Origin of the sequence: Portibacter marinus (assembly GCF_021533195.1) — a bacterium.
Classification (GTDB): Bacteria; Bacteroidota; Bacteroidia; order Chitinophagales; family Saprospiraceae; genus Portibacter; species Portibacter marinus.
In genome coordinates this window covers 230,686-284,853 of sequence record NZ_JAJNKB010000006.1, presented here as the reverse complement: position 1 = coordinate 284,853, position 54,168 = coordinate 230,686, and the positions used below count along the sequence as shown (strand labels likewise).

Genomic DNA, 54,168 nt, shown 5'->3' with positions numbered 1-54,168 from the left:
TTACAAACGCCACAGTTACTGCTCCACCACAATCATCCATTTCTCCAATCACAACGCTTACATCTGGTGCTGGAATATCTGCATAACACGAAAATGGACCAATCGCAGAAATGGGATCTGCTGTTGGTGCTGTGTTATCATCAATGGTAATGTTTTGGGTAATATTTACTGAGTTTCCACATACATCAGTCAAACTATAGGTTCTGGTCACCGTGCCGCTACAACCCGGATTTGCACTATCGCTTACAAACGCCACAGTTACTGCTCCACCACAATCATCCATTTCTCCAATCACAACGCTTACATCTGGTGCTGGAATATCTGCATAACACGAAAATGGACCAATCGCAGAAATGGGATCTGCTGTTGGTGCTGTGTTGTCGTCAATGGTGATGTCTTGCGTAATATTTACTGTGTTTCCACATACATCAGTCAAACTATACGTTCTGGTCACTGTACCGCTACAACCCGGATCTGGACTATCGCTCACAAATGCAACAGCTACTACTTCTCCGCAATCATCCATTTCGCCAGTAACCACTGTTACATCCGGTGCAGGTATATCTGCATAACATGAAAATGGGCCAATCGCAGAAATGGGATCTGCAGTTGGAGCTTTGTTGTCGTCAATGGTGATATCTTGTGTGATATTTGCGGTGTTTCCACAAACGTCTGTCAAACTATACGTTCTGGACACTGTACCATTACAACCCGGATCTGCACTGTCGCTCACAAACGCTACCGTGACTATTCCACCACAATTATCGACTTCTCCTGTTACCACTGTTACATCTGGTGCTGGAATATCTGCATAACATGAAAATGGGCCAATGGCTGAAATGGGATCTGCTGTTGGTGGAGTGGTGTCATCGATCTCAATCGTTTGAATACAATCCGCTGAATTTCCACAGGGATCAAATACCGTAAAAGTTCTGGTCAGCGTAATCGGGCAATTTCCTGAAATTGCATCCACATAATGTACAGAGTCGATGCCACACATATCTGAGGCCACACCTCCTTCAGCAATAAATATAGCTTCAGTCGTTCCAGTAATTACTGTAGAATATGGCAGACTAATACTGGGGTGATTGATGACATCTGTAGCAGTGCAACCTTCTAAAGCTCTCATAGGGGGACAAGTAACAATAGTAGGATCAGTGATGTCCGTGATTGTAATCATTTGATTACAAACAGCTGTTTCTGAACAATTGGTAGTAATGGAGTAGGTCCTCGTTACAATTTCCGGGCAACTTCCTAAATTACTTGCGTCAGAACTTGCAAAAGTTGCATTATTTGGACCAGCAATACAATCCGTAAAAAATGTACCACCGGCAGTTTGAAGCTCAGCTAGATTAGCATAAGCTGGAACATCAGATATATCACATTCTGTTATGATTGGAAGCGGACAAGTCAGGGTTGCAATTGGTGCATTGATTGTACCCTTCCCGGTATAGGAATTCTTAGCGCTGGAGGTGAGCAATAGGCACATTGCAATCCACAACCAGACACTGGCTCTAGACACCAAAGAGATATACATCACAAATTAAAAGGTCAACTTCACATGCAAAGTATCATTTTTTTTCATTAAAATCATTTATAGTTTTCATTTAATTGGCTGATAGTATAATACTTAACATATTATCATTAATCAATATATGTACCAAACGTGTGCTTAGCGCTAAATAGATTGCAAAAATCTAAGTAGTAATTTTTACTTCCATCTTAATAAGTAGACAATATCCTGGGTATTATACACTAATAAGTACTGCTAAAAAGTCTGTATTGGTTTTTGAAATTAGGAACAAATGATTTTACAAAGGATTGTAGATCGATGTCTACTCTATGAAGCGATACAAAACAAAAAACCCATGAGATTTTATACTCATGGGTTTTGGTAATAGTTATTCGTATTGTGGATGATCTTCTAAGCTATCCTTCGAGAGCGGCTGCTCCTCCAACGATCTCAGAAAGCTCTTTGGTAATGGCTTCCTGTCGTGCTTTATTGTAAGAGATCTTAAGTTCTTTAACCAACTCTTCAGCATTTTCTGTTGCATTGTCCATAGCTGTCATTCGAGCTCCATGTTCGGAAGCATGTGTATCCAGCATGTATTTATGCATGCTTGTCCTAAGAATGCTTGGAATCAATTCATCCAGTAGTTCTTTTTTACCGGGCTCAAAAATATAGTCTGCTCGAGAGGAAGGTGCGATTCCTGCTTCATTCACAGGCTCAATCTTTTCTACCGGTAAAAACTGTACGCTCTCTGCAAACTGAAGCGCCGCATTTTTAAATCTGCCATAAGTGACATAGACTTTGTCGATGTCTGCCGTCTCAAATTTAGAAATCATTTCGTTGGCCAATTCAGCAACATTTTCAAATTCTAAATCTGAAAATAAATTCAAATACTCTGTATTTAGATCACAATCTGTATACCTTTTTTTGAAATAGTCATAGCCTTTCTTACCGACGAAAACCATGCTCAACTTTCCTGATGCTCTCACAGGCGCTAAATCTCCTTCGATCAGCTTTATTGTCTCTTTAATGATATTCGTGTTGAAAGCTCCACAAAGACCTCTGCTAGAAGTCACCACTACTATCACTGCTCTTTCAACAGGTCTTTCGACTCCTAAAGATGTAGAGGCATCATCTCCCAAATTAGAGATAACATTCTTCAAAATTAAATCCAATCTATCGGAATAAGGCCTTAATTCAGTAATGGCCTGCTGAGCTCTTCTCAGTTTTGCAGCGGACACCATCTTCATCGCTGAAGTGATCTGCTGTGTATTCTTAATAGATTTAATTCTATCCCGTACTTCTTTTAATGCGCCGCTCATTTATTAGTTAATGAGTTTATTAATTAATGACCTAAAAGGAAAATAAGTGAATCAAACACTTGTTAACTTATAATCCTTTTAGCTATTTCTCTACTTATATTGACTTGCTATTTCAGCAGCAATTTTTTCAGTAGTAGCGATGGCCTCATCAGTCAGCTTACCAGCTTTAAAATCTGCTAAAGCGTCAGCACCATCCTTTTCCATTGTAGTCAAAAAGACCTCTTCAAATTCCTTTATTTTATCCACAGGTACATTTCTCAACAACCCTTTGGTACCCAAGTGTATGATGGCCACTTGCTTTTCAACAGGCACAGGAGAATATTGTGGCTGCTTCAAGATCTCCACATTCCGCTTACCTTTTTCAATAACAAGCATAGTTGCCGGATCTAAGTCGGAACCAAACTTGGCAAAAGCCTCAAGCTCCCTATATTGAGCCTGATCCAATTTAAGGGTACCTGAGACCTTTTTCATCGACTTAATCTGTGCTGATCCACCTACCCTTGAAACTGAGATACCAACGTTGATCGCTGGTCTAACACCTGCATTGAATAAATTCGACTCCAAGAAAATCTGCCCATCTGTAATCGAAATCACGTTGGTAGGAATATACGCGGAAACATCCCCTGCTTGGGTTTCAATGATAGGAAGTGCAGTCAATGAACCACCACCTTTGACAATACCTGCCTCTTTCAATGAGTCAGGTAGATCATTCATACTTTGTGCAATCTCATCATTGTTAATGATCTTTGCAGCCCTTTCTAATAATCTAGAGTGAAGATAAAAAACATCACCCGGATAGGCCTCTCGTCCCGGAGGTCTTCTCAACAACAAAGAAACCTCTCTATAAGCTACTGCCTGCTTAGACAAATCATCGTAAATGATCAATGCTGGTCTACCTGTATCCCTAAAGTACTCACCAATAGATGCTCCAGTAAATGGAGCGTAGAACTGCAGTGGCGCAGGATCTGCTGCGGATGCAGATACGATTACTGTATAATCCATCGCACCATTGTCTTCAAGAACCTTAGCTACTTGTGCCACCGTTGAAGCTTTTTGACCGGAAGCAACGTAAACACAGAAAACAGGCTCACCTCTATCGTAAAATTCCTTTTGATTCAAGATGGTATCAATGGCGATGGCTGTCTTTCCTGTTTGACGATCACCGATAATCAACTCTCGCTGTCCTCTACCAATTGGAATCATTGAGTCAATAGCCTTGATTCCCGTCTGAAGGGGCTCATTAACAGGTTGTCTGTAAATAACACCTGGTGCTTTTCTTTCCAGTGGCATGGAGTATTTAGTACCTCCTATTGGTCCTTTACCATCGATAGGCTCACCTAATGCATTGACCACGCGACCCACATATTCTTCACCTACGTCAATAGAAGCAATTTTTCCGGTTCTCTTAACATTCGAACCTTCAATTATACCATCTCCACTACCTAGTAGTACCACACCTACGTTATCTTCCTCAAGGTTAAGTGCGATCGCCTGCACTCCATTGTCGAATTCTACAAGCTCACCTGCCTGTACTTTAGACAGTCCGTATACACGAGCGATTCCATCACCCACTTGTAATACGGTACCAACTTCTTCTAATTCTGCTTCAGTTTTGAATCCTGATAATTGCTGTTTCAGGATTGCTGATATTTCATCGGGTTTTACATCAACCATTTGAACACTTTTTATTTTTGATTAAAATGCTTTCACATATTCGTTCTCGGTAAACTCTTTGCGGAACTCGTTCAACTTGCGCTGAACACTCGCATCGTATAACTTATCACCGATTTTTATGATTAATCCACCTATAATGGATGGATCTACTTCTTTTTCAAATTCTATACTATCGTCTGTCACATCACTCTTGATCAATTTGGACCTTATGGCCTCTATCTCCTGGTCAGAAATTTCAGTTGCTGTGATCACTTTGACTTTGGAAATACCTTTAAGGGTATTGTACTGTCTTATAAATTCATGAGCGATCTCCGGCAAATATGACTCTCTCGCTTTTCTTAAAATGATGTCAAAAAAAGAGGTGGTCAATTGATTAAATTTACCTTTGAATATTTCGTCAAAGATACTTTGCTTCTTATCTGTGGAGACAATAGGGCTCTTTGTCAATAACAATAGATCCCTATTTTCGATCATTTCTCTAAAAGCTTGAATGTCTTTTAAAACAGCATCCAGCTCTTTACGTTCTTTTGCCAGGTCCAAAAGCGACTTTGCGTATCTCGAAGCTACTTTAATAACTGACATCTAGTTTAGTTTAATATCGTCCACTAATTGGTTCACATAACCTGTCTGAGCATTATCACTTGAAAGTTCCTTTTTTAAGACCTTTTCAGCAATTTCGATAGCCATAGCACCCACTTTATTCTTCACTTCTACAATGGCTGCATTTTTCTGGTTTTCTATCTCGACCTTGGCATTTTCGATCATTTTCTTTGCTTCCTCTCTCGCCTTATCTTTGGCCTCATTAATGATCTCAGTCTTCGTATCAGAAGCTTCCTTCAACATTTTGGTGCGTTCTGCTCTGGCCTCAGCAAGAAGCCTCTCATTCTCAAGATTAAGATTTTCCATTTCTGCTCGCGCCTTTGCCGCTTCATCAAGGGCGTCCTGAATATCCGTTTCTCTTTTCTTTAAGGCTTCTCCAATGGGTTTAAAAGCAAGTTTTCCGATTAAAAACCAAAACAAGAGAAAAATAAGCGTCGTCCAGAAAATTAATCCTAAATCCGGTTTGATTACTGAGAAGTCAACTAAATACAACATTCTATATTATACTTTAAGTTTATGTCAATTTTTTAGTGTTGATTGCCGGGCCTCTTCGTAAGTTTCGATTTCTTCACAAAGTTGGACCAGTATGTCAACAGTTATAAATGATAAAGGCAACATTGACCTAGAAAAAAAGCGGCCTGCAAGCAACCCTTACAGGTCACGCTTTATTCTTTCGATTAGTCAGAGATTATCCAAAAAATGCAAGGATAATCGCAATCAGTGCAGCACCCTCAATAAGTGCAGCCATCAAGATCATATTAGATCTGATGTCACCTACCGCTTCCGGCTGTCTTGCAATGGCTTCCATTGCTTTAGATCCGATATTTCCAATACCGATTCCTGCTCCGATTACTGCTAATCCAGCTCCTATTGCAGCTAATGTTCCAGTCATAATAACTTATTTATATATATTAAATTAATGGTGATGCTCTTCTACCGCCGCACCGATGTACGAAGTGGTTAGAATTGCAAACACAAAAGCTTGTATAAACGCAACTAATAATTCTATAGCCATCATAAACAAGGTCAATACCGTAGAGCCAATTGCTCCTCCTATTGCCCCACCAATGTTAGTTCCTACATTTCCAAATATGAAAATCAAACTCACAAATATGATCACTACAATATGACCCGCAGTTATGTTGGCAAATAGACGCAACATTAGCGTAATAGGCTTTATAAATACACCTAAAAATTCTACTGGTGTCAATATCGTTTTTACCCATGCAGGCACTCCCGGCATCCAAAAAATATGCTGCCAGTAATCCTTCTTTCCACTTAAGTTAGTCACTAAAAAGGCCAAAACAGCTAGCACTAAAGTCACTGAAAGTGAACCTGTCACATTCGCACCTCCAAGGAAAGGTACTTGACCAAATAAATTCAGCGCCAAGATGAAAAAGAATAATGACATAATAAATGGCATGTACCTGTCCGACTTATCTCCTAAAAATGGCACCAAAACTTCATCTCTGATAAACAGAAAAATGGGCTCCATAAATCCCTGAACACCATGGGGTGCCTTCCCATCTCTTTCTTTGTATTTCTTTGCGATGTGTCTGAAAACTAAAAACATCAACAATGTTACAATGATCATTGCAGTGACATTCTTAGTGATTGAAAAATCATGAAATGAAGTTAAACCACCTCCAAACATTCCACCATCTAAGGTAGACTCTGCATCAGTTCTATATTCTTTTCCGTCATAACAGACATAAGTGACTTCTTTATCCTTTCCGTCTTCAGTGGTTTCATGCTTGTGTTTCAGTCCGTCTATCTCTACTGTTCCGTCAGGGAAAGAAGGATCTGTAATTCTTCTAATCGCACCACCATCCATAATGTATCGATTGTGTGCATTGTGTCCCGTACCATGTCCTAATCTATCAAAATCAAATTTACTGGATAGAAAGAAATCAAGACCACCATCTTTAGACCAAAGAATAGCTGGAAGTGGAAGCTGTAATGGTCCTATGCTGTATACATTAGCATCTGCTATGTGGTGAAAAGCGATCTGCTGTGCGGAGAAATTTTCCGGAGTAACTTCATGATGAAAAGTACAAATATCATGATGACCTCCAGCAAAACCACCTTCTTTATGGTGATCATCCCCTTGTAGCTCTGCATCATGGTCATGACCATCGTGATCACTGTGGTCATGATCCTGACCAAAAGCAATTGTTGCTAAAAGCAGTAAAACTAAAGTAAATAAGCGTCTTATATCCATTCGTGATAAGCTTCTTAAAAATCGCTGCAAAGGTAACTTTTCTTAATGGATTTTATAAGCGCAAATGAAAAATTTTTAATTAATTGAAAATGAGCGATTAACACCCTGAAAATGAAGTGCTTGAGATGCCACAAGGAGGTTAATTAAATTCTGTTAATTCCTTCAATAAGAAAGAATAATTTACTCGTACGTTATAACTCAAATTTATATTTTTTAGCTTAAACGACTTCATCACTGACTTTACTACCTCCCCTTTCTAAAAAGACATTTTAAGCGACAATGATCGGTCACTGCGATTTTTGCACTTTAACTAGCTTAATTTATCACTCTTTACTCCTTAGTTTTTGCGCATAGATTTTGGTACCTGTTTTCTTATAATTGGAATTTAAGCTCCCAGGAACAGAAAGTAAACTACACACCCTACCTTGATTTTTGTATTGTTCCTCTAATTCTTGCTTAATTCTATATCACTATTAACGAGGATGAGGATTCACCATTGAAAATGCACATTCTCAAATGAATTGGATACTCACCCCTTTACCGAAAGGAGACACTATGATCACAGTCCAGGTTTTCTGGATTAGAAGAGAAGAAATGATTATCTTAGTGCAAAGCCATTTGTTATGAGAGCACTAATTTTATTCTTTTTCATGTCAATGTTTGTCTGGAGCCATGCTCAGATTACTCCCGGGGTCTATTTTAGTTCAAATGACGATGTAAATTATGAATTGAAATTGACCGACAACTATCTTGTTTTAAATACCTACGAATCAGAACCAGCCAGGTTTCTTCAAAGCATTGGTGGGTATTACCAATTGGAAGATGATGAAATCAAGGTAGATTTGGAGTTTAATTCAGAATATGAAAAGGACAGCATAAGACACGTTGATATACCTTATCAATATGAAGGAGGTATTCTTATTTTTAGGATGGAGCCTGAGTTGGTTTTCAATAAAATGGACGATAAAGATCAGGAACTGGATGGCGCATGGCTATTTGCTACCCGTGGACCGGATGAGGGTCAGGATCGCAGAGGAGATATGAATCCAAGAAAGACCCTCAAAATCCTAATGGATGGAAGGTTCCAATGGATTGCTTATAACGTTGATGACATGCGCTTCTTTGGCACCGGTGGTGGCGGCTATGTTTCGGAGGATGGTGAGTATGTAGAGTCCATTGAATTTTTTTCCAGGGATGATTCTCGTGTAGGCGCTCAATTGCCCTTTAACTATGAAATCAAGGGTGACGACTGGCATCACACAGGGTTGAATAGTAAGGGTGAACCCATGTATGAGATTTGGTCGAGAAGGTAAGAGTTGTAAGACCATCTTTAAATTAGTGCTTTACTGATTTCAAATTGAATTCAAAACACCAAGATTGCTGTGACTGGCAAGTATTGATGGCATTGGTTTCAGATGAATATATTTTGATCTTCAAACAAATTTGCAACTACGATTTGCCAAGAATTTGATATTTTCTAAATCCATGTTGTCTTAAAAGAAATGTTTCATCCGGCATTGATTCTTCTGAATAACATCGTAGCTACAAATCCCACTACTCCCATTAAGGCCATAAAACTGAAAACATATTGGTGACCCAATTCACCAGGATTATTATCAAGCAGCACCCCAATTAACGGACCCATGAAAATATCCGGTGTATAACCAACCAGTGAAGCCAATCCTACTGCAGTGCCAGTTAACGCCAATGGCACCGAACCCTCCTCCATAATGGCAAAGTATAAAGACCTGATAGCGTAAACACCCACAGAAGTAGTAAAAATAGAGACACCGAAAACTAAGACCAATGATGGACCTATAACGCCCGAAGCCAATACTAATGCACCCATACTCATTATTGCAAAACCTATCGCCAGCCACAAGGATGTCGCCGTGCGATCTGCTAGAAATCCAATTGTTATTCCAAGGACAGGACGAACGTAAAGTAGTAAGGTGCCTACGCCGGCTGCCTTCACTTCGTTATATAGCATCACATCCTTGGCATACAATGAAAAAATATCGGTAATTTTATATCCACAATAACCCGTCAGAATGATCACCATCAACAACCAAATCACTTTCATTTTAAGCAACTTGGGAAAATCCCTAAAAGAGACTTTCTCATGTTTTTGAACAGTAATGTTGCCCTTTGTAATTAAAAAGAAAAAAATGATGATCCCTGTCAATGCCACCACTCCAGAAAAAGTCCAAACCAAGTATTGAAATGCTTCTTTTCGATCCACAACAGACATGGATTCGAATTCTCCTATCACAAACAAGCTCAACACAAACAGTCCTAGTGATCCAAACCCAGCTGCCACTAACCCTCTTCCACCATCTAAGAATCCAAACGCCTTTCCCTGACGATCAGATCCACCCCACATCCTGGTAGCTTTAATCATTGCAGCCCAAAATAGAAAAATGGTCGTCATCCCCCAGTATCCGTAAAGCCATCTTAATCCATGGACACTTGGATAGGTGGCCAGGTATAGCCCACCTGCGGCTGTCATTAAGAGTGCAATGCCCATCAGTCTTCCTGGGTTAAATTGATCTGCTATAATACCTCCAAAAAAATACGCTACAACTGCAACGATTCCATAAACACTAAAACAAAGCCCTAGTTCCAGATTGGTAATTTCGTATAAATCCAGGAAAGTAGGTCGGAAAATTCTTTGTAAAACGAATGGAAGAATGAAAACCGCTTCTCCGGCAAGAATAAGCAGGAGAATGTGATAAAATGGTTGTTTCGTTTGCATTGAAGCAAGATAGTATTTCAACTTGTATTTGCCATCAGGCCTCGTAAATTTTTAAAACCTGTGAAATTTATTCACGATGGATATATAAGCTAAAACATAATCTGTATCTTAGAACTCATAATCAATCAAAATCATTTTAAAGATGAAAGTCAATATTTTAAGTGCTGTGCTCATCCTATTTGTTATAGGAAACCTTCATGCGATTAACCCGATTTCTATTGAAGCTCATACCTCAACTATCTTTACAGTCCAGGATTATTTGGATATGGATTATAAAGAATATAGGGAAATTACTGGCAGTAAATGGGTGCTCGGAGATCGTCTGAAACATAAGGCAACTAAGCGCTATCTTGAATATCAGTTGAAGCAGAACCGTATAGAGGCTTATGAGGACCTTAATCAGGCGGTTGGTGCCTTTGACTTTAAATGGGGAGCTTTCTTCCTGGGATTTTTTCTGAATATACTAGGCATCATTCTCGTTTTATTATTCTACGGTAGTCCACGTAAAGATGCATTAGTATCTTGGTTGATTGGATTCTTGATCGGCAGCGTAGGTATCGGAGTATTTTTACGTTAATATTTTTTCAGGTGGTAGGGTCAATGGGCTAACGTGAACTTAATTTTACTGTTTAGGGTCAATTGATTGAGTCGCGGTAAATCAATATTTCTGATATAAGCTATTCTGGGATAACCACCAGTGGTCTGCCCATCCTGTAGTATGATAATGGGTGAGCCGTTTTGTGGAAGCTGTATGAAGCCCGGGAGGACTGGAACACTAGATGAAAGTGCAGAGGTACTGAAAAGCTTTGGTCCCTTTAGGCGCATTCCCATCCTGTCTGTATCACTTGCGATGGTAAAAGGCTCATTGACCAATAAATCTTGCGACTGCTTATCTAAAAGATGAAATTCCGGACCTTTGTATATCTTAAAGTTATTCTCTGAAAACTCGCATGCTTCCCATTGAATAAGATCTCCTTTTTTGAGCAATCTGCCTTCTTTACCTCCTATCAATGCTCTGGTCAGCGTGGAATAAGAGCCAAATATTTTTTCAATCTGCAACTTTCCCTTTATAGCAATGTAAGCTCTCATCTTATCTTTCGAATAACCTCCAGTGAGGACATCTCCGTCTTTGATTTTTATGGTTTGATTGATGGAAACGTTTCGATCATTCAGCTTCCAGTTTAAATCGACACCGGTTATAGAGATGATAGCAGAGCTATGAAATCTGATCGTAGGTGCAATAGTGGTGCACTCTATCACTGGGCAATCCACTGGCATATCTAGTAAAAGCAAGGCGATCTTGGCTGCATTCTGATCCATGACACCCGAGCGAGGAATTGCGAAATAGGCTAGTCCGTTTCTTCCTAAATCCTGAATACTGGTCATTAAACCGGGTTTCAATATTTCGATTTCACCATTCATGAATGATATTCCTTCAAACTTAATTGGCTTTCTGCAAGCTTTCTAAAAGTAGGTCTGTCAATAAGTTTTAATTGAATGTGATCTCCGGGCTTCCAGGGCAGCATAGGGATCTGCTGTGTATCTATCAATTGAATAGGTGTTTGCCCCACCACATTCCATCCACCTGGACTACTTATGGTGTAAATTCCCAAATATTTTCCGCCAATTGCTAAAGAACCATCCGAAACGTATTTTTCAGGAATTGATTTTCTTGGTATTTGCAAATGTTTTGGCAGACCACTGATGTAAGTAAATCCTGGCAAGAAGCCGTACATACTCACTTCAAGCTCTAATTTCAATATTTGGTCGACAAACTCAGAGGAATCCAGACCAGATACTTTTTTTATGTGGTTCCAGTCCTTGTGATCGTAATCAAAGTATACAGGTAAAGTAAATGTGGTGAAATCGATTTCTTTTTTACCTTTTATTGACCTGATCAACGCTTCTTCATCCGTCGTCAGCCGCCTGCTTAATTTTATTAGAACTTCAGTTTCTGCCGCAATAACCTCTTCACAAAACTCAAAATTGGCTTCGTAAATATTTCTTGCCATAGATCTCAGCTTCTTAAAGTCATTTGACTCAATAATGAGAAAATCATCATGGTAATATTTAAAGTGTAAATCAGTTGAGTCCAATCTTTATTCCTTTATGATATAAATATTCTACGATGGACCGACTTAATTCTACAGCCCCTAAAGTGTCACTGTGTAGGCAAATGGTGTCAATCTCAATTTTTTCTTTTATTCCATTATATGTTTCAATTTGCCCATTTACAAAGCTTTCCACCTGTTCTAATATTTTTTCCTCTTTTTCTATAACTGCTCCTTCCAATTGTCGATTTCTCAATTGGGTTTTATGCTCATAAGCCCGATCTGCAAAACCTTCACTCCAAAACCTCATACCTTTCTGAATACAAATCGTTTTGACATGTGACTCGGCTAAACCAATAATAATACATTCGGGAGCAATGCCTTTAACCAGGTCTACAACATGGCTTGCAAGTAAAGCATCTTTAACCATGTCATTGTATAGTGCTCCATGTGGCTTGATATGATTCAAACGCCCACCTTTTGATTCCACCATTCCTTTAAGTGCGAAAATTTGATACTTCAATTCTGATTGAAGGTCGGACCAGGAAATACTTAAGGAAATTCGACCGTAATTTTTTCTATCGTTGTATGAAGGGTGTGCCCCAATATTCACTTTATTTTTAAGCGCCGACTCAATGGTTGCTTCAATGATCTTCGGGGAACCTGAATGAAATCCACACGAAATATTACAAGATGAAATATAGGGCATGATTAAATGGTCGAAGTTTCCTACATCCATGTAAGGCTGTTCACCCATATCACAATTAAGATCAATAGATTTCATGAAAAGTAAATTACTATAAAATTTCGTATTAGAAACTTTTAAAATATATTTCACAAGATGTGAAGCCTGATTTTTGATTTTGTGTATGCTTAGGCTAATGTCATGTGCTGGCCTATTACGCTGAGTAATTGTTCGTGAATCTTGCCATTACTCGCAACGATCTGATCGCCTTCCTCATATTGATTACCGCCAGAAAAATCTGTTACAGTTCCACCGGCTTCCTGAACGATCAGTACACCGGCTGCTATGTCCCAGGTATTCAAACAACATTCGTAGTAAGCATCTAACCTGCCGCAAGCCGTAAAGGCCAGATCAAGTGCTGCAGAACCAAACCTTCGCAAACCTCTGCATGTCACCATTAATTCTTGCAAAATTTCCACAAAGGGTAGAGTTTCTCTGTTCTCATAGGGAAATCCAGTGGCTATAACCGATTCATTGAAATCTTTGGTTGGACTTACGATCATTCTACGTCCGTTCAAGAAAGCTCCATGATCCTTCCCGGCTGAAAACATTTCATCTAGCATAATATTATAAACAAACCCAAGTTGAACAACACCATCTACTTGTAGTGCTACACTTACACTAAAGTGAGGTATTTGTCGTAGATAATTGGTAGTACCATCTAATGGATCTATGATCCAGATCTTGTCTTTTGATCGATCATCGGGTGTATCTTCTTCAGTGATGAATCCGCTACCAGGTAAGAGTTCTGAAAGTCCTTTGACCAATTTGGCTTCGGCATTTTTATCAACATATGAGACCAACGAATTCATTGCCTTGGTTTCGATATCGTCTGAATTAACTTTCCCCAGTTCTTCTTTAATGAAAGCCCCTGTTTCTCGAATAAGTGATTCGACTTTTCCTATTAATGCCCTTGTATCCATGGTATTGTAACGCTGCAATGGGAAAATTGATTAGTATAAGTTGAAATAATCTGTTAGAATTGAATTCAGGAGACTACCGGTCGATGCTATAATTCTAACCTTAACTTGCCTCGGTTAATTCAGTAAAAATTATCCAAACTCAAGTATTATGAGCTTTTAGGGTTCTGACCCTATTTTAACTCCATTAAAATTGCTACGCAACGCCTGGCAGCCGCAGCCGGCGGATGTGCCGCCGGTTCTGACCCTATTTTAACTCCGTTAAAATTGCTACGCAACGCCTGGCAGCCGCAGCCGGCGGATGTGCCGCCGGTTCTGACCCTATTTTAACTCCGTTAAAATTGCTACGCAACGGGTCATCCCGTTTCACTGACGACCTCTGTGACTTCAGGAACCATTCGCTTTAACATTCCCTCTATTCCAGCTTTTAATGTTACCGTAGAAGACGGGCATCCACTGCAAGAACCCTGAAGTACGACAGTGACAACACCCTTATCAAAAGATTTAAATTCGATATTACCACCATCCATTTCTACAGCAGGCTTCACATAAGTATCAATAAGCTCTTTGATTTTCTTGACCAACTCTGCTTCCTCTCCTGTGTATTCATAACTTACGCCTTGTTCAGCTTCCAACTTTGCCATGGCATCAGCAAAACCATCACTGATCACCTCACCTCCATCACTCACATAATCTTTAATGAATTCCTTTAATTTCAACATGATGTCTTCCCATGCAAAATTGAATTCCTTAGTAATGGTTACAAAGTTATTGCATACATAAACCCCCTTTACATAAGGCTTTTCGAACAAGGCTTTTGCTAATGGGGACCATTTCTGGGCTAGCTCCTCTTCTCGAAAATCTGCTGTTCCCTTGTATAACATCTTATTGGTTACAAACTTAAGCGACTCCGGATTCGGTGTCTGCTCAGTATATATCATGATTGGACTCTTAACTGTCGTTTCCATATTTTCTATTTTTACTTAATCTCAATTACAATCACAAAATTAACAATAAATGCGCCGAAAAGGTTACATCTTTCTTATCTAATTAAATTTGTTAAGACAAAATTTACAAAGAAATTGATGAATATGTCTATTTACACGTAAATTATATAAACAGATCATAAAAAAACGTTATTTATAGCGGCCCATTTAGATTCAAAAATCAGTGATGATATATGAAAAAAACTCAAAAAATTGAATACAAAGATCATTTGAATACATTTGAAGGAGTGATTTCATATGATGATGTCACGGATCAAAAACGGCCTGTCATCTTGATTGCCCATACATTCAAAGGGCAATCTCAATTTGAGATAGACAAAGCCATTGAACTTGCAAAATCAGGATATATCGGATTTGCAATCGATATGTATGGAAAAGGAAAGCGTGCTGAAAATGCTGAAGACGCTCGCAAACTCATGCATGAATTGACTGAAGATCGGCCATTATTACTTAAAAGAATGGAGCTTGTTCTGAAAATAGCCAAAGCTCTAAAACAAGGTGACGAAAATCGCATAGGAGCCATCGGATTCTGCTTCGGTGGAAAATGTATTTTGGATTTGGAAGATCTGGAGCAAAATTACTGGGATTAGTAAGCTTTCACGGTATATTCGATGCTCCTCCTGGATTGCCAGAACTAAAAATCAATACACCAATTCTTCTGCTTCATGGATGGAACGATCCATTGGCTAAGCCTGAAGATGTCATTCAGATTACTGAGGAATTGACCAGGAAAGAAGCAATTTGGGAGCTTAATGCTTATGGCCATGTCGGACATGCATTTACAAATCCTAAAGCATCATCACCTGAAGATGGTATGCTGTACAATGCTAAAGCAGATCGAAATGCCTGGAATAGGATGTTGGCATTTTTTGATGATGCGCTAAGCTCTTTCTAAGCTTTTCTACTTTCTGCGAGTGTTTAAAGAGGTAGAGTTTGTTAATTTTAATGATCTAATCGCGATCCTTTGTCAATTACTTTAAACATTTTTCTCTTTATTTTTCTTCTTGCAGGTGTTCATGGAATAATGAGGTCTATCACTATTTTGGCCTTCCAAAAGATAAATGTTCAAAAAATTCTCTTTCTAACATTCATCTTTACACTTTCCATCGCCTGTATTAAAACCGCATGGCAGGAAATAAGTGCAGACGCTTATCAAAGATTTCCAGTACCTTTATTATTTCAATTTTTATGGGGTCCACTCCTTTTACTTCTAACCAAAAGCTCACTTTACAAGTCTTTTTCGATTACCCGCAATGATAGCTGGCTGTTTCTGCCTTCATTAATGTTTGATGTCATATTTTTTTACATTTACCGCCTCGTGAAAGTAGATGAAGATATTTTCAGCGACATCAACTTCATGGTCGATGTGGTAGCTTCAATTCATTTTTCCTATTTTCTCCTATTATCTATTCAAGCATTAATTTCTTTTAGAAATGGTTTTAATGAGTACTATTCTCACATTTCCAAGTCAACACTTAGATGGCTAAGAGTACTTATTGTTATGTGCGTAGCATTGATTGCTTGTTGGTGGCTTTATATCATTTCGACGCTCTTGCTTTGGAGTTATGACTATCCGGGTTCCTACTTTAAGACCTACTATCCGGGATATTTTTGTTTCTCAATTTCCATATATCTACTATTAGCGTTGCGTTACGAGCCGATAAAAATTCAGAAATTGCAAAAAATCAGAAGATCTAAAAGAAGTTTAGAAAAACCAGTTTACGATCCTATAAAAATATATCGCGATGTCAAAAATAAAGGATTATATAGGTCTCCAACATTGACCTTAAGACAACTGGCAAAAGAATTAAATCTTAATATCAACGATCTCTCTCAAACAATCAACAATGGCCTCAAAAAGTCCTTTAGTGATTTTATTAATGAGCTAAGGGTTGAGGAAGTCAAGGATAAACTGAAAGACCCCAAGTTCCAACATCTTAGTCAACTTGGAATTGCTTTTGATTCAGGGTTTAATTCTAAGGCTACATTCAATAGAGCATTTAAGAAGTGGACGGGCATGACTCCTACTGAGTTTTTAAAAAAAGATTAATTAATAGGTATCAAATCCCCATTTGCAGCGATCCTTCGGATAAAATACAAGTAATTGGATCTAAAAAACTATGAAACCACAAACGAAATGTTTTGTACTTGTCTTATGGATTTTATTCTTTCATCAATGTAAAACTCCCTTTTATAAATCAGCTGAGTCTGAAAGGATTTCAAAAACCATCAACACCAAAGACAGCTTTCTTAGCAAATTGGATTCCTTAAGAAATTTTTACCACATTCCCGGATTGAGCTATGCCGTTAGCTATAAGGACAGTACAGTTGTTTCTGGTGGTCTGGGTTTTGCAGATCTACAGTCACAAAGAAAAGCGACTGACTCCACTACCTATAGAATCGCTTCTTTAACCAAGCCGATTTCAAGTACTATTCTCATGAAATACGTGCAGCAGAATCTTATTTCATTGCAGGATACTCTGAAATTGCATATTCCAGGATATGAGCAATACTTCAGCGAGGTACATGATTATGTCATCAACAATCAACCGGAACTTTCTCATTTGATCGAAGACTACAATTTTCATAGCAACGGCATAACGGTCTGGCACCATCTTACCCACACCTCCGAAAATAAACCTGGCGAGGAATTTAGGTACAACGGTTTTTTGTTTGGTATTCTCTCCAGATTGTTAGAGGTCAATCTCCATAAATCTTTTGAGGTTATACTGCATGACGAAGTCATTGATAAAGTGCACATGAATTATTCCTCTGCATCTCAATCTGAAGCTTCACAAGGTATAATTCAACTTTTAGCAACGCCATATTTGTATAATTCTGACCAAGAAATATTTCAGCAGTCTGCGTATCCAGAACCTTCTGTGAATGCAGCTGCGGGGATAGTGAGCAATGTGTTAGATCTCATGAAGTTTGACCGAGCACTGAATAGGAACATCCTAGTCGACAGTATGACCTTGCATCAGTCTTGGACTCAACAAACCAATAACAATGAAGAAAAAATACCTTACGGTTTAGGCTGGTTTGTTCAGGAATTTGAGGGCGAGATATTGGTGTGGCATTACGGTTGGCATCCCGATGCATATTCTGCGCTATATTTGAAAGTACCCTCAAAAGCATTGACCTTTATTCTTCTATCCAATGGAGAAAATTTAAGTGCACCATTTATGAGTCAGGGATATGAAAGTAATGTGTTGGTTTCCCCTTTCGCGAAGCTATTTATTGATCACTTCGCCACTGACCCTTAGGAGGCAATCATCATTCCTATCCATACAACTCGTATATAATATTCTTCTTATCCACCTTTTTATGGACCAATAGATTCTCAACAGCCTCATCGATCATCTGTGACCAGCCACACAAGTAAAATTTGGTTCCCTCTGAATAATTTCTTTCCATATAAACCTGGTGAACATAACCTTGAAAACCATCCCACTCTTCATCTCTACTCAAACAAACATCATAGGTCAAGGCTAAAAAGTCCGAAGTCAAGGCTTCAAACTCCTCCCGATAAAGGATATCCTGTTCGTACCTGGCCCCAAATATTAAATGAATTTGTGGCAAATCAATATCTTTTGCAACCAAGTCCTTGATCATACTTCTAAATGGCGCTACACCTGTACCCGTGCAAACCATTACCAGGTCATGCGTTAACTTTTTAGGTAGGTAAAAAGCTCCGGAGGGACCTTTAAATCTCAATTTACAACCGACAGTAACCTCCTCGAACATGTAACCAGAGCCCAATCCTCCTTTTAAATGGACAATACACAATTCAAAGATATTCGTTCCATTTGGTTCATTGGCAATACTGTAGCTCCTCCACCTTTTCAACCTTTTCTCTGCAATCGGAAGATCTAAAGTAACGAATTGACCTGCTTTAAATTCAAAATTATCCACTCCATCGACCTCAATAAAAAACTGCTTAACATTCGGCGTCATATCCTGAATTCCTACTACTGTTCCATCATACCATTGCCATGCCATTTCAAATCATTTAATCTATCATAAAAACCTCATAACACATGCCAGAATAAATAGTTTCCTGGTCCCCTCTTGATAATTCTTACTGGCTAAATTTACCTGTTTCTGGGTATGCATTTTTATATAATTTTTCACAAATTGCAATAAAACAGTTCAGATGCAGCTCTCAAAATCACCATTGGAAGAGAAAAAAGTACAAACGCCTTCTCCTGCGGCAACAAATTTTCATTCTACATCCAGTATGGCTCCTCCCGCTATGTTTTCATCTACTCAGAATATGGCTGTGAATCAGAATCTGAGCAAACCTGCGCAAGAGCAGCAACAGCAACAAGCAGAGACCGAGCAAAATCAGACTGCTGAAGTTGCTGAAGAAACCGGAGTAGGTACTAATCTTAGTCCGAACGATATGTTAGATGCCGTGATCGACGGACATCAGGTTTTTAAATCCTCTGCTAGATTTACAAACGTTCAAATACAAGGGCCATCCGCTATTGGTGCTCCAGGATGCCTGAGTGCCCCCAATGTTTCGGGATTAATTTATGGAAATCTGGCTGGTAAGGCTAAAGATCAGGAAGACCTAGCAATGGCTAAAGCTGTTGGCAATGTAATGGGGCAGCACCTTTTACAATGGGCAAGTAGTCTTATAGTTCCGGGGTTACCCTGGTACCCCTCTTTCTCTTTCTTCCCTGCTCCCACAGCGCCTCCTATGCCAAATGTTCCCACACCGCTGCAATCCTGCCCTTCGTTCAGCGAATATTTATTGACTAATCAAGAAATGATAACAAATCAGATCATGTCGAAATTACCCTCTGAAATGAAAAACGACGTGAACAGAGGCAAGGTGGCTTCTTTCAGTAGTATGGCATCTGGCTATTTTGTAATTTGGCTACAGTCGACATTTTTGTATAATGTCTTGGGAATGGGCACAGTACCTACCTTTGCTCCACCTTTTGTCTTAGGTGGACCTGTAGTAGGAAAAGTAATTCCAACGTCTGGCGTATTAAATTAGACTAAACAATTTATCTTCGTGCGCTGTATTATGCGTATGAAAAAAGTTTTTAAGTTTTTAGGTATTGGTCTACTTGTATTGGTGATTTTAAGTCTTGGTGCATGTTTTCTACTCAGTGAAAAGCTGCCAGAAGGCACTGAAGGTCCAGCAGCTGAAGCTCTTACGGATAAAATGTTTGATGCTGTCGATAAGAAAGCGTGGGATAGTACAAAATTAGTGACCTGGAATTTTATGGGAATACATCAATATCTTTGGGACAAAGAAACCACCGATCTGCGTGTAGCATGGAAGGATTCAGAAGTCTTAATGAACCTAGATCAATATGATGGTAGGGTTACAAAGGATGGTAAAGCATTAGAAGGTGAGGATAAGCGAAAAGAAATTGATAAGGCATTCGGCTTCTTTTGTAATGATATGTTTTGGCTCAATGCACCGGTAAAAGCTAGAGATGAAGGCACGACCAGAAAACTCGTGAAGTTGGAGAATGACGAAGAAGCCTTACTGGTCTCATATAGTTCTGGAGGTGTAACTCCCGGTGATAGTTTTCTTTGGATTCTAGATGAAAATGGAAGACCTACCGGCTGGAAGATGTGGACACAAGTTCTTCCGATCAAGGGTCTTTATACGAGTTGGGAAGCATGGAAGAGCCTAGATACGGGTGCAGAACTAGCCACCAAGCATGGAGGCTCTATTTATACTATGGAGATTTCAGAAATTAAGAGTGCACAATCCTATGAGGAATTAGGAATTGAAAACCCATTTGAGTGAGAAGTATTTTATTATCCTCTTTTTTAATGATGTCAATGCTGGCTTTGGGTCAATATCAGCAGGAAAGACTATTCCCAGAGCTTTCTGGTGAAATACTGCTTGATGAAGTGGTCGATCAATATAAAGCTACTATTTTATTCTTCGATTATGGAACTACCAGAGACACCATGTTCAGAGAGGTCTATGCGGTCAATGACAGTCTGGAATGTGTGTACAGTGGGCATACATTATACATGGATCCGAATCGTGACCCGACAACAACTGTTTTTATGAATGGTGCTGATAATGGTATCAATACAGAGCATACTTATCCAAGGAGCAAAGGAGCAGCATTTGGAAATGCCAAAAGTGATATGCACCACCTGTATCCAGCAAGAGCAATGGTTAATGAAGAAAGAAGCAATTTCCCTTTTGGCGATATTGAAGATGACAAAGCAACCAAATGGTTTTGGAAAGATCAAACGCTATTGACAAAACCTCACGAAAACCTTGATGAATACAGTGAGTGGAAATGGCAGGTTTTTGAGCCTAGAGAATCTCATAAAGGAAATGTGGCTCGTGCTGTTATGTATTTTTATACCATGTATAAAGCTCAGGCTGACGCAGAGGATCCTGACTTTTTTTGGGATATGCTCCCGGATTTATGTAATTGGCACTTTGAAGATCCTGTCGATAGTGCTGAATACACCCGCACCTGGTTGATCGCTCAATGGCAACAACACCCCAATCCTTTCGTGCTTGATTGCAGTTTGGCGACGCGAACCTATTGTACTGAAATGATTAGTGATGATTGCGAATTGGCTGTGCCAATAGTGGAAACAAAAACCAATGATGTAAAAATGACCTATTCGTTATTTAGTGAATCCATTGAAATAACTGAGGTGCCTGAAGGTCAAAATAGATTGATTGTTTATGGTATAGATGGTAAGCTCATCGATTATCGACTGTTCTCAACTAATCATTTTAGTTTAAATGTAGGAGGACTGATGGCCGGAATATATGTAGCTACATTGGTGACTAGCCAGGGAGAAAATCAAATAAAATTTACCAGGTTTTAAAGGACGGTAAATCTTGATCTCCCATTAACATAAGGTGGTCATAACACTTGCCCAAGCCTATTTTTGTGCCCTTGTCAACAAAACAATTGCCACAACAGCAAATACCATATTGGGAATCCATATGCCCAGCATGGGTGTCAGAGTCTGACTAAATGCAAAACTGGTCGAAAATTTGGAAATCAAGACGAAAATGGAGCCCAGCAGTAAACCAAGTGCCAAGTTCAAGCCTAATCCTCCACGAACCTTTCTTGAAGCCAAAGAGACGCCAATTACAGTGAGAATAATGATGGTAAAAGGGTCAGCGTTCCTTCTATGATATTCCACCATGAACTTTTTCGGATTCTGGAGGCCCTTGGAATTTTGATCTTCCACATAACGCATGATCTCGGGTGACGTCATCATTTCCATTTGATTGGCAAATCTTATAAACTCTTCAGGAGTGAAGTTCAGCAAAGTGTCCAACTCTTCGCCCGATTCCGAATCCAGCGTTTCCTTCATCCCATCGAAAGTTCTGACCATATAGTCTTTCATGGTCCACCTTCCACTGGAATTATCATATTTCAGTCTTTTGGCTTTCAATAATCTACGAAGTTCGCCATCTTCAAAAGTCTCCAGACGAAAATCGATCATGGTGCTATCTCTTAACCTAAAATACCTTACAAAGATCTTTTCATCCGGACCAATGCGCATATGCACGTTTTCATTTAAGGTTTTTTTATTGCCCCTCCAGATGTATTCATTTTCAAAATTTGCCTTGATTTTCGTACTTCGTGGGATAATGTAGTTGTTGCCTACCCATAGTAGTGATGCAAGAAAAGAAGCTGCCACCAGATAGGGAACTAATAAACGATAATAGCTCACACCCGAGGCCAATATTGAAATGATTTCAGAATCTTTGGCCATCCTACTGGTAAAAAATATGACTGCTATTAATGCAAAGAGTGGCCACAGTAATCCATTGATCCATGGAATAAAATTCACATAATAGTCGAATACAATCTCGTTAAAACTGATACTTTGATTTAGAAACTTCTCGACTTTCTCACTAAAATCTATGACGACAGCCACCATTGTGATTAACAAAATGGTAAAGAAAAAAGTCTTGAGATACTTTTTTATGATGTATATGTCTATCTTTTTAAGCAAATCGACTATATCCTTTGAGATAATTTAGGTACTAAGTTATTCTTCCAGTTTACAAACGTTCCATCCTGTATTCTGCGTCTGGCTTCTCTGACAAGTTGGAGGAAAAAACTAAGATTATGAAGACTGGTAATCTGTGCCCCTAACAATTCTTTGACCTGAAACAAATGCCTTACATAAGCCTTTGTAAATCTTGAGCTGGTTTCAATCCCAAGATTGGCATCCAAAGGGCTAAAATCATCTGCCCATTTCGCATTTTTAATATTGATGACCCCGTCAGATGTATAAATCAAACCATGCCTGGCATTTCTTGTAGGCAATACACAATCGAACATATCTATTCCCAGCGCAATGCTCTCCAGCAAATTCGCAGGCGTACCCACTCCCATCAAGTATCTCGGTTTATCTTCCGGTAATATTTCAGTAACCACATCTGTCATAGCATACATATCCTCATGTGGCTCTCCTACAGAAAGTCCCCCTATCGCATTGATATCCGCTCCTCGGCTGGCAATAAACTCTGCGGATTCTTTTCGAAGGTCTTTATAGACACTCCCCTGGACGATAGGCGCAAGACATTGCTCATATCCGTAAAGTCCATCACTTTTGCGCATGTGCTCCAGACATCTGTCCAACCATCTATGAGTCATTTTCATGCTTCTTTTCGCATAATCATACGCACAGGGATAAGGCGTGCATTCGTCGAAAGCCATGATGATATCAGCACCTATCTTTTTCTGTATGTCAATGGCCTTTTCGGGTGTAAAGAAATGCTTGGAACCATCGATATGGCTTGAAAACATCACTCCTTCTTCCTTAATTTTTCGATTATTGCTTAGTGAATAAACCTGGTATCCGCCACTGTCAGTAAGAATGGGTCTATCCCAGGATATAAACTTGTGAAGCCCGCCAGCTTTGTTGATGATATCGATACCCGGACGCAAATACAAGTGGTAGGTATTTCCAAGTATGATGTCAGCATTAATCACATCTTCCAACTCTCGTTGATGTATACCTTTTACCGTTCCAATGGTTCCTACAGGCATAAAAATTGGCGTTTCGATCACACCATGTCCTGTAATGATAGATCCGGCGCGAGCGCGAGATTCCGGATCTTTTGTAGCAATTTCAAATTTCATTTTATCTGGACAAATCCATTTTCAGTAGTACTCCTATCATTAGTGAAAATGCAAGTAAGGAAGAACCACCCTGACTTAAAAATGGCAAAGGTATACCTATTACGGGCATTATGCCCATCGTCATCCCGATATTTATAAAATAGTGTATGAAAATAATACCCGCTACACCATAAGCATAATGACGCACAAAATTACTTTTAGAGCGTTCAGCAATAACGATGATCCTATAGAGCAATAGAATAAATAACAAGATGACGCTTATGACTCCTAGAAATCCCTGCTCTTCACCAATAATGCTAAATATAAAATCAGAAGATTTTACAGGTACATAATTCAGTTTGGTCATATCTCCTTCTAAAAAACCCTTGCCTTGCAAGCCACCTGAACCAATGGCCAATTTTGATTGAATAATATTATACTTCACATCATAACTGGCGATACCAGGCCTCAACCATACATTGATCCGATCTTGCTGGTGTGGAGCCAAAAACCTTTCAAATGCCCAATTTGACCCAAAGGAAAATAACGAAGAAAAAACAATTACTGATCCTACCAATACATAATAGGAGATCTTCTTTTTGTCCCATTGGAGGAAAACGACGATCATAAAAAGTGCCACTGAGGCCAACAAAACGTAAAGAAAATCGCTGCTGGGAACAAAAGCCACGCTCAAAATTGCCGCAATTACGATTCCCGCAAGCCAAATCAACCTATTTTTGAAGTTCATGGCCAGGACCCCAATTCCTAGACCTATTAAAAGAAAGATCATAATAGGAGGTCCTAAAATTAGACTGAAAGCAAATATGGCAATCAGTGATAGTCCGATGACATGATACAATGGAGTAATTCCTTCTCTAAATAGTAAAATAAAAAAAGAGAAATAGACCAGTGCTGACCCAGCGTCCGGTTGCAAAATAATTAAAAATGAAGGCAGCAGAAATAATCCAATAGCGGTCAACTGATGCCGCACATTTTTTAGATCTGTTTTATAAGAAGCTAAAAATGAAGACACCACAAGACATGTGAAAAATTTAACCAATTCACCGGGTTGAATTGAGAAACCAAAGATAGAGTACCATGAGGTAGCTCCATTACGAACCACACCAAAAAACAAAACGCCGACCAATGCCAGGATTCCAATGGCGTAGAATACTGAGGAAAATGTGTCCCAAAATTTCCAATCAATGAACAGCGCACATATGAAGGTAAATAAAGAAATAACAACCCAGAAAAAATGGCCACTCAAGAGTTCTGATAGCTGAAAACCAACATTCCCCTCCACCGTAGAAGAATAAATCATCAACCAGCCGATCAAGACAAGTGCGAGATAAGTAGATAATGCTACCCAATCTATACCCGATCTGATGCCGGAAGTTGCTCTAGCCATTTACAGTAACTCTGTCTCTAAAATTTTATCCATGACGGGGATAGCATTAGGGAAATCTTCCTTCAGCGCCAACAGGAAGCTTTGCAATTCCAATTTGGTTCGATATGCTCCAATCTGAACCTGATAATATGGGCTGACATGCTTCCATTCCGGTTCCAACCCGGGATATAAATTGGCACACTTAGCCCTGGCAGCTTCCATCTTTCTTCGATCATTAGTGGTGATCAATTGAATTCTCCAACCTTGTACATATTCCGTAGACCTGCTCTGGCTGATATATGAATTCATCAATCTCGAGATTTTAGGTTCTTCATTTATGGTGACCTGTGCAAACATAGGCACACCTATTATCAAAAAGAAGAAGAATAAAAGCTGTTTCATATTTAATTATTTACCGTGGCATTGCTTGTATTTCTTACCACTACCACAAGGACAAGGATCGTTTCTTCCTACTTTCTTCTCTGTTCTTACAAATGTTTCGGGCTTGGCTTGCCCCCTACCGGCGCCTTCTGCTGCAGCTCTTGCAGCTTGCTCTGCGCGGCTGGTTTTAACATTCGAAAGGTCTGTTTTTTGCTCTCTGGCCTCAGACATCTCTTGATTATTGCCCAGCAGAATTCGACCCTTCATCAGATAAGAAGCCACATCTCTATTGATATTATACACTACGTTTTCAAAGAGTTCGTAGGCTTCCATTTTATATATGACCAAAGGATCTTTCTGCTCAAAACTGGCAGCCTGAGACGATTCTTTAAGCTCATCCATTGACCTCAAATGTTCCTTCCAGTTTTCATCTATCAATGCAAGGGTTACTGCCATTTCGATTTCTCTCATCAATGTTTTACCACCGGACTTTACCGTTTCTTCCAGATTAGCTGAAACAGGAAGTGGATTAGATCTTCCGTCAGTAAAAGGAATGGCAATTCTCTTATATCTATGTCCTTCATTTTCATAGACATTCTTGATTACTGGAAATAACAATTCACTGATCTTCTCCGCTTTACGTCCATAGAACTCATGTAGCTCTGCTTTAAGCTGCTCAATCAAGTCCTCTTCGTTACCTTCCTTAAAGGTAGCTGCGTCGATATTAGGATCAAAGCCTAGCGAAGTCAATACCTCGTTTCTGAAAGTGTCGTGATTGCCCGCTGCCTTATGGTCTATAACGATGTTTTCTGCCAACGCATTAAACATGTTGTTGATATCCACAGCAATTCTATTTCCGGAAAGGGCATTGTTACGCTTTTTATAAATGGCCTCTCTCTGAATGTTCATGACATCATCATATTCCAGTAGACGCTTTCTGATTCCGAAGTTATTTTCTTCTACCTTCTTCTGTGCTCTTTCCAGAGATTTAGTCACCATGGAATGCTGAATGACCTCACCTTCCTTGTGACCCATTCTGTCCATTACCTTAGCAATTCTCTCCGAATGGAAAAGTCTCATTAGGTTGTCTTCCAGCGATACGAAAAACTGCGAAGATCCAGGATCTCCTTGCCTTCCTGCCCGACCTCTTAACTGCCTGTCCACTCGCCTTGAATCATGCCTTTCTGTAGCAATAATTGCCAAACCACCAGCTGCTTTGACTTCATCTGAGATTTTTATATCGGTACCTCTACCGGCCATGTTCGTCGCTATGGTCACATTGCCTGCTTTACCTGCTTCAGCTACAATGTCCGCTTCTCGCTGGTGTTGCTTCGCATTCAGAACATTATGTTTAATGCCCTTCATTTGCAACATTCTACTCAGTCTTTCAGAAATCTCTACAGAGGTTGTACCCACCAATACCGGACGACCTTGCTTGGTCATCAATTCTATTTCTTCGATGACTGCATTGAATTTTTCACGTGCTGTCTTATAAACTAAATCTTCACGATCATCTCTAACAATCGGTTTATTGGTAGGAATAACCACTACATCCAATTTGTAGATCTCCCAAAATTCACTGGCCTCTGTTTCAGCAGTCCCTGTCATACCCGCCAGCTTATGATACATTCTAAAATAATTCTGAAGTGTAACCGTCGCATAGGTCTGGGTAATATCTCCTACTTTGACATTTTCCTTTGCTTCTAAAGCCTGGTGGAGACCATCTGAATATCTTCGACCTTCCATCATACGACCTGTCTGCTCATCTACGATCTTTACCTGGCCATCCATCACTACGTACTCTTCGTCTTTCTCAAACAAAGTATAAGCTTTCAGCAATTGACTCACAGAGTGTAGACGGCGTGATTTTATTGAATAATCGCTGATGAATTTTTCCCGCTCTTCTCTTTCTTGTTCCGGTTCAAGATTCTTTTCCTGAAGTGCTTGAATTTCCAATGCAATATCAGGCATCACGAAGAAATTAGGATCTTCCTCTCCTTTAGCAAGATACTCAGAGCCTTTTTCTGTCAACTCCACATTTCTATTCTTCTCGTCAATCGTAAAGTAAAGAGGCTCGTCAGCTAAGTGCATGTTCTTCGACTGCTCCTGCATATAAAAGTTTTCCGTCTTCTGAAGTAAAACTTTGATTCCTTCTTCACTAAGATACTTAATCAACGGCCGATATTTGGGCAGTGATCTGTAGGCTCTCAATAAAGCTAAGCCTGCTTCTCCTTCTCCATGTCCGATCTTTCCTTCTTTCACCAATCTTTTAGCCTCTGCAAGGTATTGAGTGGCTTGCTTTTTTTGAACATCGTATAGGCGCTGAACCTTTGGTTTTAATTCATTGTATTCTTGTTCTTCACTACCTTCGGGCACTGGTCCGGATATGATTAAAGGTGTTCTGGCATCATCTATCAGTACGGAATCCACCTCATCCACCATGGTGTAGTGGTGTTTTCCCTGCACTTTTTCATTGACATTGCGCACCATATTGTCTCTTAGATAATCGAATCCAAACTCATTATTGGTACCATAGGTGATATCGCACTGATAAGCTCTTCTTCTTTCCTGGGAATGAGGTCGGTATTTGTCAATGCAATCTATCGTCAGGAGAAGAAACTCCATAATTGGACCGATCCATTCGCTATCCCTTCTGGCCAGATAGTCATTCACGGTAATCACGTGCACACCTTGACCTGAAAGACCGTTTAGATACGCGGGAAGCGTTGCTACCAATGTTTTACCTTCACCAGTTTGCATCTCAGCAATCTTTCCATCATGTAGCACCTGGCCACCTATCAATTGTACATCATAATGTACCATGTTCCAGGTGATATCTCCACCTGCAGCCTTCCAGGAATTTTGATAAATCGCTCTGTCTCCTTTAATGGTGACATAAGACTTCTTAGCAGCCAGGTCCCTATCATGCTGTGTGGCGTGAACTGCTAATTCTGCATTTTCACTGAACCTCCTGGCGGTTTCTTTAACTACTGCAAAAGCTTCGGGAAGGATTTCTTTCAGAATTTCTTCAAGATGCTCATCTCTTTTCTTGACATATTCGTCTATCTCATTGTAGATCTCTTCGGTTCTGGTTAGATCTTCTTCATTATCTGCAGACTCCTGGAGCGCATTGATATCAGAATCTATGCCCTGAAGGTGTTCGGCAATTCTATTTTTAAAATCTAGTGTCTTATTTCTTAGTTCGTCGTTGGATATATCTCTATAAGTCTCGAAAATCTCATTGATCTCCTCTACTACAGGGCTATAGGTTTTAACATCCCTGTCATACTTCGTCCCAAACAATTTTTGAAAAACCTTTAACATCGTCTCTATTTATTATGCTGCAAAGATATTGAATGCCTACAAAGTTTTAGCAGCTGGGCTGGTTTATTTGCTTTTCGTAAGCGGTCAACAATATAACGTTATTAATAGCTGCGAAAGTTGTACCAAGCAGCCTTTAAGTAAAATATGTGCCAAATTGGCATAATGACTTAAAATAGTAAGCAAATCTGTCGCTATAAAGAAAGCATTGCGTCAAACTTGGCTTCTCTTCATCAGGCTCTCTTGCAATACTTTTCTTGCACCTTTACGTCCACTGAGAAAGGCATACACTTCAAGAGCTATGATGAGTAGTGCCGCTCCGCCGATTGTAATGCCTCTCAGCCAACCCATTTTGACCATTTGCTCCGGATAAAAATTCTGAATGACCAATAGGTCAAAACAAGTGATGGTGACTCCGAAAATGAGCAACATAATGGCAAATGCTCTTAAGCTTCTGGTTTTCTCTTTGATGATCCGATATCCACAGTTGGTCATGATTAAATTTGGTTCTTGGATATCGGGCTTTATTTTCATTAACTCACTAGCCACATACTGAGCTTTTTGATATTCACCGACATTAAAGAGCGCGTAAGATTTTCTTTTCAAAAGTGTGCAAAACAGATCCTCTTCTGTTCTAATGAAATTCTCGCTCATTACATCAAAGATCAAAAGGTCTATGTGATCCAGACATTTTCTGTAGTGCCCAATTTCGAACAGGGCATTGTTGTATTTATCGAGAAGATCGATCCTGAAATCGGTATCCATATTCTCCACGATATCTCTGTGTTTCTCAATAAAGTAGATCTGCCGTGAATAGTTTTTCTCCGGTATTTCTCTGAAGCCTAAGACCACATCGGCGTGATATGTAGAATTAATGGCAGACATTTTCTTAATTTGATTAAAGCTCAAATTTAACAACCTCAAGTTAATCAGATTTGTTTTGAAAGACAATCAAGATTATAAAGAAAATTTTAAAAAATGATGTGGAGGTGGGTTGTTAGAAACGCGAACGCATGCAAATCAAATTTGCAAGTGCTAAATCAAGAGTAAATCTGCTATCTGATAGCTTGAAAATGGAATTTGCAAGTACCGAGGGAAATACTGAATCAAGCCTAAATCTGCTATCTGATAGCTTTATGGTCCTAAAATGTTTTGTGGCTTTTATGAAGCTAGTCGACCATATTCACCGATTAATTGCGGGAATCCTTACCCCAAAACAATTTATTGTGAATCGTTTCCTGGAAACTGACTCCTTCTAATTGCACAAGTTTGGCTCGAAAATCACATTTCCGGACCGAAAGCTTATGATCTGAGGTAATCACTTCGAATCGGGAATCCAACGTGCAGAGAAAATTCTCACCTCTTCCTTCTATGATAAAACTTAATTCCCTGTTGTCCGAAAGCACCACCGGTCTGACATTTAAATCATGGGGCGCAACAGGGGTAATAACAAAATTGCCAGAGTAGGGAAACACGATCGGCCCACCACAACTCAAAGAATAACCTGTGGATCCTGTGGGAGTAGAAACGATCAGTCCATCCGCCCAATAGGAGTTCAAGAAAGATCCATCGATAAACGAATGTATTTTAATCATGGCTGAAGTATCTCGCTTATGTAATGTAAAATCGTTCAATGCAAAACTCTTATCTCCAAAAAGATCGTCCGCTCCGTTCAATTTAAGCATCACTCTTTCTCCAATAGTAAAGCGACCATCAAAAAGCTTGTCCAATGCTCTTTCAATCTTATTCTTCTCTATAATAGCAAGAAAACCCAGACGACCTAAATTAATTCCCAATATTGGAATTCCTAAGTCCTTTATTAGAGTGATGGCCGTCAGTATAGTACCATCCCCTCCCAGCGTAAAAACAAAATCTACATTTGCTTTCTTCAATTCTTCTGTTGAATCAATGGCAGCACACTCCATGCAAAACTTGACATCCTGCTGCTCAAGTAATTCTTTATAACTTTTATTGACATAAACCCTTACACCACGCTTTTCTAAAATAGACATTAAGGTATGCAGATATACTTCGTTACCCTCCTTGAATCCTTTGCCGAATAGTAATATGTTCATCAACTTGCCGTTATATGATGTCCAAAGTTAACGATCTTTTATTTCTTTATTACCCCATCATCCATCTACCAGACACACGAACATTGAAATGCAGTGGATTTTAGAATGAAATGGCATTTTTAAAAGCAAAACTCCCCTGGCCTAAATGGTTCCAACTGTAATCCACTTGAAATAAATAGGTATTGTAAAACATGATGCTGAAGGTAGGACCATATCCATACAACCATCTGTTATTAAAAGTATTTGATTCCAGGTAGAACCGCTCATTGACATACCCGGTATCAAAACCCATTCCGAGATAAAGTTTGAGATTGATTTTGTTGAATTGGGACAACTTCAACCAATTACTAATATCAAATGTGTGATTTACCAACTTATAGTGTACGTCCATTTTGGCAAAAACATAATCGCTTCCGTTAATGGTGAATCGGTCATAACCGCGAAGGACATCAGCACCCGAAATGGCTTCATTAAATACAAAGGCCAGTTGATTTCTGAGCAATTGATACTTTCCCTTGACTTCATATCCATAGATTAGTTTCGACAGGTAGTTATAATTTCTTTCATACTTTAATTCAGCGGAAAGATTGTTTACCTCATCGAATACATACAATCCTTCCTTTCTCAAATTCAATCTGATGTAGTCCCCTTTTTCTGGAAAGATCTTGAACTCACGACGATCGAAGGCAAATAAATAATCCAATAAGAAATACCGCGTATCAGTTTTGCCATCCAAGAAGTAATCCGGATTGAACTCCTGGGCAATGACCGGATGAATCGTTATTTTTCTAAATTCCAATCTAAAATTGTGAATAAGGAAAATATTCGGACGATGCGATATATCGCCACCAAGTCTGAAACTTGTTCTTACAATTTCGTCATTGACCTGAGTAAATAAAGGCTTATTGCCAACAGTTTTATAGTGCAACTCTCTTTGATCATCGTAAAATGCATTGATAGCAGATCCCCATCTGCCTTCACGATCAAGGAATGGAAACCTATAGTTAAGCTCTAATTTCCGGCGATAACCGAGTTGAAATGTCATGACCAATTTATCCCTGTTTCCAGTGAGATTGACGTGTTCGGCACGCAATCCGTAGTTGGTCCTGGAAAGATCCCGCATCTGATCAAACCACCAAAAATTGAAGTTGTCATCGGCCAGCTCAAAAATGGGATTTGGAAATATGTACCAATTTTCGTTGACCGTTATCTGCACGTCGCCGCCATTCATATTGACTTCGACCTCATTAAACAAGCCAATACTTAATAAACGCTTTTCATTGAAGTCTTCTATGGCTACCAGGTCCGAGCTGTCTTCAATGACGGTACCGACTTTAAAATTCAATTCCCGAAGTATGACTTTTTTTCTTGTTCGTTTATTTCCTTCAATATTAATGCTGTTAATAACCATGGTCTGGCCAATGGCAGCATTGACATACAAAAAAATAAAAACGATGAGTCCAAAAGTCTTCATAACCACTTTGAAACGGGGTTCTTATTTCTGGAGAATTAGTTGCGAAAGTATTCTAAACATTCAGAAAGTGCATCAGAGAATCAAATCTTTCTTTTAAAGAATCAATGTATTCTGTTTCTGCAAAGGTGGCTTTGATGATATAGCCATAACGCTCCAGAGTAGCAATGATGTGCTTAATGTCCTGCACGTTGAGTTTGAGGGTTACCAGTATTTCATCAGAATTCGGGCTATTGGTCAAAAATGAACTGAGAATGGTCGCATTTTCCATTTCGATGATTCTGGAAATTTCAGCCAGCGAATAGTCGCGCTTTCTAATATTCAATACGACGATACTTCCGCTTTCCATGAAGGAGAAGCTCTTAGCGTAAAACTGAATCAAATCGTCCTGCGTTATGAGTCCGATATAATCTTGTTGATCATCTACAACCGGAATCACAGTCAGATTATTTTCAGCCATGATGGACATGACTTCGAACATGTGATCTTCAGCTTTGGCAAATGGTTCTCGCATGGTCAGATTGTAAGACCCTATTGCCTCATCCAGATCGTTATTCAGGATTTCTTCTTCTGAAATGACCCCTAACAATTGTTGATTATTAACGATGGGAAGATGCTTTACATGAAAGATATTCATCATGGTGATAGCCTCCTCGCCTAAATCAGAAGTCCTAAGGCAGGATACTGTTTGCGATATTAATTCATTGGCTATCATTACTTCATCTTTTTTTATAAGACGTATTTATAGGACACTTGGCACATATATTAACACTATTTAACGTCTCATTAATTTTTCCTTTTCTACAACATATTCTTTTTCTGAAAGTAAACCTTTATTTCTAAGTTCAGATAATTTCTGAAGCTGTGAAAGTAAAATGTCGTCCTTAATCACTTGATCAGGCAACTCTTCTACGTCTGGAATTTCTTCAACAGTTTGCGAGGATGTATCCGATGTAAGGCGATATCCGTTTTCCTGAAATGCCTCAAACCCTTCTTGTATTCGCAAAAATGCCAGATCGTCGTGGGTCTTAATTTTTTCAAAATCTTTAAACCCATTTTCGACCGCTTTAGCCAGATGGTAATATGATTGATCAGTTTTCTCAGTAAGCGAATATGCCGCGGCAAGATTAAAGTGCAGAGCCATATCGTTGGGATCCAGCTCTAATCCTTTCTGGAAATCTTCTATTGCTCCTTCGATGTCATAATCTTTATACTTAGAGACTCCTGTCTTTTTAAAAGGATTCTCTCTTGGCCTTTTCACCCTATTTTCCTGTGGTGTCGGCCTTCTGTAGCTTTCCCTGCTTCCGGGATAGCTGTCTTGCTGACGTCTGCTGCTGTAGCTGCCTCCGCTTGTATATCTTCTTTGTTCTCTCGAATCATACCTGTTGCTCCTTCTTTGATCTCTGCGATCTGCCCTGCTATCATACTGTTTATTATACTTGGCGTCAAACCTTTCATCTGACATGGTAAAAAGTACGAAGGCGTCAACAAAACCCAAAAACACAGTAATTGGCAATCTCATTGAGCTTCCCACCATAAAAAGAATCAGATAGAAAATTCCTGCTCCGGAGTCACGCAAGTAGAATTTGTGGGCTCCAAAGATGCCCAAAAAAAGTGCTATTAATGCCGCCGTTGTTCTGTTCTTCATTCTTCTGCGCTCAAATTAATATTTTCATTCCTAAAAATCATAACACCTTACAAGTTAATATAGCGATGTCATCAGGATAAGGTTGTGCTCCCTTAAAAGTATTGATTTCCGAAAGTAAGAGATTATTGAATGATTCTGCCGACTCATGTGCATGCGATTGCAAAAATCCGCTGATCTTATCATCCTCAAAGTAGTCTCCCATTTCATTTTTAAGATCCACCAAACCATCAGTAAAACTCAAAATCATACTATTATGTTCAAGGTCAAGTTCTTCTTCTTCGATCTGGGGCAATTTCTCAAAAGCTCCTATAATCGTACAACCTTTATCTAAACGTCTCATTTTTCCATTTTGATACAAGAAGGGTGGATAATGGCCTGCATTAATATATCTTAACTTCATGGCTTTTACATCAACTTCTGCGATAAAGAAAGTGATATACTTGTCGCTTTTGGTAATTCTAAAAACAGATTGGTTTAAAGCGAATACGAAAGTTTCAAGGTCTCTGTACTGAAATATCAAACCTTGAATAATGGCTTGAAAATTAGCCATCAGCAATGCTGCTCCAACTCCTTTTCCTGAAATATCCGCGATACAAAAGGCGAATTTGTCTGCACCGAAACTAATATAATCAAGGTAATCACCTCCCACATTAAAGTGTGGTTTATAAATCTTCGATAATTCAAACTTATCAGTGATCGGAAGTTTTTCGGGAATCAGCATTTTCTGAACCTCACTTGCCAATTCGATCTCCTTTTTAAATCTCTCCTGCCTTATCTGCTTTTTGAAAAGTCTTTTGTTTTCGATGGCAACGGCAATAATATTGGTAATGGTGGTAATGAATTGTATTTTATTATAGACATCCTCCTGATCTTTAATGCCTCCAATGACAGCATAAGCTATGGCGTGATCTTTATGCATTACCGGTATAATGATATCGAAAGCCTGAAGTACTTCAGGATCTTCATCCTTAATGGTGTGTAGTCGGTCGTAATTTTGAATGACCAGGGCCAGTTCATTAATAATCCACTCCGTCTCGATATTGATGTGAGAAGTACATAGCCATTCATCATCTTCCAGCACATATAAGACCATTTTGTGAACACCCATTTCCCAACTCAGGAAAGATTTATACATGTTGTAAAGACCGTCGGTACTTACATTTTTATTAATGGCCTGGGTGATGGTCAATAGGGATTTTATCTGTAGCTGTTTGAGGCTCAGTTCCTTTTCAAGTTTTTCCAGTATCGCTAATTCTCTACTCATAGTCTGATGGATGCTTGACCAAAAATAGACAATTAAAATATATAGCCTAAGGATTGTGATTTTGCTTTTAAACAAATGAGTGACATCGCGACGATCTAATTACCAATTGCTCTATGTTTGAGGTGCTAAAGAACAATTGACAACAGTCAAGGTTAGAATGTAAATTTTAAATGCTATTTCGGTCTTTTTGGCCTTGTTATTTATAGCTTTGCATCAGAACCATTCAAATGAGGTTATTTACATCTAAACTGAGAAGGCTTCTTATCTTTTTACCTTCATTGTTGATTACATCCATAGGATTTAACCAGAGTGTTGAAGCTTACCAAGGTCCTTATGGATTAGGAAATCAGAAAGGTGTGGCCAAGTATGAGTTTATGCTTTTCAATGGCGATACCATCAAGAATGGCACTTTTGAATTTAGCAGCTCAACTTTACAGGAAGATTCCCAAATGGGTCAGACAGCATATGAAGTGAGCGGTCACTATGAAGGAAATAAACTTTCAGATCGATGGGAGTTTAAAAAAACCTATCTAAGACCAAGTAACAATACAAAATTAGTGGATTACAAGTATGTCACGACGCTCAATGGAGAAGAAGATTACATCATCGGACAGTTTGAAGATGGTCTGCCTCAGGGTGAATGGCAACTTTCGCGATATCGGATTTTAGATTCTAAAGTAACCGATACCATTTTTAGAAGCATAATAACCTACAATCAAGGTATTCCTCAATTGAGTGCCAAGATATACCATCAGAATTCTTCTTTGGTTACCCGCTACCTTCGAAATGGAATGGCCCACGATGAGTGGACGCTTTTCAATCCCAACGCCATTGAACCTCAGGAGATATGGACGTTCGATCATGGGCTTTTAAAATCTATTCAATATAATGATCAGGAAGGGGTAGTGATTGTTCCCATTTTTAATGATGAATCGCTGGATCTGCAAGAAATCTCTATGGACCAACGTTTTTTGTCAGTATTGTCTAATTCATTTCCCTCATTGGATACAGTTCAAGCTTTGAACAATGGTATTTTTAAGTTACTTGATATTCAGGAAACTTTATTAAATGGTGTGGAATCACTTCTGAAAAGAGAAGAACAGCGGATCAAATTGGCTGCCTATAAAGTGAAAGTTCCCACTTATCCATTTGAAGAAAAAGAGCGTGAAATGCTGGAAAAATTGGTGTCCTTGACCGAAGAGTCGGTAAGGATTGCCACTGGAATCCTTTCTAATTCTCAATTAAACATTGCCAAGTTATCTGATCGGGAAACGGCCGCTTATTTTGAGGCAACCGATCAGATTAACAGAAAGATCCTGAAACCCATGACCCTGATGGTACGAATGGACGATCAAAATATCACCCAATACATCAATCGAGAAAAATTAGGGAACCAGCTATTTCCTGAAGGATTGCCCTTTCAGGTTTTCGAGAATAGTGCTTTAAAAAATCTACGTACCCATTCCTATCCAAATTTACAAAATGTACGGATTGCAGACCTGACGAATCTGATTGAAGATGCCTATGCTTCTTTAAATTTTCTTCGACAAAAACTAAGTGAAAAAGCTTCGATAACCATCCGGGAAAAAGCCATCGTATCTGAAGAGGCTTTATTGGTGCGCAAGGCTCAGAATTTTCAGTCTCTCGTCAATACTGTTTCAACCAATGCGTCAGATCACGTGAAGACAACATTGACATCAGTGCAAGAATTTGCTGAAAATAAGCTGACCGCCTACGCTAACATGGAAGATTCTGAAAATAAGCTGAATACGGCTAAAGCGCTGGAGCTTTGTTATGAAGATCTAACCAAGCTTGTTACGTCATTAGGATCCCTACCGGTCCAAAAAAAAGAAATAAGAGCAATGTATACGGACGACGTTTGGAACCCCTTCACCTCTACCATCATGAGTGAAAATATCAAACGCAGAATCACTAATGCCTATGAAGAAGTAGTCATTCCTTATACTTTGACACAAATACAAAATAACCTGACATGTGACAATTCTGCAGATTTCTCTGATCGCTTTAAGGTGATTGAGGACAGAATGATTGTCTTGAGGGATATGAAAACCAACAAACTAGAGCGGAAATTAAGAAGGAAGTCTGATCCTGAAGTAACTTTGGCGCTTTTAGGTCTAAATACAGAATGAGATAACCATGCAGAGGCCATACCTAGGAATAATAGCGCTGCTACTAGTGCTTTCTAACTTTACGCAGATTCATGCTCAAGATCAAGCGGTGCTGCCTGAAAAGGCCAAATTTAAAGATTACAAGACCAAATACTGGATCAATACCTACGGCAATGTCAGAATTTCAAAGCGGTTGTTTTGGGTTGCTCAAACGCATTTTAGATTTGAGGAAACCAAGACCACTCCTTTTGCTGGACAGGTCGCCCAATTGTACAATCGTCACGCCATAGGTTATATTTACAATAAGAAGTTCAATATTAGTTTGGGCGGGGTCTTGAGATTGAATTTTAATACTGATGAATTTTCTGATGCCCCTCGCAACGTGGTGCCGGAATGGCGTATATGGCATCAGTACCAATTTGCTGTTCCGGTTTGGAACGCCATGGTATATCACAGACTCCGGCTGGAACACAGATGGTCCAGGGGGTTTAGCGCAGATCCGGACTGGATTTATCGCAATAGGTGGCGTTATATGTTCAGACTAAAGCAACCTTTAAATAAACCAAAACTTCAGTCCAAGACCTTATATATAGCCCCGGAAGCAGAATTAATCATGCAAAGTGGAAAAACAATAGTGGCCAGTCCAATGGAAGACCTGCGTTTGCATACGAGTATTGGATACATTATCAATCCACGAGTTACGGTAGCTACTGGCATCATGTATTCTACAGGGCAAGCGATTGAAAATGGTGGAAATTATAAACAGGCCTGGACCATCAGAATGCATTGCTATTTTTCACCTGACATCAGAAGGGTGAAAAACAAATTGCCAGCCATACACTTTAGAGATTAAAACTTAATAATGAGTGCCTACAGATCAAATTTATTACTGGTGATGTTGACCATCGCCGCCCTTGGAACAGCTTTGTTCTTTGGTCTACAAACGAATAAATTCAAAGAAGAGCTTCAAGCATTGTCCATTACTGAACCAACAGATGAGGATCAGATATTAATGAAGGAACGTTTAGCTGTTATTGATGAATTGTTGGCCAAAGGTGAATACCAAAGTGCTCTAAATATGGGAGCGGAAATAAGGAGTAGCGTGAACCGTGATCAGTTAAGTGACCTTGATCTGCGGATGAACATTGCAAGGCGAATGGCTGACCTGGATGATGAAGGAGAAGCAGAGGTTGTTGAAAAAACTACGGTGGACACCGTAGAGAAAGTCGTGATGAAGCCAGTGATTCCCATAGACAGCAAGTCAGATTCCTTGAGTTTTGCCCTTGAAAAAGCAGAAATGCAATTGGAAATTCTGAAAGAAAAAGTCAAGCAAAGTTCTACAGGAGCTTATTTGACTTTTAAAACTTCTAAAGGCAATGCTCTTCATTATGTGGGGGAAACTGAAAATGGCAAAGCCAATGGTTATGGAATTGCCATCCTTGATTCAGGAAGCAGATATGAAGGAGAGTGGAAAAACAACCAAAGGCATGGAAAGGGTAAATTTTTTTGGATGGACGGCGAACGCTATGAAGGTGAATACAAAAACGATCAGCGTAGCGGGACTGGAATTTATTATTGGACCAATGGCGAAAAATACGTTGGAGAATGGGAAGAGGATATGAGAAATGGTAAGGGGAAGTTCTACAATGCCAAGGGTGAGGTTAAGGCATCCGGCATTTGGAAAGATGATAAGTTAGATGAGGTCGAGAAGAACAAGTAGGTACAGACGAAGGTAGCAATCAATCTCTCGTTAGTGTTGATTTAAGTGGTCATATAACAGGTGGCTATACCATTATCATTTTTGAAGCTAATAAGCCTGTTCAAACTGAAAAATTTATAAAAATATGAAGGTTTTAACACTTGTTGCATCATTCTTACTTTCTTTTGCTGTTGCTGCTCAGATCGAGTGGGCGCCCATAGGCTCAGATTTCTACTATACCAATATATCACCTTGGAGTGCCAATCGATTTTACGCCCGAATGCATGTCGAAAAAGATACTGTAATTAATGGTATCAATGCAAGAAAGATGGTGACCTATGATATTGACGAAATCGGAGGTAGTGAAGAATTATACGATGTCAGCTACATCCATCAGGATGAATATAAAATTTATCGATTCATAGATGGTAAGTTCAGAATTCTTTATGACTTTAACTTGGAATTACACGATACACTTAAGGTATATGTATCACCATTAAGAAAACCGGAAGACTCCCTTGCTTATATGATAGTGGATAGCACTATTACTACATTTGCAATCAATGGCTACAATCTTAGAGCTCATAAATTGTATCCTCTCGATATTAGTGCTAATGAGTCTGCTTTACAATTTGGAGGATGGGCACTCGAATTTTTCGGATCTCTTGGATATTTCTTTCCCTTGGATCAGCTTGAAGATTGCGAACGCTATTGTCCCACATTTTTCAGGTGTTTTGTGTCCGAAGAGTATACCTATCATCGGTACAGTAATATCAGTTGTGATACGATTTTACTTGTTGCATCTAATAAAAATATAAGGAATTACGAAGAGATTAAAATAGCGCCCAACCCGGGCCGAAGCAATGGAATTTCATCTATCGAAATGAATTTATCGCAACAACACAAATCCTTTGAATTAGGAATATTTAGCTTAAATGGCCGATTGATCTATAAACAATCAGGTGTGACAGGGCAAGAGCTGATCTTTAAGAATCCGGAAGAGCCCGGAGTTTATCTTATCAAATACTCAATAGGCGATGTAATATATACTGGAAAACTGATGGTTATTTGAACAATGTTCATTAAAGAAACAAGGATGAATCAAATTGATCCATCCTTGTCTTATTACAATTAAAAACTTACTTACTCTCTACATTCTTCGACCAGTGCTTCGAAAGCTTCCTGATCCGCAATTTCTCTTTCAGCGCCTGTTTCCTTTATCTTCACCGTTATAGGAAAAACTACTTCAGGAACTTCTTCTGGCCTGTTCTCCTTCCACGATTTTAATAATCTAATGATGTCTGATCTGTCTTCAAGCGTGATCAGGTCACCATCTGCCATCACAATTAAAATAGGAAGCTGTACCTGAAAACATCTATTATTGATGAACCTTGCGAATTTTCCACATTTTCGATGCTTATTATTGTGCTTTCTACACATCTTTCTTAATTCCCGGACTTGCTCTTGAGAGGTAACTTCTATCGTCTCACCATCTATCCTGGTGATCGTAAATGGAAATTCAAGCGTGGGTCGTTCTTCAGCGTCCGGATTTGACTCCTTCCATCCTTTCACCGTCACTAGAAACTGTTCACGATCTTCGACCTCTGATGTTGTTCCATCAGGAAAAACAACGGTCACCGGGAAATTTACCCTGTAGCATCTATGATGTCCCCCTAAAGCACCATCCCGCATCTCCTTATAAGTGTCCTGAACAAAATTGTCCACTGTGGTCCACTCTTCTTCCTTTGAACAGGAAAACATGATTATTCCCATAGCTAAAACTAAAATTCCTAAAATTCTCATAACTTCTATAATTTTGATTTTTGAAATAATGTGAAAAGATTCTGCTTTTCTTGTTTTCGATAATAAGAGGAAGCAGCTGCGAGTTTGTACTCAAAAATTTTATTATTATTTCCGAACGGACTTGCAGACCTCACATTGACATACCTTAAAAACTCGATTCTCATTTGCTTTGAGTTGATTTTTTTTAGAATTTCAGAACACATACACATCTAGCATTAAACTTTGGCTGAGAAAATCTCAACTTTTAATTAGCTTTACTCTGTGATAGGTCTTGATTGTATTCAGCTACTTAAAGATGGAGAACGGGAAGGTCTCGGATGTCTTTACAAACTCTTCGCCGAGGATCTTTATCGGTACGGTGTGGCTATTTGTGGAAACACCACTTTAGTAGAAGAATGTCTACATGATTTCTTCGTGTACATCTGGGAGAAGAGGAAAAAATTCGAAAACGTCGAAAATCCAAAGTCCTACCTAATGATCAGTTACAAAAGACGGCTGATTAAGAAATTAGCCAAAGCTAAAGACTATGAACCACTGAATTTTGACTATGAAGTTAATAATCAGCAAGAAAGCGCGGAAGAACAGATTATTCAAGAAGAACAGGAGGAGGAATTCAACGTTAGATTAAGCGAAGCGATGAAGCATTTGTCTAAAAAAGAAAGGCAGGCCATTCACCTGAAATACTTTGAAAGATACAAAAATGAAGAAATCGCAGAACTGTTGAATATTGCCAATCAATCTGTCCGAAATTTACTATATCGTGCCATTCAAAATTTAAGAAAGAAACTTTGAGTACAAAAAAACGTTTTAATACTCTAGTAAATAGAAAGATATGAAATACCTCATCTCCATATTAACATTGACCCTTTTCTTCGCCTGTTCCAAGGAATACGATCTATCTAGTGTAGATCCGGAAGTTCAACCATTCTTTGACATTTTCGAAGAGGAAGCTGCACTTCGAGGAATTATTGTGGATTTGGCACTGGAAGGAATCGGTGCCAGGATCGATAATATACGAGATTTTAGTACTGTTGGCCAATGTCAGAACACAGAGGAAGGTGAGAGAAGAATATTAATTGAGCGATCTTTCTGGTCAGAATACGATCATTTTGGTAAAGAATTTATCATTTTTCATGAACTGGGGCATTGTTATCTGGATAGAAATCATGACAATGCTGTTAAGAGTGGAAATATTTGCGAAAGCATCATGCAAAGCGGTGTAAGTGGTTGCGTTAATGCCTATGGAGCTGAAACACGAGAAGAATATTTAGATGAATTATTCGGATTATAACATAGAAGACTGGATCACTGATGAAGCATTCATCGCCTATGTGAATGGTGAGCATTCCGAAGATATCGATCGTTTAAAAAATGATTCCAAACACGCTGAAAACATTAGACAAGCTACCAAGATTGTTCAGAACCTAGAACGTACTCAAATTAAGGTGAACCCCTTGGTCATAGAAGAAATTTATGACAAAATAAACCATAGCATTGATATGGTTGAACGACCGGAAACGCGCATTGTCAATATGAAATGGGTAGGCATAGCCGCAGCAGCTGTAATCGTTCTATTAATTGCATTTCCTTTCTTTATGGCTAGTGAAAGCAATCACATTACTACTATTGCTGAAAAGAGCACTTTTAAACTTCCTGATAGTTCTCTTGTCAGATTGAACAGTGTATCTTCTATCAGGTATAATCAAAAATCATGGAAAAAGCACCGATACCTGGTACTGGAAGGCGAGGCCTTTTTTGATGTCGAAGAGGGGTCAAAATTCATGGTCAAAAGTACTCAGGGAATTGTAACTGTAATGGGCACGCAATTTAATATCCGTGATCGGATAGGATTCTACGAAGTAGAGTGTGTGGAAGGAAAAGTACGAGTCGCATTGCAGGAGGGCGGGAGTTTCGAATTAGAAAAAGGAGATCGATTGACTAAGGTCAACGAGCAGGAGGCCGATGTGAAAAGAAATGCTGTAAAAGAGATTGACTGGCTCAACGACTACATAGAAGTGGAGGATCAAAAATTAAGCCTGGTTCTGGAAGAAGTGGGGAGACATTTCAAAGTCAAATTTTCAAATATCGATTCTCTTAGTGATAAAAAATACACGGGCTTCTTTTCGACAAATTCTCTTGATAGCGCCGTTCATCAAATTTTCTGGCCTATGGAGGTCGACTATGAGATTAACGAAAACAAAGTAGTCATCAAATAACTTTTATTTGAAATACATTGCTCTAATATTGGTTCTGTTCACCCATGTTCTTTATGCGCAGGATAATCCCACCAGCGCACTATCCTTTCTTAAACAATATACAGAACAATTCAACATACAATTCGCATACAACCCCGAGAAGGTTGAGTCGCTTGAACTTCGAGAAGTCAATAATTTGGCAGAATTGAAAGAAATATTCTTAACTTCTAATGTCAGTATTTTAGAGATTTCAGATTCCAGATGGTTGTTGAAAAATGAAGGAATAATCATGGATGATCAACCCCGGTATTTCACCGGTCGAGTGATAGATGCTGACGGTCAAGCATTGGTCAACGCCCTGATTTATTCAGGTTCAGGCCAAAGTTCCGTTTTGACAGACAACCATGGCAACTTCACTATGGAAGTAAAAGGAGAATTGGATGAAGTCTGTTGTCAATACCTGGGCTATCAATCTCAATGTTTAACAACTTCCGACCAGCTTCTATTCGAACTGACCCCGGTGGCATTTATGATGGATGGTGTTAAAATAGAAACCAAGAAGGTAAATTGTTCCATGCGTCCGTTGGACGATTCAGAACATTTACGCATACAAAATTCTGAAATTAATCAGGCCACACTTGGAAAGGACGTATTAAGAACGGTACAACTACTTAGTGGTGTCGATGCGACCAATGACCTGAGCGCATCATTGAATATCAGGGCAACAAATGGTTATCAATCGCTGATTACATTAGATGGCATTCCTTTATACAATACAGAAAGTGCATTTTCTATGTTTAGCGTTCTGAATCCATTGGTCATCAGCAATGCTGTGTTGTACAAAAATACCATGCCTCTAGAATACGGTGAATTTACTGGTGGTTACCTTGAATGTGAAGGCCTTTCTGATATAAAAGAAAAGCTATCCTTAAACCTTGAGGTAAATACCCTTCAAACCATAGGGTCGATCCAGGTTCCTGTTGGAAAATCTAGTCAAATCAGTGCAGCATTCCGGCGGTCAAATGGAAGGATTAGCAACAGCCAATATTATAGTACTTTGCGCACACGCAAAAGAAAAGACATTCAATTGTCAGATGATTTTGAAAGACCAGAGTTTGTCACTACCGAATTAGGAAATCGATTTGGTGATTTATATCTGAATTTTAGCCATGAGTGGAAAGGAAATCAGAAGTTTACCATCAGTGCTGTGGGGAATCGTGACGTCAGCAGTACCATGTACGAAGGTTCTTACTTATGGAGTCCAAGAAACAATTTAGTATTCCTGATCGATGAAGAATACGAACAGTCTAAAACCAAAGCCAATGTAGGATTGAGTACCAGGTACACCAGGAAGTTTAAGTCTACCGCCGAATTACAGATATCCTATTACTCAAGTATTTATGCGTTAAATGATGACATACAATCTTCTATCTCCATTCGAAGGAGAATGCAGGATTCACTGAATAATTTTAATTCTCAAATTCAAAATGGTATTAGGGACAATAATCTAAAATTTCAGTTTATTTCAGACCGAAGCAAGACCTGGAGTTGGCAGTTAGGAACAGACTTTAGAAGGTTGCAGACCGATTTCACATTCAGGTCTATTAATGAGAATCCCGCAGGACAAAATCTTCGATTTCCAATCGTTACACCCTATGCTGGATTAAGATTTGATCACAAAGGTATCATTGTAGCTGATTTTGGGATTCGAAACGCCATCATACCAGCAAACAGATTCATTTCTTTCGGTTCGCCCAGAGGAAAACTACTTCTGAAGCTTAACGAAGGTTTTTATTTGAAATCTTCGGCATCTTATAACCAACAGTTTTTCAGACCAGTGGAATTAGAAAGGCAGTTAGGTCAGACCACAACGGTAAATGTGATATCAAATGCTGATAATGTGCCTATTATGAAGAGTGCACAAGTTACCCTTGGTATGAATTATTTTAAGGAGGGCTGGAAGTTCAATGCCGACTTTTTTGTGCGCGAGAATACGGGAATATTAGAACAAGTACTGGAGCGACCCGGAGTAATTAATCAAGTCAATGTTTTTCAGAACAACACGTATATTTCTTTGCAAGGGGTCAATCATGTCCGAGGAATAGATGTGACTTCGGGACTTGAAAAAGAAAATTTTTCGGGGCTTTTGAGCTATACATATTCCAAGTCAGAAGATCGTTTTCCAAGACTTTTTAACAATGATCCCATCCCGGACCAGAATAACAGAACGCACCAGATCAACTTGTTTGCCTCCTATCAGCTGAATTCCTGGACTTTTTCAAGTACATACATTTATGGAAGTGGTGTTTATACCTTGAACAGAATTGCCTTACCGGAAGGGGTTAAAAGAAACCAAATCAAACCTTCTGATCTTTTCAGACAATTGCCGGCTTATCGCCGATTTGATATCAACACTTCCTACCGTCTGCCACTCAAAAAGGGAACGATGCACTTTGATCTGGGCATATTTAACTTACTGGATTATGAAAATATTAATTCGGAGATCTTCATTTATGCCTTAGAACAGGAGGGCAAGACTGCTTTAGGTGCTTCTCAGGTTAATCTTTTAGGCAGAATCTGGACTGCCGGCATAAGGTATCAATTGTAATGATGGCAACACTCAATGCATTAATGTCCAACGATCTCCTGGATGAACGGACTTAACTTAAGGTATCCTTCCCTGTTCGGATGTAATCCATCAGAAAACAATGTTTCATTTAAGCTCTGGTCAGGTGACAGAAATACGTGGCCAACATCTTTATAAACAAGATTCAGATTAGCAGCTAGCTGGGCAATTTTAAAATTGAGCAGGCGGATTCTATCCACATAGCCTCGACGAGGAAGTAAACCCATCAAAATCAGCTCTGCCTCGGGCTGCCTTACTGTTATATCTCTTAATAAATACTCCAAACCTTCAATAATCTCCTGATCATTATTAAGATGTAAGTTATTGGTGCCAATCATGACCAGCACTTTCTCAGCCTCAAAACCATCCAGAGCTCCGTGATGCACCCTCCATCTTACATTTTCTATTCGGTCCCAACCAAATGCCATATTTCTAAGACCCGATGGTGTAAAATGCTTGTTCCATGTTTCTGCCTCCCTGGCAATTTTGGCCTCAGGTTCTCCACCCCAAAAATGAACAATAGAATTGGCTAAAAAAACCTGTTGAGGTGGTTCAGATTTATTCATGGCTATAATTTCGAGATGTCTTTTTTCCCAATCATAGTTGCCAGGTTCCCGATATTGGCGAACAGGTTTGCTGGTCGAACTTACACCTTCTTGTTCATGCAAAATCTCTCTGACTTTACGCTCGTAGGCAGTAGCATATTGGTACATGCCCAAATCTGTAGGATGGGTGCCATCAGTCATGGCATCCTGAGAAAGCCCAATTTCCTCCCTGGTCAAATAATACAAATGTTTAAGTCCCTTGTGTCTCAATTCGATAAAAGCTTCTTTTTGCATTCTGTTCAACACCTCATAATCTTCTTTTCTGGAACTAGAGATTTGGCCTTCTGTATAACCGGCATGTTCTACCAGTAATATAGGAACCTCCGGCTTTGAATCATGTAGAATTTTTACTGCTTTTATGACTAGATTTTTTAGGTCAATGCTGTCCTTGAGACCCACTCTTTCCCAATGCCACCAGCCCAGATTAGGAAGGCAATCCAGGATATAGATTTTCGCATCGATTTCTGTCATCAAATTTAGAATTGCTGGTGAAAGTTGGCCATTTCCACTGAATCCCAGATTGATTAAAGGTCTATCCATTTCTCGGGAAAGAATAGTAGGCCATATCATTCCTGGCCTGGAAGCATGTGCCCCCTGAGCAATAGAAGTGCCATATACAACTATAGGAGCGTCTTCACGAGCTGGCAAAACTTCGAAGTAGGAGCCCTCATCTGTTTTAATTTCCATCCATTCGACCTTATTGTATGGGGGCAAGTATAATCGATATTCCCTGCCCTGGTCATGATAGCGATCATTGGGATCCAGTTTTTGAAATTGATAGACGATGGTGTCACCAAAACGTGCTTTGCCAGCACACCAAAGCTCCTGACCATCACTGGAAATAGCATATAGATCAAGACCACTTTTACCAATCATAGGCATATGCCTCATCCCATAATCCTGATCACTGACCTGGTATCTGACTGTGATCGAAGAAGTGGACGCTCTGAATCTGAACATTAAGCCTGTGCTGTGTTGCGACAAATTCCAAAGTGGTGTGGGAACATCATCTTTGACTCGCTCCGGAAGCCTGGTAAATGGATCTTTGATTTCACTCTTCCATCCTTGACCTTCTAAATGATCTTTCACGGTATGCCATTGACCTGTAACATTAAACCATTGACCTACAAAAAGAAGAACTAAAAAATATTTCATAAAGAAGGTTCTATAAAAGCTTTGAGTATAGCATGAAAATAAAAAAACCTTTGAATATTAATCCAAAGGTTTTGTTTCTATCAGAAATGATTATTCTTAGTTGACTTCAAAAGTAATTTTCACGTTCACTCTGAAATCTGTGACTTCTCCATTTTTTACTACAGAAGTCATTTCGTTAACGTATGCAGATCGAATATTACTTACCGATTCTGACGCCTTTTTTACTGCTTTTCTTGTAGCATCTTCCCAACTTTTTTCGGAATTAGCCAGTACTTCTATTACTTTTAAAACTGCCATGTGCTTATATTTTTGATGTTAATAAATCGTAGAAATGACCAAATTTTACATTGATCTTACATGCTTGAAATCAATTATTTAGAACTATTGTTCGTTAATTTGTTGTAATAATGTATAAATATGAAATAGAATGAATAAACTGTTCATAGCTTTGATCGTAGGATTTGCCATTTATGCCTTGGCCAGGTACCTATACATGAAGCCTAAGTTCAGAAATGGAGAAGATATTCCGACGATTCAGGCAGAGTTGATCAACGGTGAGCCCTTCAATATTGCTAATCTACGAGGTAAATACGTGCTTGTAGATTTTTGGGGTTCATGGTGTGGTCCCTGTAGAGAAGAAAACCCGGCGTTAGTAGCTTTATACGATAAGTATAATACTCAACAATTTAAGAAAGCCTCTGGTTTTGAAGTGGTGAGCATAGGAGTTGAAACCGATGAAAATCGCTGGAAAAGAGCGATTGAGAAAGATGGACTAGACTGGCCTTACCATATCGTACAATTGGATAGGTTTTCATCACCTATTGTCAAAGAATTTGGCGTAAGAGAAATTCCAACGAAATATTTACTAAACGAAAATGGACAGATTATTTCTGTGAATGCCACTATGGAGGTTTTAGATCGCTTATTGGCAGACAGAATTTAATATTTACTGACAAAATGTCAATAATCCAGGTATGGCAGAAATATTGCCATAAATCTAAAGAGTATTAAGTAATAAGAAAATGATAGATAAGACAGAAGAGAAAGATATGGAAAGTCCGGAGATAGACGAGACTCAAGACACCCAGGAAGACAAGCCCAAAAGGGGCTGGATGGGTGGTAAGAAGGATTCAAAATTGAAGAAGGAATTAGAAGACAAAGAAATTGAATTAGCAGAGGCTAAAGATAAGTACCTTCGGTTATTCGCAGAGTTCGACAACTATAAGAAGAGGAGTATTAAGGAGCGGTTAGACTTAATGAAATCTGCTGCTCAGGATACGATTAAGGATTTACTTCCTGTTTTGGACGATTTCGCAAGGGCGAAGCAAAGCGCTGAAGCAGAAGGTTCATCAGAAACTTTTAGTGAAGGGGTGGCTTTGGTTTATAATAAGTTGTTGAATACCCTGAAAAGTAAAGGTTTGGAAGCTATGGACACCAATGGTGAAGAATTTAATCCTGAGTTTCATGAAGCCATCACCAAAGTGCCAGCCCCCTCAGAAGAAATGAAGGGTAAAATACTGGACACAGTGACCACCGGTTATAAGTTACATGATAAAATTATCAGACATCCTAAAGTTGTAGTAGGAGAATAAAACATTTATGGCAAAAAGAGATTATTACGAAGTATTAGGAGTCGAAAAGAATGCGGATTCGAATGCTGTTAAAAAGGCTTATCGGAAAATAGCCATGAAATATCACCCGGACAAGAATCCCGGAGATAGTAAGGCTGAAGAGAAATTTAAAGAGGCTGCTGAAGCTTATGAAGTTTTAAGTGATGCGGATAAGAAAGCCCGTTATGATCGTTTCGGTCATGCAGGAGTGAGTGGAAACGGTGGCTTTGGAGGAGGTCGTACTGTAGAAGACATTTTCTCTCAGTTTGGTGATATTTTTGGAGACGGTGGTAGTCCCTTCGAATCTTTTTTCGGTGGTGGCGGAGGTGGTTCTAGAACAAGAACCCGCGGCCAGAAAGGATCCAACCTCAGAATTAAGGTTTCATTGACGCTGCAGGAAGTAGAATCTGGTGTCACCAAGAAAATTAAGGTCAAAAAGCAGGTTACCTGTAAGACTTGCAATGGAAGTGGCGCAAAAGACAGTTCTTCGCAAAAAACTTGTGGCACTTGTTCAGGTAGTGGATATGTTAGGCAGGTCAGAAGTACTTTCCTGGGGCACATGCAGACTACCACAGCTTGTCCCACTTGTAATGGATCAGGACAGGTGATCACTGCCAATTGTAACACATGTAAGGGTGAAGGTCGAAACTACGAGAGTGAAACGCTCGAAATCGACATTCCGGCTGGAGTTGAAGATGGGATGCAACTATCCATGAGAGGCAAAGGTAATGCCGGTAAGAATGGTGGACCTGCAGGTGATTTATTGATTAGTATAGAAGTGAAGGAAGACGAGCAGTTGGCACGAGATGGCCAAAACATCATCTATGATTTGTTCTTGAATTTTGCAGATGCTGCGTTGGGAACTTCTGCGGAAGTACCGACCTTAAGTGGCAATGTGAAAATAAAGATTCCAGCGGGGACACAAGCCGGAAAGATATTAAGACTGCGTGGCAAGGGATTGCCTTCAGTCCAGGATTATGGTAAGGGGGATCAACTGATTCATGTTAATCTTTGGACACCTAAAAATCTGACGAATGAAGAAAGGGAGTTGATGGAGAGAATGCGCGAGATGCCTAATTTCAATCCGAGTCCCGGTAAGTCTGAGAAAGGCTTTTTTGAAAAAATGAAAGATTATTTTAAGTGAGAGGACTTCTGATTTTTTCACTTTTGGCTGTATTGATTGCTTGTAGTGACGATGTTTACTACGAGCAATCTTTTGATTTGGCTGAAGGCCAATGGTCTTATGATGATCAAGCTACCTTTGCTTTTGAGATCGAAGATGTTGAGGACTATTTTGATTTGGTTTTGGATTTAAAGCATTCTGCTGACTATGTTTTTGAAAATGTATATGTACAGATGCATACCACGTTTCCATCTGGTGAGACCGTTACAGATGAAGTTTCCTTGCAGCTTGCAGATGCTTTAGATCAATGGGAAGGACAGTGTAACCAATCTACATGTGAAGTCAGTATTCTGCTGCAAAATCGAGTTCGATTTAAGGAGGTGGGTGAGTATGAATTGGCAATTGAACAGTACAACAGACAGAATCCATTGCCAGGAATCGAGTCATTGACTCTGAAGATTATCGCCTTGCCTTAAAATTAACCCTCGAAGCTCTTGCCCGGGACTTGCATTGGACTTGCATTGGACTTGCAAATCCTTTCTTCAAGCTATCAGACAGCAGATTTACTCTTGATTCAGCACTTCCCTCCGCAAGTTACTTTCAATCAATTTCCACCTCCATTCCCACCAGCACCCTGCTGCTGTCCATTTCCACCCTGAAGCAGGTCATTGTTATCAATCGCAGTCTTCCTCTCCTTGAATTTCAGATTTCCAAATCTGTAGTCAAAACTCACCCCGAAAGATCTAAATGGTATCCCAAAACTGCTCTCCAAGCTGAATCCGTCTCCGGATTGTGCAGAATTAAAGTACTTGTAATCATTGAAAGGCTCAATGATCCTTATACCTAAACTAGCCTTGATCTTGGGAAACTCCTTCTTAACCCCAACTCCGTAAATTGAAAAATTAGGCTGCCTTCCCTGAATGGTAAATCTCGGAGATCTTAGGAAACCAAAAAAGTCCGCTTTCCAATCCTTAGGTAAATTGATCGTCCCTCCAAAATTTACATTATATTCAAAACCCATTGGATTTGTGACCGCTACCTGTTCCAGACTAGAACTATAGTTGAAGGTGTTTATATTAAACCCACCTCTTATTGTAAAGGCATTGACATTCTTAGTGGTAAATAAATTTAACCCTATCGCATCATTGATTCCCACATTTTCAAAAGTGTTGAAGCCCACTCCATTATCATTCACCCTCAAAAGCTGCTGAATGATATCCTCTGTATGTCTGTAGTATAGAGATGAGAAAATACCGAACCCTTTAATAAATGTATTGTAAGAAAAATCCACCTGGTGTACTATCTCCGGAGTCAATTGAGGATTTCCAACCTGTATATTCAGACTGTCTACACTGTTTCGAAAGGGATTAATAAAATTTAGACTGGGCCTTTGTATCCGCTGATTATAACTCAATTTGATCGTTTGAAAATTCTTCAAAGATCTGGAAATGATTAGGTTGGGTAAGATATTCTGATAGGAGTTACTTTCAATAGTCTCACCATCATCGAATGATCCACTGATAAAGGTATACTCGTATCTCACTCCCGCAACCACAGAAAACTTCTTCGCCACTAAAAAATTCATGGATACATATCCTGCTCCAACGTCCTGATTGTAATTAAAAACATTGGAACGCACCTGATCTACAACATACGTTCCATTCTGCAAGACACTATATTTATAATCAGAATCAATATCTCTCAATACAGCCTTAGCTCCCACCTCCAATTTCATAGAATTAGGCAAAGGATGTACATAATCAGCTTGGAAGGTGCTCTCTAAATTATCTCCATCATTAAAAATTAGCTCATCCCTGGTCGGAATGCTGTTGCTAAAGGTTTGTAATATCGCATTGTCCGCATTACTTTGGTCACCACTCAATTGGAACGCTAAAGTAAATTCACGGTCCTTTTCTTCATAAGTTCTCTTATAATCAGTAGACCAATCATATCCTGACCTTCCATTGATGCCCTCCTGCTCCCTCGTAAATCCATAACCAAAAGGTCCGGTCAACAATCCATCTATTGACCCATCAGAGTTAAAGCTGAATCCTCTTGCGGAAAAGGATGTATTTAAACTATTATAAGCATTGAAATCGTAAAATGCTCCGGCAGTACCTCTAAAACCAAGTCTTGAATTTCTGGTTTCACCATTTTGGGTTAACGATCTAATCTGTGTTCCGATGGTATCCACCCTGTTAAATTCGCTTAACGCCAAAACTGGATTTGAATAAAATACTGAGCCGCTTGCATTCGTGCCAAACCGGCCTTTGGCAAAATTAAAGTTACCTGTTCCATTATTTTGGCGGTTGCCCACGGACGCACTGACAGATCCACTGTAACCATCAGCTGTCTTTTTCTTTGTAATAATATTAATAATACCCCCAGAACCCTCCGCATCATACTTTGCAGACGGCGTTGTAATGACTTCTACTTGTTTTATTTCGTCAGCGGGTATCATTTTCAAAGCATCAGCTACATTACTTGAAAACATGCCCGACGGCTTGCCATTGATCAAAATTCGAAGATTCTGCGAACCCCTTAAGGAGACATTTCCATCAAAGTCTACGGATAATAAAGGGACCTTCCGTAAAACTTCAGTGGCATCCCCTCCAGATATCGAAGCATCCTGTTCTGCATTGAAAACCAATTTATCTACTTTCACCTCTGTCAATGCCCGTTGATCCGTAATCTCCACCTGATCCAGCATATAATTTGCAGGTGTCAAATAGATGTCATCCACTGTAAGGTCCGGTTTGGCTGGTGTCGTTTCTACCTGAATAACTTTCTCATTGTAGCCCAAAAAAGAAATGTACATATCATACTCATCTGCCGGAATTTCAGATAACCTGAATTTTCCATCATCCTCTGATAAAACACCGTTAATTTCTTTGTCCTCGCCTTTTTTCTTAAGCACAATTGTTGCGTAGGGAACGGGCTCATTTGATACGGTATCTATTAATTGACCCGCAATAAACCCTTTAATTACATCCTTCTTCTTGCCAAAGCCACCCATGGGAAATTGAGCTGAAAGTCCAAAGGAAATGAATGTCAGGGCAATAATTAGTAAAGTTTTATTAAACATTTTTACAATTTGTGTTAGAAAGGCAAAAGTACCCTTAATCGTTCGAATAAGGCTTTTTTTTCGATGAGTATATTTATTTTATTGATCGGTTCGAAAATTTAAGCTGTAAAAAATTGCAGGAGAAAAACTTCCTCAGCAACAGTCTTTCCCACCTTTGGTTCAAATTTTACTATCTTAGAATGCCTGAAATTTTTAAATCTTTTAAATCCCTTGTTAACAATTTCTAATCTGCATTATTAATGGTTACAGAAAGGTATAAAAGCCTGGAAGAATTTAAAAATTCACTAGATCAAATAGGACTTAAGGCACTTGACAAAGTTTACCTCACCTACAAAGAAGAATTTTTACTTTTTTCTAAGAGATATGATATATCGCAAGAAGATGCTCATGATGTTTATCAGGATACCATTATGGCCTTCTATGAGAATGTAAGGACAGGCAGACTCAATAAGTTGACCAGTTCCATCAAAACGTACCTTTTTAGTATTGGGAAGTACAGTATTTATAACAGACTTAAAAAAAATAGTAAGACCATTACTCTGGATAAGGCACATTTGGAAAATTTGGATTTAGAGGCCATCGATTCAAATATTCAGCCAAATGAAAAATTGGTACAGATGGAAAGAGCAATGGATCAATTGGGAGATCGATGTAAGAAGATTTTAATACTTTTTTATTATCACTCTTATTC

The 54,168-nt window shown here is 39.2% G+C and carries 51 protein-coding genes (1 of these 51 only partly in view); 22 read left to right on the top strand and 29 right to left on the bottom strand.

Annotation, left to right across the window (positions count from 1 at the left end):
• From L2567_RS15200 to atpB, 7 genes are all read right to left on the bottom strand, one after another.
• Positions 1 to 1,522 (bottom strand): HYR-like domain-containing protein (locus L2567_RS15200; RefSeq protein WP_235298656.1); only part of this gene is annotated, 1,522 nt, incomplete at its 3' end.
• Between the two features lie 407 nt (positions 1,523 to 1,929).
• Positions 1,930 to 2,832, bottom strand: a complete 903-nt coding sequence (atpG, locus tag L2567_RS15195; RefSeq protein ID WP_235298655.1) for an ATP synthase F1 subunit gamma — start codon at positions 2,830 to 2,832, stop codon at positions 1,930 to 1,932.
• Between the two features lie 90 nt (positions 2,833 to 2,922).
• Positions 2,923 to 4,506, bottom strand: coding sequence for a F0F1 ATP synthase subunit alpha (gene atpA / locus L2567_RS15190; RefSeq protein WP_235298654.1), 1,584 nt, complete (start codon positions 4,504 to 4,506; stop codon positions 2,923 to 2,925).
• 21 nt (positions 4,507 to 4,527) lie between these two features.
• Positions 4,528 to 5,088 (bottom strand): ATP synthase F1 subunit delta, encoded by a 561-nt coding sequence (gene atpH, locus L2567_RS15185; RefSeq protein WP_235298653.1) that lies wholly within the window; start codon positions 5,086 to 5,088, stop codon positions 4,528 to 4,530.
• Complete coding sequence (gene atpF, locus L2567_RS15180) at positions 5,089 to 5,601, bottom strand: F0F1 ATP synthase subunit B (RefSeq protein WP_235298652.1); 513 nt, start codon at positions 5,599 to 5,601, stop codon at positions 5,089 to 5,091.
• A gap of 193 nt (positions 5,602 to 5,794) precedes the next feature.
• The gene (gene atpE / locus L2567_RS15175; RefSeq protein ID WP_235291688.1) at positions 5,795 to 5,998 is read right to left on the bottom strand and encodes an ATP synthase F0 subunit C; all 204 of its coding nucleotides are present in this window, start codon (positions 5,996 to 5,998) and stop codon (positions 5,795 to 5,797) included.
• Positions 5,999 to 6,022: 24 nt separating this feature from the next.
• Positions 6,023 to 7,327 (bottom strand): F0F1 ATP synthase subunit A, encoded by a 1,305-nt coding sequence (gene atpB / locus L2567_RS15170; RefSeq protein ID WP_235298651.1) that lies wholly within the window; start codon positions 7,325 to 7,327, stop codon positions 6,023 to 6,025.
• A 623-nt stretch (positions 7,328 to 7,950) separates the two neighbouring features.
• Between atpB and L2567_RS15165 the strand changes: the two genes are divergently transcribed.
• On the top strand, positions 7,951 to 8,640 hold the full coding sequence (locus L2567_RS15165; RefSeq protein ID WP_235298650.1) for a hypothetical protein: 690 nt from the start codon (positions 7,951 to 7,953) through the stop codon (positions 8,638 to 8,640).
• A gap of 194 nt (positions 8,641 to 8,834) precedes the next feature.
• On the opposite strand, the gene L2567_RS15160 is transcribed toward L2567_RS15165, so the two are convergent.
• The gene (locus L2567_RS15160; protein ID WP_235298649.1) at positions 8,835 to 10,082 is read right to left on the bottom strand and encodes an MFS transporter; all 1,248 of its coding nucleotides are present in this window, start codon (positions 10,080 to 10,082) and stop codon (positions 8,835 to 8,837) included.
• 142 nt (positions 10,083 to 10,224) lie between these two features.
• On the opposite strand from L2567_RS15160, the gene L2567_RS15155 reads away from it, so the two are divergent.
• Positions 10,225 to 10,659 carry a hypothetical protein gene (locus tag L2567_RS15155; protein WP_235298648.1) on the top strand — a complete coding sequence of 145 codons (435 nt, stop codon included), beginning with the start codon at positions 10,225 to 10,227 and terminating at the stop codon, positions 10,657 to 10,659.
• Between the two features lie 20 nt (positions 10,660 to 10,679).
• Here L2567_RS15155 and L2567_RS15150 read toward each other — a convergent pair whose 3' ends face one another.
• The 5 genes from L2567_RS15150 to L2567_RS15130 all read right to left on the bottom strand — a co-directional run bounded on the left by L2567_RS15150 (position 10,680) and on the right by L2567_RS15130 (position 14,766).
• Complete coding sequence (locus L2567_RS15150; RefSeq protein WP_235298647.1) at positions 10,680 to 11,504, bottom strand: 5-oxoprolinase subunit C family protein; 825 nt, start codon at positions 11,502 to 11,504, stop codon at positions 10,680 to 10,682.
• A complete protein-coding gene (locus L2567_RS15145) occupies positions 11,501 to 12,178 on the bottom strand; it encodes a carboxyltransferase domain-containing protein (protein ID WP_262913179.1) in 678 nt (225 codons plus the stop codon). The genes L2567_RS15150 and L2567_RS15145 overlap by 4 nt, the downstream gene beginning before the upstream one ends.
• Positions 12,165 to 12,917 carry a 5-oxoprolinase subunit PxpA gene (locus L2567_RS15140; protein WP_235298645.1) on the bottom strand — a complete coding sequence of 251 codons (753 nt, stop codon included), beginning with the start codon at positions 12,915 to 12,917 and terminating at the stop codon, positions 12,165 to 12,167. The genes L2567_RS15145 and L2567_RS15140 overlap by 14 nt, the downstream gene beginning before the upstream one ends.
• Positions 12,918 to 13,006: 89 nt before the next feature.
• Positions 13,007 to 13,819, bottom strand: coding sequence for an inositol monophosphatase family protein (locus L2567_RS15135; protein ID WP_235298644.1), 813 nt, complete (start codon positions 13,817 to 13,819; stop codon positions 13,007 to 13,009).
• 335 nt (positions 13,820 to 14,154) lie between these two features.
• A complete protein-coding gene (locus L2567_RS15130; protein WP_235298643.1) occupies positions 14,155 to 14,766 on the bottom strand; it encodes a NifU family protein in 612 nt (203 codons plus the stop codon).
• A gap of 212 nt (positions 14,767 to 14,978) precedes the next feature.
• Here L2567_RS15130 and L2567_RS15125 point away from each other — a divergent pair, with 212 nt between their 5' ends.
• The 4 genes from L2567_RS15125 to L2567_RS15110 all read left to right on the top strand — a co-directional run bounded on the left by L2567_RS15125 (position 14,979) and on the right by L2567_RS15110 (position 18,071).
• Positions 14,979 to 15,395 carry a dienelactone hydrolase family protein gene (locus L2567_RS15125; RefSeq protein ID WP_235298642.1) on the top strand — a complete coding sequence of 139 codons (417 nt, stop codon included), beginning with the start codon at positions 14,979 to 14,981 and terminating at the stop codon, positions 15,393 to 15,395.
• Complete coding sequence (locus L2567_RS15120; RefSeq protein WP_235298641.1) at positions 15,350 to 15,700, top strand: dienelactone hydrolase family protein; 351 nt, start codon at positions 15,350 to 15,352, stop codon at positions 15,698 to 15,700. Before L2567_RS15125 ends, L2567_RS15120 begins: the two co-directional genes overlap by 46 nt.
• A 423-nt stretch (positions 15,701 to 16,123) precedes the next feature.
• Entirely contained in the window at positions 16,124 to 16,855 is a 732-nt protein-coding gene (locus L2567_RS15115; protein ID WP_235298640.1) for a helix-turn-helix domain-containing protein, read from the top strand.
• Positions 16,856 to 16,925: 70 nt separating this feature from the next.
• Positions 16,926 to 18,071, top strand: coding sequence for a serine hydrolase domain-containing protein (locus L2567_RS15110; RefSeq protein ID WP_235298639.1), 1,146 nt, complete (start codon positions 16,926 to 16,928; stop codon positions 18,069 to 18,071).
• 16 nt (positions 18,072 to 18,087) lie between these two features.
• Here the strand turns inward: L2567_RS15110 and L2567_RS15105 are convergent, their stop codons facing one another.
• A complete protein-coding gene (locus L2567_RS15105; RefSeq protein WP_235298638.1) occupies positions 18,088 to 18,807 on the bottom strand; it encodes a ferredoxin--NADP reductase in 720 nt (239 codons plus the stop codon).
• Between the two features lie 154 nt (positions 18,808 to 18,961).
• On the opposite strand from L2567_RS15105, the gene L2567_RS15100 reads away from it, so the two are divergent.
• Genes L2567_RS15100 through L2567_RS15090 form a run of 3 tightly spaced genes read left to right on the top strand, consistent with a single transcriptional unit; the run spans position 18,962 to position 21,639 of the window.
• Entirely contained in the window at positions 18,962 to 19,813 is an 852-nt protein-coding gene (locus L2567_RS15100) for a hypothetical protein (RefSeq protein ID WP_235298637.1), read from the top strand.
• A gap of 36 nt (positions 19,814 to 19,849) precedes the next feature.
• On the top strand, positions 19,850 to 20,581 hold the full coding sequence (locus L2567_RS15095) for a hypothetical protein (protein WP_235298636.1): 732 nt from the start codon (positions 19,850 to 19,852) through the stop codon (positions 20,579 to 20,581).
• Positions 20,578 to 21,639 (top strand): endonuclease, encoded by a 1,062-nt coding sequence (locus L2567_RS15090; RefSeq protein WP_235298635.1) that lies wholly within the window; start codon positions 20,578 to 20,580, stop codon positions 21,637 to 21,639. Before L2567_RS15095 ends, L2567_RS15090 begins: the two co-directional genes overlap by 4 nt.
• Positions 21,640 to 21,696: 57 nt before the next feature.
• On the opposite strand, the gene L2567_RS15085 is transcribed toward L2567_RS15090, so the two are convergent.
• From L2567_RS15085 to L2567_RS15035, 11 genes are all read right to left on the bottom strand, one after another.
• Positions 21,697 to 22,785, bottom strand: coding sequence for an LptF/LptG family permease (locus L2567_RS15085; protein WP_235298634.1), 1,089 nt, complete (start codon positions 22,783 to 22,785; stop codon positions 21,697 to 21,699).
• A gap of 5 nt (positions 22,786 to 22,790) precedes the next feature.
• Positions 22,791 to 23,921, bottom strand: a complete 1,131-nt coding sequence (tgt, locus tag L2567_RS15080; RefSeq protein ID WP_235298633.1) for a tRNA guanosine(34) transglycosylase Tgt — start codon at positions 23,919 to 23,921, stop codon at positions 22,791 to 22,793.
• Between the two features lies 1 nt (position 23,922).
• Positions 23,923 to 25,308, bottom strand: a complete 1,386-nt coding sequence (gene rodA, locus L2567_RS15075) for a rod shape-determining protein RodA (RefSeq protein WP_235298632.1) — start codon at positions 25,306 to 25,308, stop codon at positions 23,923 to 23,925.
• Positions 25,309 to 25,689, bottom strand: a complete 381-nt coding sequence (locus L2567_RS15070; RefSeq protein ID WP_235298631.1) for an SPOR domain-containing protein — start codon at positions 25,687 to 25,689, stop codon at positions 25,309 to 25,311.
• A gap of 6 nt (positions 25,690 to 25,695) precedes the next feature.
• A complete protein-coding gene (gene secA / locus L2567_RS15065; protein WP_235298630.1) occupies positions 25,696 to 28,992 on the bottom strand; it encodes a preprotein translocase subunit SecA in 3,297 nt (1,098 codons plus the stop codon).
• Positions 28,993 to 29,202: 210 nt separating this feature from the next.
• Positions 29,203 to 29,874: a hypothetical protein gene (locus tag L2567_RS15060; RefSeq protein WP_235298629.1), complete on the bottom strand. Its 672-nt coding sequence runs from the start codon at positions 29,872 to 29,874 to the stop codon at positions 29,203 to 29,205.
• Positions 29,875 to 30,179: 305 nt separating this feature from the next.
• The gene (locus tag L2567_RS15055) at positions 30,180 to 31,064 is read right to left on the bottom strand and encodes an NAD kinase (protein WP_235298628.1); all 885 of its coding nucleotides are present in this window, start codon (positions 31,062 to 31,064) and stop codon (positions 30,180 to 30,182) included.
• Between the two features lie 100 nt (positions 31,065 to 31,164).
• Complete coding sequence (locus L2567_RS15050) at positions 31,165 to 32,538, bottom strand: POTRA domain-containing protein (RefSeq protein ID WP_235298627.1); 1,374 nt, start codon at positions 32,536 to 32,538, stop codon at positions 31,165 to 31,167.
• A 52-nt stretch (positions 32,539 to 32,590) separates the two neighbouring features.
• Positions 32,591 to 33,250: a CBS domain-containing protein gene (locus tag L2567_RS15045; protein ID WP_235298626.1), complete on the bottom strand. Its 660-nt coding sequence runs from the start codon at positions 33,248 to 33,250 to the stop codon at positions 32,591 to 32,593.
• A 60-nt stretch (positions 33,251 to 33,310) separates the two neighbouring features.
• Positions 33,311 to 34,183: an NINE protein gene (locus L2567_RS15040; RefSeq protein WP_235298625.1), complete on the bottom strand. Its 873-nt coding sequence runs from the start codon at positions 34,181 to 34,183 to the stop codon at positions 33,311 to 33,313.
• Between the two features lie 37 nt (positions 34,184 to 34,220).
• Positions 34,221 to 35,447 (bottom strand): GAF domain-containing SpoIIE family protein phosphatase, encoded by a 1,227-nt coding sequence (locus L2567_RS15035; protein WP_235298624.1) that lies wholly within the window; start codon positions 35,445 to 35,447, stop codon positions 34,221 to 34,223.
• A 227-nt stretch (positions 35,448 to 35,674) separates the two neighbouring features.
• On the opposite strand from L2567_RS15035, the gene L2567_RS15030 reads away from it, so the two are divergent.
• The 4 genes from L2567_RS15030 to L2567_RS15015 all read left to right on the top strand — a co-directional run bounded on the left by L2567_RS15030 (position 35,675) and on the right by L2567_RS15015 (position 40,347).
• A complete protein-coding gene (locus L2567_RS15030) occupies positions 35,675 to 37,597 on the top strand; it encodes a hypothetical protein (protein WP_235298623.1) in 1,923 nt (640 codons plus the stop codon).
• Positions 37,598 to 37,604: 7 nt separating this feature from the next.
• Positions 37,605 to 38,429, top strand: coding sequence for a DUF2490 domain-containing protein (locus tag L2567_RS15025; RefSeq protein WP_235298622.1), 825 nt, complete (start codon positions 37,605 to 37,607; stop codon positions 38,427 to 38,429).
• Between the two features lie 9 nt (positions 38,430 to 38,438).
• Complete coding sequence (locus tag L2567_RS15020; protein ID WP_235298621.1) at positions 38,439 to 39,296, top strand: MORN repeat-containing protein; 858 nt, start codon at positions 38,439 to 38,441, stop codon at positions 39,294 to 39,296.
• A gap of 124 nt (positions 39,297 to 39,420) precedes the next feature.
• On the top strand, positions 39,421 to 40,347 hold the full coding sequence (locus tag L2567_RS15015) for a T9SS type A sorting domain-containing protein (RefSeq protein ID WP_235298620.1): 927 nt from the start codon (positions 39,421 to 39,423) through the stop codon (positions 40,345 to 40,347).
• 71 nt (positions 40,348 to 40,418) lie between these two features.
• Here L2567_RS15015 and L2567_RS15010 read toward each other — a convergent pair whose 3' ends face one another.
• Positions 40,419 to 41,078 (bottom strand): hypothetical protein, encoded by a 660-nt coding sequence (locus tag L2567_RS15010; RefSeq protein ID WP_235298619.1) that lies wholly within the window; start codon positions 41,076 to 41,078, stop codon positions 40,419 to 40,421.
• A 261-nt stretch (positions 41,079 to 41,339) separates the two neighbouring features.
• Here L2567_RS15010 and L2567_RS15005 point away from each other — a divergent pair, with 261 nt between their 5' ends.
• From L2567_RS15005 to L2567_RS14990, 4 genes are read left to right on the top strand one after another with little or no spacing between them, the layout of a single operon-like run.
• Positions 41,340 to 41,870, top strand: a complete 531-nt coding sequence (locus L2567_RS15005; RefSeq protein WP_235298618.1) for an RNA polymerase sigma factor — start codon at positions 41,340 to 41,342, stop codon at positions 41,868 to 41,870.
• 40 nt (positions 41,871 to 41,910) lie between these two features.
• Entirely contained in the window at positions 41,911 to 42,369 is a 459-nt protein-coding gene (locus L2567_RS15000; protein WP_235298617.1) for a hypothetical protein, read from the top strand.
• On the top strand, positions 42,350 to 43,294 hold the full coding sequence (locus L2567_RS14995) for a FecR family protein (protein WP_235298616.1): 945 nt from the start codon (positions 42,350 to 42,352) through the stop codon (positions 43,292 to 43,294). Before L2567_RS15000 ends, L2567_RS14995 begins: the two co-directional genes overlap by 20 nt.
• Positions 43,295 to 43,301: 7 nt before the next feature.
• Entirely contained in the window at positions 43,302 to 45,881 is a 2,580-nt protein-coding gene (locus tag L2567_RS14990; protein WP_235298615.1) for a TonB-dependent receptor, read from the top strand.
• Between the two features lie 20 nt (positions 45,882 to 45,901).
• Here the strand turns inward: L2567_RS14990 and L2567_RS14985 are convergent, their stop codons facing one another.
• Positions 45,902 to 47,659, bottom strand: coding sequence for an SGNH/GDSL hydrolase family protein (locus tag L2567_RS14985; RefSeq protein ID WP_235298614.1), 1,758 nt, complete (start codon positions 47,657 to 47,659; stop codon positions 45,902 to 45,904).
• A gap of 96 nt (positions 47,660 to 47,755) precedes the next feature.
• Positions 47,756 to 47,956, bottom strand: coding sequence for a dodecin family protein (locus tag L2567_RS14980; RefSeq protein WP_235298613.1), 201 nt, complete (start codon positions 47,954 to 47,956; stop codon positions 47,756 to 47,758).
• 130 nt (positions 47,957 to 48,086) lie between these two features.
• Here L2567_RS14980 and L2567_RS14975 point away from each other — a divergent pair, with 130 nt between their 5' ends.
• The 4 genes from L2567_RS14975 (at position 48,087) to L2567_RS14960 (ending at position 50,868) form a co-directional block, all read left to right on the top strand.
• Positions 48,087 to 48,602 (top strand): TlpA family protein disulfide reductase, encoded by a 516-nt coding sequence (locus L2567_RS14975; RefSeq protein WP_235298612.1) that lies wholly within the window; start codon positions 48,087 to 48,089, stop codon positions 48,600 to 48,602.
• Between the two features lie 79 nt (positions 48,603 to 48,681).
• Positions 48,682 to 49,251, top strand: a complete 570-nt coding sequence (locus L2567_RS14970) for a nucleotide exchange factor GrpE (RefSeq protein ID WP_235298611.1) — start codon at positions 48,682 to 48,684, stop codon at positions 49,249 to 49,251.
• A 7-nt stretch (positions 49,252 to 49,258) separates the two neighbouring features.
• On the top strand, positions 49,259 to 50,413 hold the full coding sequence (dnaJ, locus tag L2567_RS14965) for a molecular chaperone DnaJ (RefSeq protein WP_235298610.1): 1,155 nt from the start codon (positions 49,259 to 49,261) through the stop codon (positions 50,411 to 50,413).
• Positions 50,410 to 50,868 carry a gliding motility lipoprotein GldH gene (locus tag L2567_RS14960; protein ID WP_235298609.1) on the top strand — a complete coding sequence of 153 codons (459 nt, stop codon included), beginning with the start codon at positions 50,410 to 50,412 and terminating at the stop codon, positions 50,866 to 50,868. Before dnaJ ends, L2567_RS14960 begins: the two co-directional genes overlap by 4 nt.
• A 128-nt stretch (positions 50,869 to 50,996) precedes the next feature.
• On the opposite strand, the gene L2567_RS14955 is transcribed toward L2567_RS14960, so the two are convergent.
• Positions 50,997 to 53,477 (bottom strand): TonB-dependent receptor domain-containing protein, encoded by a 2,481-nt coding sequence (locus L2567_RS14955; protein ID WP_235298608.1) that lies wholly within the window; start codon positions 53,475 to 53,477, stop codon positions 50,997 to 50,999.
• A gap of 239 nt (positions 53,478 to 53,716) precedes the next feature.
• Between L2567_RS14955 and L2567_RS14950 the strand changes: the two genes are divergently transcribed.
• Positions 53,717 to 54,168 carry the 5' portion of an RNA polymerase sigma factor gene (locus tag L2567_RS14950; RefSeq protein WP_235298607.1) on the top strand. 118 nt of this gene lie beyond the right edge of the window, so 452 of the gene's 570 nt are visible here — the first part of the coding sequence; its start codon is at positions 53,717 to 53,719; its stop codon lies beyond the right edge, outside the window.

Bases quoted from the DNA above. Each gene is read 5' to 3' on its own strand.
- atpG (WP_235298655.1), bottom strand. From the start codon at position 2,832: ATGAGCGGCGCATTAAAAGAAGTACGGGATAGAATTAAATCTATTAAG.
- atpA (WP_235298654.1), bottom strand. From the start codon at position 4,506: ATGGTTGATGTAAAACCCGATGAAATATCAGCAATCCTGAAACAGCAA.
- atpH (WP_235298653.1), bottom strand. From the start codon at position 5,088: ATGTCAGTTATTAAAGTAGCTTCGAGATACGCAAAGTCGCTTTTGGAC.
- atpF (WP_235298652.1), bottom strand. From the start codon at position 5,601: ATGTTGTATTTAGTTGACTTCTCAGTAATCAAACCGGATTTAGGATTA.
- atpE (WP_235291688.1), bottom strand. From the start codon at position 5,998: ATGACTGGAACATTAGCTGCAATAGGAGCTGGATTAGCAGTAATCGGA.
- atpB (WP_235298651.1), bottom strand. From the start codon at position 7,327: ATGGATATAAGACGCTTATTTACTTTAGTTTTACTGCTTTTAGCAACA.
- L2567_RS15165 (WP_235298650.1), top strand. From the start codon at position 7,951: ATGAGAGCACTAATTTTATTCTTTTTCATGTCAATGTTTGTCTGGAGC.
- L2567_RS15160 (WP_235298649.1), bottom strand. From the start codon at position 10,082: ATGCAAACGAAACAACCATTTTATCACATTCTCCTGCTTATTCTTGCC.
- L2567_RS15155 (WP_235298648.1), top strand. From the start codon at position 10,225: ATGAAAGTCAATATTTTAAGTGCTGTGCTCATCCTATTTGTTATAGGA.
- L2567_RS15150 (WP_235298647.1), bottom strand. From the start codon at position 11,504: ATGAATGGTGAAATCGAAATATTGAAACCCGGTTTAATGACCAGTATT.
- L2567_RS15140 (WP_235298645.1), bottom strand. From the start codon at position 12,917: ATGAAATCTATTGATCTTAATTGTGATATGGGTGAACAGCCTTACATG.
- L2567_RS15130 (WP_235298643.1), bottom strand. From the start codon at position 14,766: ATGGAAACGACAGTTAAGAGTCCAATCATGATATATACTGAGCAGACA.
- L2567_RS15125 (WP_235298642.1), top strand. From the start codon at position 14,979: ATGAAAAAAACTCAAAAAATTGAATACAAAGATCATTTGAATACATTT.
- L2567_RS15120 (WP_235298641.1), top strand. From the start codon at position 15,350: ATGTATTTTGGATTTGGAAGATCTGGAGCAAAATTACTGGGATTAGTA.
- L2567_RS15110 (WP_235298639.1), top strand. From the start codon at position 16,926: ATGAAACCACAAACGAAATGTTTTGTACTTGTCTTATGGATTTTATTC.
- L2567_RS15105 (WP_235298638.1), bottom strand. From the start codon at position 18,807: ATGGCATGGCAATGGTATGATGGAACAGTAGTAGGAATTCAGGATATG.
- L2567_RS15100 (WP_235298637.1), top strand. From the start codon at position 18,962: ATGCAGCTCTCAAAATCACCATTGGAAGAGAAAAAAGTACAAACGCCT.
- L2567_RS15095 (WP_235298636.1), top strand. From the start codon at position 19,850: ATGAAAAAAGTTTTTAAGTTTTTAGGTATTGGTCTACTTGTATTGGTG.
- tgt (WP_235298633.1), bottom strand. From the start codon at position 23,921: ATGAAATTTGAAATTGCTACAAAAGATCCGGAATCTCGCGCTCGCGCC.
- rodA (WP_235298632.1), bottom strand. From the start codon at position 25,308: ATGGCTAGAGCAACTTCCGGCATCAGATCGGGTATAGATTGGGTAGCA.
- L2567_RS15070 (WP_235298631.1), bottom strand. From the start codon at position 25,689: ATGAAACAGCTTTTATTCTTCTTCTTTTTGATAATAGGTGTGCCTATG.
- secA (WP_235298630.1), bottom strand. From the start codon at position 28,992: ATGTTAAAGGTTTTTCAAAAATTGTTTGGGACGAAGTATGACAGGGAT.
- L2567_RS15060 (WP_235298629.1), bottom strand. From the start codon at position 29,874: ATGTCTGCCATTAATTCTACATATCACGCCGATGTGGTCTTAGGCTTC.
- L2567_RS15055 (WP_235298628.1), bottom strand. From the start codon at position 31,064: ATGAACATATTACTATTCGGCAAAGGATTCAAGGAGGGTAACGAAGTA.
- L2567_RS15050 (WP_235298627.1), bottom strand. From the start codon at position 32,538: ATGAAGACTTTTGGACTCATCGTTTTTATTTTTTTGTATGTCAATGCT.
- L2567_RS15045 (WP_235298626.1), bottom strand. From the start codon at position 33,250: ATGATAGCCAATGAATTAATATCGCAAACAGTATCCTGCCTTAGGACT.
- L2567_RS15040 (WP_235298625.1), bottom strand. From the start codon at position 34,183: ATGAAGAACAGAACAACGGCGGCATTAATAGCACTTTTTTTGGGCATC.
- L2567_RS15035 (WP_235298624.1), bottom strand. From the start codon at position 35,447: ATGAGTAGAGAATTAGCGATACTGGAAAAACTTGAAAAGGAACTGAGC.
- L2567_RS15030 (WP_235298623.1), top strand. From the start codon at position 35,675: ATGAGGTTATTTACATCTAAACTGAGAAGGCTTCTTATCTTTTTACCT.
- L2567_RS15025 (WP_235298622.1), top strand. From the start codon at position 37,605: ATGCAGAGGCCATACCTAGGAATAATAGCGCTGCTACTAGTGCTTTCT.
- L2567_RS15020 (WP_235298621.1), top strand. From the start codon at position 38,439: ATGAGTGCCTACAGATCAAATTTATTACTGGTGATGTTGACCATCGCC.
- L2567_RS15015 (WP_235298620.1), top strand. From the start codon at position 39,421: ATGAAGGTTTTAACACTTGTTGCATCATTCTTACTTTCTTTTGCTGTT.
- L2567_RS15010 (WP_235298619.1), bottom strand. From the start codon at position 41,078: ATGAGAATTTTAGGAATTTTAGTTTTAGCTATGGGAATAATCATGTTT.
- L2567_RS15000 (WP_235298617.1), top strand. From the start codon at position 41,911: ATGAAATACCTCATCTCCATATTAACATTGACCCTTTTCTTCGCCTGT.
- L2567_RS14995 (WP_235298616.1), top strand. From the start codon at position 42,350: ATGAATTATTCGGATTATAACATAGAAGACTGGATCACTGATGAAGCA.
- L2567_RS14985 (WP_235298614.1), bottom strand. From the start codon at position 47,659: ATGAAATATTTTTTAGTTCTTCTTTTTGTAGGTCAATGGTTTAATGTT.
- L2567_RS14980 (WP_235298613.1), bottom strand. From the start codon at position 47,956: ATGGCAGTTTTAAAAGTAATAGAAGTACTGGCTAATTCCGAAAAAAGT.
- L2567_RS14975 (WP_235298612.1), top strand. From the start codon at position 48,087: ATGAATAAACTGTTCATAGCTTTGATCGTAGGATTTGCCATTTATGCC.
- L2567_RS14970 (WP_235298611.1), top strand. From the start codon at position 48,682: ATGATAGATAAGACAGAAGAGAAAGATATGGAAAGTCCGGAGATAGAC.
- dnaJ (WP_235298610.1), top strand. From the start codon at position 49,259: ATGGCAAAAAGAGATTATTACGAAGTATTAGGAGTCGAAAAGAATGCG.
- L2567_RS14955 (WP_235298608.1), bottom strand. From the start codon at position 53,477: ATGTTTAATAAAACTTTACTAATTATTGCCCTGACATTCATTTCCTTT.